At 36.0% G+C, this 57671-nt stretch carries 31 protein-coding genes (1 of these 31 running past the window's edge); 17 read left to right on the forward strand and 14 right to left on the reverse strand.

The features are described from left to right. Together B0A65_RS18845 and B0A65_RS18850 are read right to left on the reverse strand one after the other, a co-directional pair. On the reverse strand, positions 1–503 hold a 503-nt coding region (locus tag B0A65_RS18845), incomplete at its 3' end, for a PorP/SprF family type IX secretion system membrane protein (protein WP_207556460.1). A 154-nt stretch (positions 504–657) separates the two neighbouring features. After that, positions 658–15585: a PKD domain-containing protein gene (locus B0A65_RS18850; RefSeq protein ID WP_123890380.1), complete on the reverse strand. Its 14928-nt coding sequence runs from the start codon at positions 15583–15585 to the stop codon at positions 658–660. Positions 15586–16549: 964 nt separating this feature from the next. Here B0A65_RS18850 and B0A65_RS18855 point away from each other — a divergent pair. From B0A65_RS18855 to B0A65_RS18865, 3 genes are read left to right on the forward strand one after another with little or no spacing between them, the layout of a single operon-like run. After that, positions 16550–16921, forward strand: a complete 372-nt coding sequence (locus B0A65_RS18855; protein WP_074663530.1) for a hypothetical protein — start codon at positions 16550–16552, stop codon at positions 16919–16921. 14 nt (positions 16922–16935) lie between these two features. Continuing rightward, positions 16936–17334, forward strand: coding sequence for a hypothetical protein (locus B0A65_RS18860; RefSeq protein ID WP_074663526.1), 399 nt, complete (start codon positions 16936–16938; stop codon positions 17332–17334). Between the two features lie 36 nt (positions 17335–17370). After that, positions 17371–17640, forward strand: a complete 270-nt coding sequence (locus tag B0A65_RS18865; RefSeq protein WP_074663522.1) for a hypothetical protein — start codon at positions 17371–17373, stop codon at positions 17638–17640. 308 nt (positions 17641–17948) lie between these two features. On the opposite strand, the gene B0A65_RS18870 is transcribed toward B0A65_RS18865, so the two are convergent. The 3 genes from B0A65_RS18870 to B0A65_RS18880 all read right to left on the reverse strand — a co-directional run bounded on the left by B0A65_RS18870 (position 17949) and on the right by B0A65_RS18880 (position 19812). Then, positions 17949–18323: a SpoIIAA family protein gene (locus B0A65_RS18870; protein ID WP_074663519.1), complete on the reverse strand. Its 375-nt coding sequence runs from the start codon at positions 18321–18323 to the stop codon at positions 17949–17951. A gap of 302 nt (positions 18324–18625) precedes the next feature. Next, a complete protein-coding gene (locus B0A65_RS18875; protein ID WP_074663516.1) occupies positions 18626–19117 on the reverse strand; it encodes a hypothetical protein in 492 nt (163 codons plus the stop codon). Between the two features lie 44 nt (positions 19118–19161). Beyond that, complete coding sequence (locus tag B0A65_RS18880; protein WP_074663513.1) at positions 19162–19812, reverse strand: outer membrane beta-barrel protein; 651 nt, start codon at positions 19810–19812, stop codon at positions 19162–19164. A gap of 324 nt (positions 19813–20136) precedes the next feature. On the opposite strand from B0A65_RS18880, the gene B0A65_RS18885 reads away from it, so the two are divergent. Next, positions 20137–21456 (forward strand): hypothetical protein, encoded by a 1320-nt coding sequence (locus B0A65_RS18885; RefSeq protein ID WP_074663509.1) that lies wholly within the window; start codon positions 20137–20139, stop codon positions 21454–21456. A gap of 86 nt (positions 21457–21542) precedes the next feature. Here B0A65_RS18885 and B0A65_RS18890 read toward each other — a convergent pair whose 3' ends face one another. The 4 genes from B0A65_RS18890 to B0A65_RS18905 form a co-directional block, all read right to left on the reverse strand. Further along, complete coding sequence (locus B0A65_RS18890) at positions 21543–23312, reverse strand: RagB/SusD family nutrient uptake outer membrane protein (protein WP_074663506.1); 1770 nt, start codon at positions 23310–23312, stop codon at positions 21543–21545. A gap of 5 nt (positions 23313–23317) precedes the next feature. Beyond that, a complete protein-coding gene (locus tag B0A65_RS18895; protein ID WP_074663502.1) occupies positions 23318–26602 on the reverse strand; it encodes a SusC/RagA family TonB-linked outer membrane protein in 3285 nt (1094 codons plus the stop codon). 73 nt (positions 26603–26675) lie between these two features. Next, positions 26676–27599 (reverse strand): FecR family protein, encoded by a 924-nt coding sequence (locus B0A65_RS18900; protein WP_074663499.1) that lies wholly within the window; start codon positions 27597–27599, stop codon positions 26676–26678. A gap of 286 nt (positions 27600–27885) precedes the next feature. Further along, positions 27886–28410 carry an RNA polymerase sigma-70 factor gene (locus tag B0A65_RS18905; protein WP_074663495.1) on the reverse strand — a complete coding sequence of 175 codons (525 nt, stop codon included), beginning with the start codon at positions 28408–28410 and terminating at the stop codon, positions 27886–27888. Between the two features lie 264 nt (positions 28411–28674). Between B0A65_RS18905 and B0A65_RS18910 the strand changes: the two genes are divergently transcribed. Continuing rightward, positions 28675–29736: a phosphatidylinositol-specific phospholipase C1-like protein gene (locus B0A65_RS18910; RefSeq protein ID WP_074663492.1), complete on the forward strand. Its 1062-nt coding sequence runs from the start codon at positions 28675–28677 to the stop codon at positions 29734–29736. 182 nt (positions 29737–29918) lie between these two features. Here the strand turns inward: B0A65_RS18910 and B0A65_RS18915 are convergent, their stop codons facing one another. The 3 genes from B0A65_RS18915 to B0A65_RS18925 all read right to left on the reverse strand — a co-directional run bounded on the left by B0A65_RS18915 (position 29919) and on the right by B0A65_RS18925 (position 33338). Next, complete coding sequence (locus tag B0A65_RS18915; protein ID WP_074663488.1) at positions 29919–31859, reverse strand: metallophosphoesterase family protein; 1941 nt, start codon at positions 31857–31859, stop codon at positions 29919–29921. Between the two features lie 296 nt (positions 31860–32155). Next, positions 32156–32794, reverse strand: coding sequence for an HAD family hydrolase (locus tag B0A65_RS18920; protein WP_074663484.1), 639 nt, complete (start codon positions 32792–32794; stop codon positions 32156–32158). 79 nt (positions 32795–32873) lie between these two features. Then, positions 32874–33338: an NUDIX domain-containing protein gene (locus B0A65_RS18925; RefSeq protein ID WP_074663480.1), complete on the reverse strand. Its 465-nt coding sequence runs from the start codon at positions 33336–33338 to the stop codon at positions 32874–32876. Between the two features lie 186 nt (positions 33339–33524). Between B0A65_RS18925 and B0A65_RS18930 the strand changes: the two genes are divergently transcribed. After that, positions 33525–34694, forward strand: a complete 1170-nt coding sequence (locus B0A65_RS18930) for a DUF4861 family protein (protein ID WP_074663477.1) — start codon at positions 33525–33527, stop codon at positions 34692–34694. A 125-nt stretch (positions 34695–34819) separates the two neighbouring features. Here the strand turns inward: B0A65_RS18930 and B0A65_RS18935 are convergent, their stop codons facing one another. Continuing rightward, entirely contained in the window at positions 34820–35845 is a 1026-nt protein-coding gene (locus B0A65_RS18935; protein WP_074663473.1) for a LacI family DNA-binding transcriptional regulator, read from the reverse strand. A gap of 209 nt (positions 35846–36054) precedes the next feature. Between B0A65_RS18935 and B0A65_RS18940 the strand changes: the two genes are divergently transcribed. From B0A65_RS18940 to B0A65_RS18990, 11 genes are all read left to right on the forward strand, one after another. Further along, positions 36055–36504 (forward strand): YhcH/YjgK/YiaL family protein, encoded by a 450-nt coding sequence (locus B0A65_RS18940; protein WP_074663470.1) that lies wholly within the window; start codon positions 36055–36057, stop codon positions 36502–36504. Positions 36505–36703: 199 nt separating this feature from the next. Then, on the forward strand, positions 36704–37516 hold the full coding sequence (locus tag B0A65_RS18945; RefSeq protein WP_074663466.1) for an SDR family oxidoreductase: 813 nt from the start codon (positions 36704–36706) through the stop codon (positions 37514–37516). Between the two features lie 230 nt (positions 37517–37746). Next, positions 37747–38931, forward strand: coding sequence for a mannonate dehydratase (gene uxuA / locus B0A65_RS18950; protein WP_074663463.1), 1185 nt, complete (start codon positions 37747–37749; stop codon positions 38929–38931). Positions 38932–39168: 237 nt separating this feature from the next. Then, entirely contained in the window at positions 39169–40806 is a 1638-nt protein-coding gene (locus B0A65_RS18955) for a glycoside hydrolase family protein (protein ID WP_074663537.1), read from the forward strand. A 234-nt stretch (positions 40807–41040) separates the two neighbouring features. Further along, positions 41041–45147 (forward strand): two-component regulator propeller domain-containing protein, encoded by a 4107-nt coding sequence (locus tag B0A65_RS18960; RefSeq protein WP_074663460.1) that lies wholly within the window; start codon positions 41041–41043, stop codon positions 45145–45147. Positions 45148–45361: 214 nt separating this feature from the next. Then, positions 45362–48364 carry a SusC/RagA family TonB-linked outer membrane protein gene (locus tag B0A65_RS18965; RefSeq protein ID WP_074663457.1) on the forward strand — a complete coding sequence of 1001 codons (3003 nt, stop codon included), beginning with the start codon at positions 45362–45364 and terminating at the stop codon, positions 48362–48364. Between the two features lie 12 nt (positions 48365–48376). Continuing rightward, entirely contained in the window at positions 48377–49894 is a 1518-nt protein-coding gene (locus B0A65_RS18970) for a RagB/SusD family nutrient uptake outer membrane protein (protein ID WP_074663454.1), read from the forward strand. A 381-nt stretch (positions 49895–50275) separates the two neighbouring features. Then, positions 50276–51454, forward strand: coding sequence for a glycoside hydrolase family 88 protein (locus B0A65_RS18975; RefSeq protein WP_074663450.1), 1179 nt, complete (start codon positions 50276–50278; stop codon positions 51452–51454). Between the two features lie 94 nt (positions 51455–51548). Then, positions 51549–53972 (forward strand): glycoside hydrolase family 2 protein, encoded by a 2424-nt coding sequence (locus B0A65_RS18980; RefSeq protein WP_074663447.1) that lies wholly within the window; start codon positions 51549–51551, stop codon positions 53970–53972. Between the two features lie 133 nt (positions 53973–54105). Next, positions 54106–55935, forward strand: a complete 1830-nt coding sequence (locus tag B0A65_RS18985; protein WP_074663444.1) for a glycoside hydrolase family 2 protein — start codon at positions 54106–54108, stop codon at positions 55933–55935. A gap of 97 nt (positions 55936–56032) precedes the next feature. Next, positions 56033–56596 carry a DUF2911 domain-containing protein gene (locus B0A65_RS18990; protein WP_074663441.1) on the forward strand — a complete coding sequence of 188 codons (564 nt, stop codon included), beginning with the start codon at positions 56033–56035 and terminating at the stop codon, positions 56594–56596. A gap of 439 nt (positions 56597–57035) precedes the next feature. Here B0A65_RS18990 and B0A65_RS18995 read toward each other — a convergent pair whose 3' ends face one another. Further along, positions 57036–57671: the final stretch of a xanthine dehydrogenase family protein molybdopterin-binding subunit gene (locus B0A65_RS18995; RefSeq protein WP_074663439.1), read on the reverse strand. It continues 1575 nt past the right edge of the window; 636 of the gene's 2211 nt are visible here — the last part of the coding sequence; its start codon lies off the right edge, out of view — the gene reads right to left on this strand; its stop codon occupies positions 57036–57038.

A 57671-nucleotide genomic window follows, 5' to 3' on the forward strand; every position in this document is an offset into this window, starting at 1 on the left:
AAACCAATGTATGCTTTATCGGAATGCCAGTAAACTCCAGCTCCCACATTTGGCGAAAATTTATTGTCCAGATCCTGAAATTGTGGATCTCCTGCAATTTCGGGATTCAGTTTGCTTACATCCAGATTGAAGATATTGGCCGTTCCTTTAATACCAAAAGAAAGTTTGAAATTTGCCGATGTCTGAATCGTATAAGAAAGGTCAACGGAGATATTGTTCTCATTAGTTGGCCCGATTTTATCATTTACAAGCGAAGCCCCAATTCCCAGATTGCTATTGTTTATGGGGGTATTGATTGAAAAACTGCTGGTTTCAGGAGCTCCATCAAGTCCAACCCACTGTGTACGGTATAAACCAAAAACACTTAAAGCTCCACGAGAACCTGCATATGCAGGGTTAATATTTATAGTGTTGTACATGTATTGTGTAAATTGGGCGTCCTGCTGTGCAAAACCTGCAATTGTAACAAACATTATGACGAAGGAAAATAATTTTGTTCTCATAGTAGATATTTTATTATTCAATGAATATTGCGGAATTCAAAACCAAAAACAAGTCTTTAGAAAATTGAACCATTTGAGATTAATATTCTGATAGGATGTCCTAATAAAAATGAGGCCATTTCACACTTGGTGTGAGACAGCCTCAATATTCCAATTAATTATTTCCTGACAGATACAAATATCCAGTTTTACTCACTGGTTCATTCAAATAAGTGGTATACGTAATCACATAAAAATACGTTCCGTCTGGCAGTCCTTTTTGTTTGGCAACAGTTGCTCTTCCTTCAGAAATACCTCTAAACGCTACGGCATTGTTATCGTAGTTATAAGCATCGTACACCAGAACTCCCCAACGATCGTAAATTTGAACATAAGCGTTAGCATAACATTCGATTCCGTCAATTTTGAAGATTTCGTTTTTACCATCACCATCAGGAGAAACAGCATTGTAAATAGTGACTTTACAAGCATTTAATGGAAGAATGGTAGGATCATCTTCTAAATTAGAATTATCGTCAGAAAGATCTTTTGCTGTTAATCCATCCGGGCTAACGGCCGTAACCTCAGCCTGATTTTCTACAAGTCCGGCATCAATATCCGCAGCTGTCAGAACATAAGTTCCAACAAAAGCAGTAGTATTGGTTTCTCCCTGTCTCAAAATAATTGGCCCTCCAGTGATAGTGAGACCTGGTTTAGGATCTTTTACAACAATGTTTACTAAAACAACATTTCCGGTATTGGTAACGGCAAAATGATACGTTACGGTCTCTCCTATTTCGGCATAACCATTTTTATTTTCATCATTAAATACTGCCGTTTTAACAAGCGCAATTGAAGGTCTTAAGGTTAAATCGATAACCGTTGGATCATCATCTCCGGTTAAAGTTGGATCAGTGCTATCTGAAACATCTGTTACAGGATTTCCTGCAGGATCATCTCCAATGGCAAGCGCAGTATTAATAACTGCTCCATTGGCAACATCTGATGCTTTTACTGTATAAGCTGCCGTTGCAGTTCCTGTAGCACCCGGTGCTAATGTACCTGGTGTAACCGGAATTGAAGTGGTCGTTAGCATAGGATCTGTTATAACCACATTTGTAAGAGGTACATTTCCTGTATTTTTTACTCTAAAACTATAATTAATAATTGAACCAACACCGCCTGTACCTGTCAATTGTCCGCCTTTTATCAGCGTAATATCTTTAAACTGAATTACTGGCGTAACAGTTGGGTCATCATTACCAATTAGCGTTGGATCATCACTATCAGATAAATCCTGAATGGCTGTTCCTACGGTAGGTTGTGCTCTCACTACAGCCTGATTTACTACAAATCCTGTATTGATATCGGCCTGTGTTAGCACATAAGTTCCTGTGTAATTGGTTGTATTAAACTGACCTATCTGCAAGCTTGCAATTGGAGTTCCAACGATGGTTGCTTTTGGATCTGTAACTGTTACATTAGTAAGATCTATTGCTCCCGTATTTGTGATGCGGAAAGAATAGCGAATCAATTCTCCAGGTTGTGCGTAACCATCTCCATTGGTATCAGAGAAAACACCTCGTTTAACCAATGTTATTCCAGGTTGTGAAACCGAAATTTTAATAACGGCCTGATCACAATTTACAGCATTCAGATTCTCGCAGATTGAATACACTATAGTATATATTCCTGAAGATGTACCAGCCGGAACACTTACTAATCCCGTTGACGCGTTTAAGACAGGTACTCTTCCTCCTGAAATTGGGTCTGCCGGTGACAATACCGTTATTTTAACCTGAGATAAAGTTGGTGCCGCATTATCAAGCAAATCGTTTGTTAAAACATTGACAACATTGGCAGCTCCATCTAGACCATTAATTCCGGTTGCTGCATCATCATTAGCGATTATTGGTCCTGAAATAACGGTTACAATAATATCAGCCTGACTGCAATTTGTTGGATTTAAATTCTCGCAAATGGAGTAACGAATCGTGTACGTTCCGCTTGGCGTGCCTGCCGGAACACTTACATTTCCTGAAACAATATCTAATGTTGGTACTGGTCCGGCATTAATTGGGGTTGCCGGTGTTACCACTGCAATAGTAATTTCTGCCAATTGCGCAGCCACTCCATTTAGATTATCGTTGGTAATTGCATTTACAACATTGGCCTGACCATTAAAACCATTAATGTTTAGTACAGTATCATTATTCGCCTCAATTGCTGTTGCTCTAACCGTAATAAATATAGTCGCATCATCAAAATTTGAAGGATTTAAATTCTCTGCAATTCGGTATTGAATGGTATATAATCCCGCAGGAGTTTGTGGCGGAACACTAACAATTCCGGTAGCAGGATCTAAAACCGGAACGTTTGGACTTCCGCTAATAGGATTTGCCGGTGCTAAAATAGTTATGGTTATCTGACTGATGTTAATTGCAGTTACTTTCGCTTTTTTAGCATTTATTGAAGAATCATTAAACGAATCATTAGCCAAAACATTCAATAGATTTTCTGAACCAACGTAACCATTTACATTTACCTCAACATCATCTCTGGCAATAATGGTAGCAGCCGATACCTCAATTACGATATCTGCTTCGTCACAATTTGAAGAATTCAGTTTTTCGCAAATACTATAATGAATAGTATAGGTTCCGTCAGAAGTTCCCGGAGGTACATCAACATTTCCGTTTACAACATTCAATGCCGGAATCGGATTTCCTGCCACATAACCCGCCGGAGTTGCTGTGCTCAGTGACGTAATATTTATTTGAGATACCTGAACGACACTTCCATTTAATGTATCATTTGTTAATGCGTTTACAACATTTGTTGCACCTACATATCCATTAACATTTGAAGCAGTATCATCAACGGCAACAATTGGTGGTCCAACAACCGTAATGAAAACTGTTGCATCATTACAATTCGTTGGGTTTAAATTCTCGCAGATATGGTATTTAATCTGATAATCACCTGCCGGAGTTCCTGCAAGAATACTCACTTTTCCTGTAAGTGGTTCTAATATAGGAACAGGGCCTCCGTTGATAGCTGTTGCTGGTGTATCAACAGTAACTTTAACATTACTCAGACTCGTTGCAGCACCGTTAAGCGTATCATTTGTTAAAACGTCAATTGCGTTGTTTGTAGCGACATAACCGTTAACATTAGTTAGCGTATCATCATTTGCTACAATGGCCGGCGCAACAACTACAATGGTTATAGTGGCATCATCGTAGTTTAACAAAGTTGTGGCTTCTCTCAATCTGTATGTTGTAATGTAGGTACCCGCAGTGGTTCCGGCCGGAACACTAACAATACCTGTAGCGGCATCCAGTATTGGTATTGTGCCTCCGCTTATTGGTGTGGCAGGAACAACGTTTGTAATCAATACATCTGCCGGATTTACCAAGACGCCATTTAACGTATCATTATCCAAAGCATTGATTGCATTTGTGGTTCCAACAAAACCATTTATTCCGGTTGCAGTATCATCAACTGCATCAATTGGTGCCGGAACAACTCTTACTGTAATTACAGCCTGATCACAATTGGTTGAATTTAATCTTCCACAAATCTGATACGCAATGAAATATGTTCCCGCATGGGTACCAGCTGGAACATCTACATTTCCTGTTAGTTCATTAAATACCGGAACCGGGGATCCATTTAATGAGCTTGCAGGTGTAATTAATGTTCCTTTGAAATCTAAAAAGTCCATTGGCAATCCGTCCAAAGTATCATTATTGTAGGCATTCAATACATTGTTTGCTCCTGTATTTCCGTTTATATTATCTACAAAATCATCATTTGCTACAATTGGTGGTACCACTACAAGAATAGTAATTGTGGCTTCATCACAATTTAAAGGATTTAACCTGTCGCAGATTATATATTTAATTTGATATGTTCCTGCCGGAGTACGTTGTGGAATAGTCACTAGTCCGGTTCCAGGAAACAAGAAAGGAACTACTCCTCCATTGATAGGAGTTGCAGGAGATGTTACTTCTCTTCTTACCAATTCAATGTCAGTTAAAAGTGATCCATCATATCGATCATTATTTGTCAAAGCATTCAATACTTCTGGTGCACCTCGATAACCATCAATGTTAGTAATTAAATCATCTTCTGCTAAAATTTGTGGTCGGTCTACCACAACATAAATGGAAGCAGTACTACAATTAGTTGGATTTAATTTTTCGCAGATCTCATATTGAATGATATAAGTTCCTGATGATGTCAACAACGGAACATCCACATTTCCTGTAATAGTATTCAATACCGGAACGTTTCCGTTAATTGAAGTTAAAGGCACTATAGTACCAATATGACGAATATTAACCTGAAGGAATGAAACAGCTGCCCCATTTAATAAATCATTTGTCAAGGCATTTATTACATTGTTTCCTCCTCTGTATCCATTAATATCCTGTACAAAATCATCCTTAGCGATAATTCCTGTGGCTAAAACATTGATGACAATATCGGCCTCACTGCAATTTGATGGATTCAGTTTTTCACATATTCTATAATGAATAGTGTATGTTCCAGCTGATGTTCCAGCTGGTACGTCGACATTTCCTGTAGTGACATTTAGTACCGGAACCGGATTTCCTAAAACATAAGGTGGCGACGGTGGCGGAGTCGTTGTCAATGATGTAATAGCGATTGCATTCAACTGAATATCCATGCCATTTAGCCTATCATTTGTAATAGCGTTTATCACATTATTGGCACCAACAAATCCGTTTATATTACTAACTGAATCGTTATTTGCAATAATAGTTGGCGCAGTAACAATAATAGTTATTTCTGCTGTGTCCAGATTAGCTGTATTCAGGTTTTCATTTAAAGTATAGGTAATCGTATAGGTTCCTGCGCTAGTTCCTGCCGGAACACTTACGTTGCCAGTTGCAGGATTTAAAACAGGAATTGCTCCGCCATTAATAGCAAGCGCAGGAATTATATTACTAATGGTTACTTGTGAAGGAATCACAGCAACTCCATTTAACGTATCATTCGTTAAGGCATTGACAACGTTTGTCGCTCCCACAAAACCATTAATATTATTTGCTGTATCATTTACAGCATCAATAGGCGCTCCAACTACATTAACAAATACGGTTGCATCATCACAGTTCGCTGGATTCAGTTTTTCACAAATATGATATTTAATTTCATAGTCACCCGCCGGAGTTCCTGTCGGAACACCCACAGTACCAGTTAAAGGTATCAATACCGGAACTAGTCCGCCATTTATTGAAGTGGCTGGAGTATCTACGGTAACTGTTACCTGATTTATGTTTGTTGCAACTCCATTAAGTCTATCATTTGTTAAAACATTTATAGCATTTGCAGTTGTTACATAACCATTAATATTTGCGACTGTATCGTCATTAGCTTCAATTAGCGGAGCAACAACTTCTATAGTAATTATTGCCGTATCATTATTACTAGGATTTAGTAACTCACTTAAACGATATGTAATAAAATAAGTTCCTGCTGGTGTACCCGCCGGAACGCTGACATTTCCGGTTGAAGCATCTAAAATTGGAACTGGACTTCCATTAATCGGAATTGCCAGTGTTAAAATATTTATCTCAACTTCAGCAGGATTTACTAAAACTCCGTCTAAAGTATCATTATCCAAAGCATTTATAGCGCTAGGATTTCCAACAAATCCATTCACAGAAGCAAAAGGAATATCATCTTCTGCAATAATTTGTGCAGGAACAACGGTAATTGTTATCGTTGCATCATCACAATTGCTTGCATTAAGGTTTTCACAAATTTTGTAAACAAATTTATACTCGCCTGCGGGAGTTCCTGCAGGAACATCTATAAAACCTGTTGCAATATCAAAAGTTGGAACTGAACCTCCTCCTATTGAGCTTGGGAATGAGGTAACTGTTGTTGTAATTTCACTAAGATCTAGTGCTCCTCCATTTAATAAATCATTATCATAAGCATTTAGCACATTTGTTGCACCTGCATAACCGTTTATGCCTGCTGCGGAATCATCATTTGCAATAATTAGCGGTGCTATTACATTAATAATAATAATGGCATCATCGCAATTACCTCCAGTTGGTAAATTAGAATTTGGAGTATTTAAATTTTCGCATATTCTGTATTTAATCTGATATTGTCCTGCCGGTGTTCCGGATGGAACATTAACTCTTCCCGATGCGAGTATTAATTCCGGAACAGGACCTCCATTTATTGGAGTAGCCGCACTCAGAATACTACCTGTTAATACTCCAGCCAAATTAATATTTATTACATCACCATTAAATGTATCTGCTCCTGCTGGGTTAACATAGGCATTGATAACATTTACAGCTCCGTTATAACCGTTTACATTATTGACCACATCGTCATTTGCAACTATTGGTGCTGCAGCAACGACAATACCAATACTTGCATCTGAACAATTTGTTGGATTTAGCTTTTCACAAATATGATAAGTTATAATATAAGGACCAGCCGGAGTTTCTGCCGGAACCGTTACCCATCCTGTTGAAGGACTAAACGTTGGAACATTTGCACCAGGATATAACGGAGTAGCCGGATTTTCTTCTGTTACGGTTATTTCATTGATATTTGCTGACGTTATTCCAATTCCATTTAAAGTATCATTATCCAAAGCATTGATAACATTAACCTGACCAACATAACCATTTATGTTTGCTATGCTATCATCATCTGCATCAATATTTGTTGTTCCAACCTGAACTATAATACTTGCGGTATCACAATTTGTAAAATTTATAGGATCTGCAGGATCTGCTGCATTAATAATTTCGCAAATTCTGTAATCAATTTTATAATTTCCTTTTGCAGTTCCGGCCGGTACATTAACATTTCCTGTTGTAATATCCAATTCCGGTGCAGTAAGGCTAGGCGCAATTGGTGTTGCAGGATTAATTACTGCGAGATTAACAGTATTTAAATTTACTGGAATACTGGCCAATCTATCATTAGTTAATGCATTGATTACATTTGTAGCTCCGACATAACCATCAACAGTAAATGGAACAATATCAATTCTCGCATCAATTCCGGCTGTTGTAACACTTATCGTTTCTGTAGTTGTAGAACAATTTGATGGATTTGCTACTTCACAAATAGTATAATTTAAAGTATAATCATCTGCCGGGGTTGCAGGTGCTACCGAAATAGTATTCGTTAACGGATCAAAAGTAAGATAAGCTGAGATTGAGTTTATCGTAACATTCACAGCTGATGGAGTTACGATAACTCCATTTAAAGTATCACTATCTAATATAGTTTGTGCCCCTGTATTTCCTCCAAGATCTCCAGATATCGAAGCAAAAGTTTCAGGAGCTGCACATATTCTATCGAAAATAGTAAATGTAGTAGCAGAAGATATACAAGTATTTAAACCAATACGTCTCACGTAAATCTCTACATCGCCAGATGGCAAACCACTAAAAATATTACTAGCCTGAAAAATTGAACCATCAGTACTATATTCATAACCTGTTCCCAGATCTGGATTTGTAATTGCAATTGTTCCTGTAGCATTTGTACACGAAGGTTGTTGCGTCACAACACCTGTTGGAGCAATTGGCAAATCGAAAACATTTAATGTTACATCATTAGAAATGGTTTCGCAACCCGCTTCTGACTGAGAAATTAATACCCTAAAATATCGATTTCCTCCAGTTGCATAGGTTGGAGTTGTATAAGATGATGTTGTTCCTCCACTACCATCTGTTACATCTGCATACGGTCCTGCCAATGCTGCTGAGGTTTGCCATTGATATAATAATGTTCCTGACGGAATGTTTCCAGTAGCAGTTACAGTAAAAGTATGTGTCTGATTGATACAAACTTCACTATCAGTTGGCTGTGTATTTATAATTGGAGATTCGAAAACATCTACTTTAGCAGGATCAGAATTTACAACACCGCAGCCAATTCCAGAATCTGTCACCTGCAATCTGTAATAAGTATCTGTTGTTACAACACCTGTAGTATAGGTAGTAGTATTCGCTCCTGTTCCGTTCGTCACATTTCCCCAACCTGTAATTCCATTTATTGATTGTTGCCATTGATAACTGAAATTCCCTGAACCACTATTTGCAATAGATGACATTGTAAATGTTCCTCCTTCGCAAATATTTCCTCCAGCTGGTTGTGTTGTTATTGCCGGATCAGGAATTACCGTTGCCATAACCACATTTGTTGTCAGTGTACAAGCAGGATTTGATGAAGTTATCACAGCGCGAAAATAAGTAGTAGCTGCTAAAGCATCAGATGTATAATTTGCTGTGCTTCCTCCTGTTCCGCCAGAAACATTTGTCCAGCCTGTTGTGCCATCTGCTGAACTTTGCCATTGATAAGTAAACGTTGCTGAACCACCATTTGCGGAAGCGGCTGTAGTCAATGTAACAGTTCCGCCTGTACAGACGGTTGCTGGCACAGTTGGCTGTGTTGTAATGCTCGGAACAATTACCGCTGAAACATTTGAATCTACAGGATTACATCCCTGAGTATTATCTGAAACTGTAACAATATAATACGTGTTTTGAGTTAAAGCCGGAGTGGTATAAGATGCTGAAGTTGCTCCCGAAATATCAGTATAAGGTCCCGCTAATACAGTAGCATTTCTCCATTGATAGGTGTAATTCCCTGAACCTCCACTTGCTGCCACATTTAAAGTAGCCGTTGAACCACTACAAATATTTGTACGTAAAACAGGTTGTACTGTAATAAAAATATCCGAAAGAACCACAATTGTAGCTTCAGAAGACGTTACCGTTGTACATCCGTTTCCACTTGCTGAAACGGCAACTCTATAATAAGTCGTTTGTGTCAAAGCTGGTGTAACATAATTTGCTGATGTAGCGCCAGAAATGTCTGTGAAAGTAATATTGTCTGTACTGTTAGACCATTGATACGTTAAACTTGGTGTACCGTTGGTAGCGGTTACTGATACTGTAGCAGTTCCTCCGGAGCAAATTGTTGTTCCAATTGGCTGAACCGTAATTGTTGGATCAGGAACAACTGTTGCTTGAACGGCATTAGAGGTTAAAGTACAATTTGTAGTGGACGAAGTAACAATACAGCGATAAAAAGTAGTCGCAGATAATGCTCCTGATGTATACGCGTTTGTAGTCGCTCCTGAACCATCTGCAACATTTGCCCAACCCGTAGAACCGTCAGCAGAACTTTGCCATTGATAACTCAATGTTCCTGCACCTCCGTTTAAGGAAGCCGTAATACTTAGGTTTACAATTCCTCCCACACAAATTGCTGCGGGTGCGGTGGGTTGTGCTGTAATTGTTGTTACAAATACCGCAGCTGCATCTGAAAAAGTTTCACAACCACTAAGAGATTGTGTAACCTGCACTCTATAATATAAAGTCGAGGTTAATACTGCGGTAGTATAAGTATCTGTATTTGCTCCTGTTCCACCAGAAACATTTGCCCAACCTGAAGTTCCGGTTGTAGAACTCTGCCATTGATAAGCCAATGCTCCACCAGCAACATCACCGGAAGCCACAACATTCATTGTGTGTGTCGCGCCTGAGCATATTGTACTGCCTACTGGTTGTTGACTAACTACCGGATCAGAAATCACGGTTACTAAACTACTATTTGATGTTACTAAGCCACAACCATTTCCGGTAGCAGAAACATCTACTCTGTAATAAGTGCTTGATGTAAGTGCCGGAGTTGTGTATGTATTTGAATTTGCTCCTGATATTAATGTAAACGAAACATTATCAGCACTACTATACCATTGGTAATTCAAACCAGGAGTACCTCCCGTTGCTGTAACTGATAAAGTAGTGCTTCCTCCTGTACAAATAATTGCAGAGGCTGGCTGCACTGTAATTGCCGGATCAGGAGCAACAGTTGCAGTCACTATATTTGAAGTTAACGTACAATTAGTTGTTGATGAAGTAACCAAACATCTAAATTGTGTATCAGCAGTTAAAGGATCTGATGTGAAATTTGGAGTCGTTGCCGAAGCATTACTTTCATTCACAAAACCGGAACCAGAATCGCTTTGCCATTGATAACTCAGTGTTCCTGAACCTCCGTTTAAAGAAGCCGTAATATTGATAGTAACAATACCTCCAATACAAATTGGTGCAGGAGTTGTTGGTTGGGCAGTAATCGTTGTCACAGTGACTAAAGCTGGATCTGAGAAAGTTTCGCAAGCGCTTCCGGTTTGTGATACCCTCGCTCTAAAATATAAATTTGAAGTTAAAGCAGCAGTTGTATAAGTAGCTGTAGTTGCCCCACTTCCTCCTGAAACATTGGTCCAGCCAGAAGTTCCATCTGTAGAACTTTGCCATTGATAATTAATTGTGCCTGCAGCTGTATTTGTAGTTGTTGCTGCGACTGTCATGGTATGGGTTTCACCAGAACAAATTGTATTTCCTATTGGTTGCGTAGTAACAACCGGGTCTGCAATAATAGTCAGTTTGGCTACAGTGCTCGTGATTTGAGTGCATGAATTAGAAACATTCACTCTATAATAATATTCGCCAGTTGTTAAAGCGCTATCTGTTGTATAAGTAGAAGCAGTTTGGCCAGAAATATCAAACCAGCCAGAAATTCCATTTGCTGAGGTTTGCCATTGATAGCTATAAGGTGTCAAACTTCCTGACGGAGTTGTGTTTAATGTTAAAGTTCCACCCTCACAAATAGTAGTATCACTTGTTAAAGGAGAAGTCAATAAATCTGATGGTTTTGTGATTTGAACTTCATCAGAATAAGGTGTACAAGAACCATTAGAAATAGTCCATCTTAATCTTGTCGTTCCGGTTGAAATTCCGGTAACAGTTGTATTGAAAAGATTTGGAGTGGTTATAACAGCGGTATTTCCAGCATTTGAAACAAATGTCCATGTTCCTGTTGCTGTTCCCGGATCATTTCCGGCTAAAGTGGCTGTTGAAGTGTTACAAATGGTTTGGTCGACACCTGCATCTGCTAAAGGCGGTAATTCGTTTATAGTTACCGTTACATCACTTGAACTTGAAGGGCAGCTTCCGCTTGAAATCGTCCATCTGAAAATATAAACTCCAGATTGCGTGCCTAAAACTGCAGTTGTTGGCGAAGTTGGATCGGCAAAGACTGCTGTTGTTGATCCGGAGACTTGTGTCCATAATCCTGTTCCAATAGCCGGTGTATTTCCATTTAAATTTACAGGTTGAAACTGACAAACTGAAATTGGGGTTCCTGCATTAGAAGTTGATGGTAAAGGATCAACCGTTAAAGTCATATCATCAAAAAAGGCACAACTAAGATTTGTCGCAGTCCAGCGCAGCACATAAGTTCCGGCTGCATTTGGAGTAAATGTGGAGGCTGGACTTGAAGTATTAGAAAAAGATCCTCCTAAAACTGGCCCGCTAAGGATTGACCAGACTCCAGTTCCAACTGTTATGACATTCGCTGCTAAAGTTGCGTTTCCAGAAGCACAAATCGTTTGATCTGGTCCTGCATCTGGTACTGTCAAATCTGCTGTTACAGTTATGGTAACATTATTCGTAGTTGGCGTACACAGTGGCCCGTTAGTAACAGTCCAGCTAAAAACATACACACCTCCGGTTACGGTTAAATTAGAAACGGTTGTTACAGGTGAAATCAAAGAACTAAACGTTGCTGTTGTCGGTCCCGAAACCTGAGCCCAGTTTCCGGTTCCAACTGTTGGTGGTGTCGCTGTAAGTTCAGTAGTCGAACCACAAATCGCATTATCACCTTCCGGAACTGCTGGAGATGGTGGCTGGGCATTCTCAATTCTAACCTGATCAGAACTGGTACAAGTTCCTGCACTAACAGTCCAGTTGAAAACATAAATTCCATAACCCGGATTTGCAAAGATCGTATTTGGATTTGTAGCATCAATAAAATTTCCAGCTACTGGTCCAGATAATTTTGTCCATAACCCGCTTGTTCCCAAGTCGGGAGCTGAAGCAGCAAGTTGTATCGCTAAAGGACCAGCATCACAAAAAGTCTGATCAGTTCCTGCATTTGGAGGTGTTGCTATTTGTCCATTTATAGTTACACTAATTTCATCAAATGTTTCCTGGCAAGATCCTTCGGCCGGAATGGTATATCTGAAAATGTAAACACCCGGAACTAAACCAGTAACAGATGCACTATTATTCCCTGTTGTTGTTATTGTTGGTGTTGTTGGCCCTGAAATATAGGTCCATGTTCCTGTACTACCATCATTTCCTGTTAAATAAAGCGGTCCTTCTAAACAAGTTGAATAATCTGATCCGGCCGCAGCTGGCTCCGTTACATTAATAGTCACCTGATCTTTACTTTCCGGACAACTTAAACCACTATAGGTAGTCCATTCTAAAATATATTCTCCAGTAATTAAATTTGATAAACCCGAAGTTGGTGATGAAACATCAGAAAAAACAGGTGAATTTGGTCCTGAGATTAACGACCATAAACCAATTCCTACTGTTGGAGCCGCTGCAGCAAGCGTCACACTTGTTTGGTTACAAACTGTCTGATCTGGTCCTGCAGCTGCTGTTGAAGGCGCTTCATTAATATTTAATTGTACGGAATCTGTAGAGGCAGCACATGCCCCTCTTGAAATAGTCCATTTGTAAACCCATGAACCCGATGTTAGTCCGGTAATAGTTGTGGTTGGACTTGTTGGATTTGTAATTACGGGACCATCTCCCCCACTCACAAATTCCCATAATCCAGTTTCTCCTGCTGCTGGCGTACTTCCGGTAACGGTTGCACTATTACCGCAAATGTTTTGATCTGGTCCTGCATCTGCTACAGTAATGGTTGGAGCGATTGTAACTTCTACCGAATCAGAAGCATCGGTACACCCTGTTGCAGAAACTGTCCATGTAAAAACATAATCTCCATCGCTTAAACCTGTAACTGTCGTATTGAATTGGTTAGGATTGGTTATAGTTCCTCCGCCACCGCCGGTTTTTGTCCATACTCCCGTTCCCGGTGAAGGATCACTTGCTGCTAATGTTATGGATGAAGTGCCTGTTGCAGCGCATTGGTCTGGACCTGCAGTGGCAGTGGCACCTTGAGAATTATTAGTTGTAACCTCTACGGTATCTAATGTTGTTCCGCAACCATTCACAATAGTCCATGTAAAAGTATACACCGTATTTGCTGCAAGTCCCGAGGCGATTGCGTTGGGATCATTTACATCGCTAAAAGTTATTCCCGCACTTGGCGTAACGGTCCAGGTTCCTGTTTCGCTGGTAATTGTAGCATTTCCTTGCAATTGAACTGGCGCTCCATAACAAATAGACTGATCATTTCCTGCATTAGCAATGGTTGGCGTTGCATTAGAAACGATTACTTCAGTAATACTCTGCGAAACATCACAAGCAGCACCGCTAGCGATTGTCCAACGAAATTCATAGCGTCCACTAACTAATGGCGATGCCAGTGTTGTTGGATCATTAACATCATCAAAAACTACTGTGTTCGGACCAAAAACCTGTGACCATGTACCCTTTCCTTTTGTCGGAATATTTCCTGCCAGTTTTACTTCAGTATCATTACAAGGTAAAACCTGTCTTGTTGCTGCATTCGATCCTGTTGGCTGCGCTGATACTACTATAGCAACATCATCATATATGGTTTCGCACTGACTTCCGGGATTTGGATTTTTTATAATTCTAACGATATAAGTTCCGGAATATATCAATTGATCTACTTCAAAACCACCGCCTGAAAAATTAGCTAAAGCTGTTGGAAATGATGGATAAGGAGGATTCAAAAGCGGATTAACAGTAGGTCCGCTAACGATTTGCCAACTCATTTGTCCATCGCCCGTTGAAGTAACAGGAATTGTTACTGATGAAACATCGCAGCCTAATACCTGATCAGGCCCTCCCGATACAGAAATTGTTTCTTCCAAAACAACAATAAATGTTCCTGTACTAACACAATTGGTAGCACTATTGGTTAAGGTATATAAAAATGTATAAGTTCCTAAACTTGTCATACCGTTAACAACAGTAGAAGGCGAAGTAGGATTAACAATTGTGGCAGATGGTCCTCCTGTTTGTGTCCATTGTACTGTTTCGTTTACATACAAAGGTGCTGTTCCCTGCAAAACAGTAGAAGTTCTTCCATCACAATAATATGATGTAGCATCTGCTACATCTGTAACATCAGCTGTTGGCGGCGGTACTGTAACTGTAACTTCATCAAAACCATTGGCACAAGTTCCTGCTACGGTCCATCTAAAAACATAGGTTCCTTCTGTTAATCCACTAACATTTGTATTATTATCATTGGCATTAGTAAAACCTGGCACATTTGGCCCTGATACAATTGTCCACGTTCCTTGTTGTTGTCCCGGACTATTACCGCCAAAACTACCGTTTAAATTTATATTTTGAGTCGATGAATAACAATTGGAAAGCGTAATATCTGATCCTGCCGTAACAGGTTGAACACCGCCTAAAGTTGTAATTACAACCTCATCATAAGATTCACAAATTGGAGAACCTGAAGTCGCCGAAATAGTCCATCGTAAAGTGGTACTTCCTGCAGATGTTCCAGAAATAGTAATTGCTGAAGTGGCTGAATTTGGGCTACCAATACTGACTCCGGCATCATTAGCACCCTGAATGCTCCACGTTCCATTTTCTGTAGCAACAGGCACATTCCCATTTAACGCATAAGAGCCCGGACAATATGTTTGGTCTAATCCAGCATTGGCAGTTGTTATTGGCAAAATAGTTATATAAACATCATCTGAAACAGTCGCTCCATCTGCACATTGGGCAGATAATCTAAATCCGTAAGTATTTCCGGGAACAGCACCAGAAACTAATGTTTGGTCTGTATTTGGTGAGACTATATTGACTGCATTTCCAGAAATTTGAGTCCATACAGGAGCTTGCAAGTAAGGATTCTCAGAATTTGCAGTTCCTAATAAAGCAAATTGATCCGGCGGAAGTGATGATAAACCTCCAGGGCATAAGCTTCTATCTACATTCGCATTTACCGTACAGTTTTGCGAAAACATGTAGACCGGCAATAAAAATAGTAGAAATAATAATGCATTTTTAATCGTTCCGCAATTAATAGAAGAGTAAATTATTTTCATAAACTTGGCGTTAAAATTTAAAAAAAAAATTATTTTGGCTTATTGTAAAATGGGAAAATGGGCAATTGCATGTAAAAATTAGTAAGCGGCGAATAAAATATGCAACAGTGATTAATTGTTGCTTTACTCCATAAATTATAAATTATGTAGGTTGCAACAACTATATTATTATTCTAAAAAAACTCTGGGGCACATTTTTTTAAAACAAAATCTTTTTTTTCTGGCAATGCAATTATTATCAATTACATAACAAAGCATTAACTTATATTCTAAATAAAAAATACAAAATTGATTCGATTGGGGCGAATTATAAAAAAAGAGTTAAAAAAAGACTCTATTTTTGTTAAAATTAAGAAATAACAACCTAATAATAAAACTTTTGGCTTGTTTTTTAAACGAAAAAACTTTCAAATCTGAGTTTGTAATTTTATTTTATGATTTAAAAACGGGAAAATCACTGTATCAGGTTTTACTTATCTGTTCTAATAAAGAATTAAGAACTACAAAATCAACAACTTAACAATTTAATTATTCTTTTAAAAACATCCTTTTTCATTGAAGGAAGGAATTAAAATACACGTTTTGGAGCAGTTTCGAAATACTAAAAAAAGACATTATTTCCTCATAAGTACCAAACAAACAATAGTTTAGAATCTTTTTTTTGAAAGCAGAATTTAGTAGTTGCCTATAATCAAAAAAGGCTAAAAAATTCATCACTGAGCATACGTATGCTGATGCCGCTGAAATAACTAACCTTCTGTTATTTTTTAAGACACCTATTACCTACTTCGCATCAATTCATACAATTTTTGGGTAAACTGATAATTATGGAAATTCCATTTGATTTTCTGTAACGGTTTCAAACGATTCTAAAGCTAAATTTGTAAAAATACAAGCCTTTAAAAAAGTAAAAGCCCCGGAAGTTTTCTTCCATTAGACAAAAAATAATTAAAATTTAAACATCATGGAAAAGTATAATAATGAAAATTATGGTCAGACAGATCCAGATTTTATAGATCAGGAAACTCTTATTGATAATGATAATTATAAAAAAGACGAAGATCCGTATGAGCAACATTATAACGGAGAATTTATTGGCGATGTCAATCATGAGACAAATGACTATAACCGAAATGAAAACATTCCAAACGAAGAAAGAATCATTAACGAAGACGGTTTAATTACGAACGATGAAGAGAAGGATACTGAATACGTTCCAGACGACGTCGATGATCACAGTCAGAGCGAAGATGAAGAAGAGCATATAGACGACGACACGGACAAAATAGACGATTTCGATGCAGAACATTTTCCTGAAACGCATCCAAGAGAATAAGAAAATATCGATTTATGGATCTTTTAACCCAAATTATTTGGCTTTTTGTTTTGGCAGTTCCAATTGCATGTATCAGTTGGACCGTAACACATGAAGAAATATTTCGGGAACCTCGGGAATGGTGTGTCAAACACTCTAAAAATGATCGGACGTTACTGTCACGAAAAGTTTTTTATCTCTTTACCTGCGAATATTGCTTTAGCCATTATGTCACAATTGCCTGTTTATTCTTTACAGACTATAAACTTTTGTTAAATGACTGGCGCGGGTATATTTTGGCAGGATTCTCGCTGGTTTTTGTTGCAAATGTCTACATGAGTCTTTTGGCTTTGTTAAGACAAGCGATCAAAAAAGAAAAAGTAGAAATTGAAAAAATAGAAATTGAAACCGATAATGAAAAGCTATCGACGTAAAATACAAAAAGTTCAAACAAATAAATTATTATAATCATGGAAAATTTAAACTTCATAGACCCATTGTTACACGGAATAACACCAAATCCGGCATCAAAACTTTCTTTTAAGAATTTACTTTGTGCAGGTATAAGTACACTTGTTGTAGGTGCTGTATTAAAGAAAGTGGGGCACAATAAAACAGCAGCTATTGTTGGAGGTCTTGCAGTACCCTTGTTAGCCTCAGCATGCTATAAAAAACTATCAAAAATTTCAAAGGATAAAAAAGAAGCTACTGAAAGTAGTGGTATCGAGTATAATCACTAAAACTTTTGTTTCAGGTTTTTCTTGTTTCAAGTTTCAAGTTGTTGGAACGGAATATCTGATCATAAAATTAGCCACGAAAATTTATGAATACCTACGGTTATGTAGAAAATTTATGAAGGCGTGGCTATTTTTTTGTTTTAGGTTTTCTTTGTTTCAGGTTTCAAGTCTTGTTGGAACAAAATAACATACTAAAAAGTTAGCCACGAATTCACGAATTTTTTATTTACTATGATGTAAAAAAATTCGTGAATTCGTGGCTATTTTTTAACGCCCAGCAAACCTGAAACTTGAAACAAAAAAACCTGATCTCAAGCTAAATTAATATTCCCCTCTACCCAATTTAAGGCTTTATTAAAATCTATTTTTTTGAATCCGTGGAACTCTCCGGGAACGACATAACTAAATCCGTTTGTAAACGAAATAATATCTTCTGAATCTGAAATAATAGCAGCTCTTTTCCATTTGCCAAGATGTTTTATTCCAAGCAACGCATCTTCAAGCCAGGCCCCGGCCGTAAAATTTTCAAGATCAGTATCCAGCACTAATAAAAAATTAATTTCATTAGTTTGCTTTACTAAATGCTCAACAGCAGGAATGACCACACTGAGAAAATCATCTTTAGTTACCTCCGCCAATGCTCTAAAAGCGACTATATTATCAGTTGTGTCAATTTGATGTATCATGATATTCTTATTTGAATTATTATTAATTGAATGCTTTGTGAAGCTCTATCAAAAATAACAATACTCTAGTATTCCATATTATATCATTGCAATAGTATTTTATAAAATAACTATCTTTTAGAAAGGTACTAAGGTACTGAGGTACTAAGGTTCTAAGTTTTTCTCTTAGCATCTTAGAATCTTAGAACCTTAGCATCTTAGCATCTTAGAACCTCAGAACCTTAGAACCTCAGCACCTTAGTATCTTAGAACCTCAGCACCTATAAAAAACAAATGCAACTCGTACGAGTTGCATTTGTTTTTTATTTAGAAATTTTTGATTTATCTATTTCGTCGATAAAAGGAATTGAATCCTGAATTTCTCCTCGTATGGTCACTTGCAGATATTGCTCTAACTGAACAAATTTTGCAGCATTACGACCACCTACAGCTTTTTTTACTTTACTATATGTTTTGGATAATAATTTATCAGAATCTAAGTTGTTTTTCAAATTTGAATCTGTTAGTTCTGCAGCTTTTGTATCATCTAGATTATCATAACTATCTGCATAATCTTTGATTAACTGCATTTTCTTTTGTCCTAATGCTTTGCGTTGTGTTTCATATTCGTCATAAATTTTCTGAAACGCCGAGGCCTGTGGTTCAGTCAGGTTCATATATTGTTTGACTAAATCTGCTTTAGATTTACCATAAATACTCTGAATTACGGCAACATCATCAGCAAGGCTGGAACTCGTTTGTGCATAACCACCCGCAGTAATAGCTAAGACAATTAATAAAAATATTTTTTTCATGATTTTATATTGTAAGATTGAAATTTAATTAATGTCTTGTTTTTTTATTTACTAAAGTCGTAGCTTAGAGCAACTCCAAGTCCAAATTGAAATGTTGATGCATAATCACTAACTGCTACAGGACCCCAATAGTAATCCCAATAATAATCATATCCAACAGCTGCAGACATCGATTGTAAATAAGCATTAAAATTAAGTGATAATGGTGAATTGGTTTTTACTTTTACACCGGCTTTAATTTCCCAGGCAAAATAAGTTCCGCTTCCACTTTGCGGTGTTTCAAGAATAGCAATACCGGCACCAGCACCTAAATATGGCATAGCTTTAGACGCGCTTGATCCGAAATAATAGGTGTAATCTGCTAATACATAATTAATCGCCCCTTTATCATTTCCGGCATTAACCTGACCATTAGCAGGAATACCAGCCGCAGGTATAGGAAGATATGTATATAGAGGCATATGTGTATCAAGTCGGTTATATTTTAATTCAATTGATTGGTTATCAATAAAGAAATATTCCAATCCTGCACCATACTCAAAACCATCTTCTACTTTTGCATATGAGGAGTCAAATTCTACCTTATCCGAAAAGGTATAACCTCCATACAAATTAAGCAAAAACGATCCTGAACTTTGAGCTGACATTGCCAGCGAAAAGAAAAAAACTGCGAATAATAAGTGATACTTTTTCATAATGTTTGATTTTTAGTTTGATTAACTTTCTTGATTTATTAATTGTTTTTCAAAGCTAAATAGAAATAAAAATAAATTTCCGAAGTATTGCCTTTTAATGGTTTCATTTTATAATTTGAAACCAATAAAATGGATATATCATATTATTTTTTTGTCATTAAAACACAAAACAACTCTCAAAATATCTAAAAAACAAAATTGCCCTTAAAACAATAACACAAACAAAACATATCTATATACCTGATTTTCATATATTTGCAATTAAATTCTGAAGCTATCCCGCAAAAAAAAGTACGCTCTTATTAACTTTAAATCATAATTAGCATGGCAGAAGTTTACAAAGTAGTTACAGCGCTTTATGCACAAGTGTATAAAAGCATTGGAACAGACGGAAAACCAAAATCAAAGAATAACACCATTTTAATGGGGTCATTTGTTAAGATTTTACCCGAAGAAAATGGCAATTGGCAAAAAATTTATGCCTTTAGTAAAGAAGGATGGATTGATAAAAGCTGTATTGGGTTATCTCCATCCCTAAAATGTTTTTATGTGGATGTTGGTCAGGGTGATGGTGCTTTGATTGAAGTGGGAAATGATGAAAACGGATTGAAGATTATTATTGACGGTGGACCAAATGATAACTTAAGTCATTATTTGAGCAAATGGCAATACAAATATTATTTTGATCAAAATAAGAAAGTACATCTGGATTATATCTTTATCAGTCATTTTGATAAAGATCATTATCAGGGCTTAATTGATATTATCAACGATGATCATTATACCATCGGAACTATTTATCATAACGGAATTGCGAAATTCAATAACGCAAAAGTGAATTTTCCAAAGCTGGAATACAATACCGAATTAGGAAAGAAATCCAAACAGGGAAATGAATACTTTCTCGAAACTTCCTTTAGTACTTTGGCAGAATTTAATGCCTTAAAGCTAAAAGGCGGTATGCTTGATTTGCAGGAGAAGTTTCTGGCCGCAGTCAACAATGCTACTTCTCAGGGACGATTAGCCAATTTTCAGCGTCTGGATCATACCAGTGTTATTCCGCAGAAATTAATCAACAATAAAAATTTCAAAATTGAAGCTTTAGGTCCGGTGACTTCGCTAATCAATGCTAAATTGGCTTACAAATATTTTGATGATGAAGCCCATACGATAAACGGACATAGTCTTGTTTTGAAGATCACTTACGGAAATCGTTGGTTTTTATACGGAGGAGATTTAAACATTCCTGCTGAAGAGCATTTGATGGAGCATTATCAAAACACAAATCCGTTTGAAGTAGATGTAGCCAAATCATGTCACCACGGAGCATCTGAATTTACAACCGAATTTATGAATCAGGTAAATCCGTACGCGACCGTAATTTCATCAGGCGATAATGAAACCTATTCTCACCCAAGAGCCGATGCTATTGGGTGTGCCGGAAAATATACAAAATCAAAAAGACCGCTGGTTTTTTCGACAGAACTAGCCCGCTCTATTGACAGCACTAACAGAATCAAATACGGAATGATCAATTTAAGATGCGATGGAGAAAATATTATCATGGCCCAAATGAAGGAAGCTGTAAGTACTGGCAGCATTTGGGACTTATATGAAGAAGTTCATTTTAATCCGTCTATTTAAATTTAAACACTTAGAAAAAAACAAAAGCCTGTCTTTCTGGGACAGGCTTTTTGTAAAAAAATAAATAAAAATAAACTAACACAAAACTAATTGTATCCTTGATTTTGTTTGAATTCTTTAGTCACATCAATTGTCGACTGCGGAATTGGGAATACTCTTCTAAAAGGCTGTGAAGCTGCTTTTGCAGTTCCCGGTAAATCAAATTTTCCAAAACGGATCATTTGTGGTCTTCTGTACAGTTCCCAATACAATTCGAAACCTATTTCTTTATACAGTTGAGTCGCATCTAAAGAAGTAAGTGCTTTTCCCGGAGCACTTGCATACAAAGATTCTCTTTTTCTACTGGTACGTAATTTGTTTAAATCTTCCATTGCTAGTCCGTTACTTCCTTTTCTGAAATACGCCTCAGCCCTCATAGTGTAAATACCTCCTAAACGAAACAACGGAATATCAACATTACTGTTACCGTTTCCTCCTTCGGGATCAAATTCATATTTAAAAACACGCGCTCCCTGATTGATTTCGTTCTGGGCAAAAACAGCCTGAGCCGGATTTTTGAACGTTAATGATGGAGTGAAATCCATTCTGGTAGTCGTGCTTTTCTCCATAAACAATGGAGAAACTTTAATACGTCCGCCCACCATTTCTAAAGATCCTGAAGGCAATAATATTGGACCATATTGAAGTCCGGCCTGAATACCTCTGTTAAAGTGAAACCATGGTAAATTAGCACTTTTAGGTACAATATCTGTTGCAGGTACACTTACATCGGTACCATCATTCATAAACCAGGTACCATCTGCGTAGCGATAGTGTTGTTGAAATCTCGGATCATCGTGATTATCGTCCCAGGTTGCATAAAATTCCGGAGTTGTACAGGCAGCATTTGTTCCTCTGTTAGCCGCAGACGCTCTCTGATTACGCTCCATACATACATAAGCAAAACTGTTAGAACCATTACGGATGTAATCTATCTTTTGAGAAATAGCAAAAATAAGCTCCTTTCCTTTGTCATTGTCTCTCGCAAAGTTTTTGAAATAATCGCTTTCTAAACTATACTTCCCAGAATTAATTAATAATGACGTATAATAAATAACACGATCCATATCTGTTCCTCCTCCACTTACAGCAGGCTCGCTAAAATTAAAACTGGATGTTGCATTGTAACGGTCTTTAAAAACGGCACGGTTCAAATACATGGTACTTAAAAAACCATAAGCTGCTTCTTTTGTAAAACGTCCATTGTGCGTTTGTTGTTCTCCCATAGGAGCCAAATCAGGAATCAAAGCTTCAACATCTGTAATTAATTTGTCTATTTGAGTATCGGCTTTTAAAATTTGCAAAGGTGCATTCGGGTTCATTGGATCTCTGTAAGGTACTTGTCCGTACAAATCCAAAGTAGTATACATATAATAAGCTAAAAGAGCTTTGGCTTCTGCCAAAAACAATTTTTTCTCCGGTATTGAGCTTTCTTCTACAGATTGAATTGCTGTTAAGGAACGTGTGATTCCGTTTGTCAATTTGTTCCAGTTGTCACCAACAATGGCATTGTCAGATTTCCATGTAAACTCATGCATGTCTCTCCATTTTCCTCCATCTCCCCAGTCACTTCCGCGGGTTGGCAAGATAGCTTCATCTGTAGTATATTCCTGCAAAGAAAAAACGCCTCCGTGATCCACAAAAGTTCCGTCTCCTAAACGATCATAAGCGGCCGCAAGTGCACCAGCCGGATTGGAAGCATTGTTTCCCAATACTTCATCCAGAACAACTTCGTCAAGATCTGTACAGCTGGCAAACAACCAGATGAAAGAGAACAATGTGATTAATTTTATATTAAAAAATGTATTTGTCTTCATAATAATTATAATTTTAAAGTTGCTCCAAAACTGAACGTTCTGGAAGTTGGATAACTAGCATAATCAATACCTATAGATTGATTTCCTCCGTTTGATTTTGGACTGTTGATTAAAGGATCATAACCTGAGTAATTGGTAATTGTAATTAAGTTTTGTCCTGTAACATAAAGTGTCAATCCATTGATCCAGTTCATTCCTTTTAAATCGAAATTATATCCAACACGAGCCGTATTCAATCGGATGAAATCTGATTTTTCTAAGAAAAGTGTCGATAAAATTGGCGAGTTTGTAGCATTTGCACCCGACTCATAATATCCTGTAGCCACGTTTCTGTCAGAAGCTAAGTTGTTTATGTTTAATGCGTTTAACCCTGTATTATTTAATAAATACCCTCCGGTCTGACCAATGATTGAGAAAGAGAACGTAAAGTTTTTGTATCTTATATCGCTATTAAATCCGTAATAAAAAGTTGGCAAGGCTCCTTCAATAATCACCCTGTCGCTGTTGTCAATTTTTCCGTCTCCGTTTTGATCTTTAAAGACATTCGCTCCGTTTGCATCAAAACCTGTATGTTGTAACAAATAGAAAGATCCTGCAGCATAACCACTTTTGTAAATATTAGCATTTACTCCTGATTGTCCTGGCCCTGAAATGGTTCCGGTTAAAATTTCTGAAACTGGTAAATCTTCAATTTTGTTATCTAAAGTTGCACCGTTCATATCAATGCTCCAGGAGAAATCTTTTTTATCAATTAATTTAGATCCAAGCATAAACTCAAAGCCGGTATTGATTATTTTTCCGTCAATATTGGTCCAGATTGTAGTGGTTGGACTCAATGCCTGAGAAGGTACATTCAAAATGGCATCTGTTGTTGTTTTGTTGAAATAATCTAAAGTTCCGTAGAATTTGTCTTTCCAAAAACTAAAATCTAAACCAGCATTGTATTGTGTTACAACTTCCCATTTTAAATCTGGATTTGGTGTTCTGTTTACTGATACTCCGTTTACCAAATTCAAATCGTTATATAAATAATATCCGTCAGCACCTGCCAATGAATAACTTGCCTGAGTAATTTTATTCTCTACTTCCTGATTTCCGGTTTGTCCCCAGCTTAATCTTAATTTTAAATTACTAACAGCCGTTGCATTTTCTAAGAATTTTTCTTTAGAGATATTCCAACCCAAAGCAGCTGACGGAAAGTAACCGTATTTGTTATTTTCTCCAAAACGAGTTGAACCGTCCGCTCTCATCGAAGCAGTTAAAAGATATTTGTTATTGAAAGTATAATTTACTCTTCCAAAATAAGACTGCAATTCGTTTTCCTGTGCATATCCTGAAACGCCTGATTGTGTTCCTGCAAATCCAGGATTGATAGAAGGTGGCACACCAACTCCCTGATTTGTAATTCCGTCAATACTAAAACTTGTTCCTGATCTTTCAAACTTTTGATACGAAAATCCACCTAAAGCTTCAAATTTATGTTTGTCTAATAACAAATTGTAAGTCAAATAATGCTCGATCAAAGAGTTTCTTGAATCCAGATTATTCTGAACGTATTTTCCTTTAGGATTTAAATCGGTTAAGTTTGGATAAATTGTAGTATTTCTTTCTGCTGCAGAACGGTCAAAACCAATATTCAATTTATACTCCAGTCCGTCAACAATTCGCAATGATGCTTCTAAATTGGCCAAAACTCTTAATGTACGCGTCTGGTCATCATAAATACTTAATAAATAAGCTGGATTGTAATGTGCGTTCATATTAAAGTTAGTGTACTTTCCGTTGGCATCAAAAACAGATCTTGTTGGATTCGCCATTAAAGTATGAACGATCAATTGTCCGTTAGAACCTCCGTCATCACTCGTTGGAACTCCGTCATCTTTAGTTTCACTCGCTGTAAGATTCAATTTTACTTTCAGACGTTTGTTATCCAAAAATGATTCGGCTGCATTAATTCTACCCGACATACGTTTGAAATTACTGTTTCTGATAATCCCTTCCTGATTCATTTGCGCAGCAGAAGCATAATAATTTCCTGTTTCTGTTTGTTTAGAAAAAGCCAGTGAGTTATTTGTTGTAATAGCTGTTCTGTAAATTACATCCTGCCAATCTGTGTTTCCACCATGATCAAACGCCGGATCTTTAATCGCTTTTCTGTATTGGTCAGCATTTAAAACATCTAATTTATTGGCAACATTCGAAATTCCGGTATAAGAATCAAAAGTCAAAGTTCCTTCACCTTTAGATCCTTTTTTAGTCGTTACCAAAACTACCCCATTAGATCCTCTCGCACCGTAAATTGCCGCTGCCGAAGCATCTTTAAGAACAGTAATCGATTCGATATCGCTATTGTTCAAAAAGTTCAAAGGATTTTTGGCCTGCGAACTTCCAAAACCTACATTACTAGCACCAGGGCTTACATCATCATTAGACAATGGCACTCCGTCAACTACAAACAAAGGTGTACTTCCGCTTCTGATAGAACCAACTCCACGAATCGTAACATTTACGCCCGCTCCCGGCTCACCACTTGTACTCACCACACGAACACCAGCTACTTTTCCTTGTAATAATTGATCTGGAGAAGTTGAAATACCCTGTTTAAAGTTTGCTGCTTCTAATTGCGTAACAGCTCCCGTAACATCTTTTTTAGATTGTTTACCGTAACCTACAACTAAAACCTCTGCTAATTCTGCTGTATTTGGCTCCAACTGAATAGTCATAAACCCATTTTGTGCAGCCAAAGTTTTTGTTTTATAACCCATGTAAGAAACCTGGATCGTTTTACCTTCTCCAACTGTAATTTCAAATTCACCATCAAAATTGGTTACTGTAGCGTTTGAAGAACTCGTTTCCATGATCGTTGCACCAGGAATTGGCACTTTGTTTTCATCAACAATTTTTCCTTTTACCTTAATTCTGTCAACCGCTGTTTGAGTTGTCGCTTTTGGAGCAGCTGTTTTCTGAATTAAAACTAATTTTCCATTAATATTATAATTGAAATTAGCTTTTTTAGAAAGATCACTTAAAATTAGTGCAATCGATTCGTTTGTATAATTTACCGTGTAAACCGTATTATCAGCAATAATAGCTTGCCCGTAGCTAAATTTATAATCGGTTTGTTGGCTTAATTTTGAAAAAATAGAAACAAGTGTAGCTTTTTCTATTTTATTTTTTACTTTTGAATTTTCTAGGAAATTAGTTGTACTGTAACCATTTTGAATGGCCATTAACGCCATTACTAAAAAGACAATTCTTTTTAGATTTAAATAGGAAAGTTTAAAATACATGATTTAAGTTATTGGTTTTTTATCGATACTTAATTATTAATCGCAGTTGTTCTCAGCAACTGCTTTTTTGTTTTTAATCCACTTTTACTATTTCGCCATAAACTTTAAATTTTAGGTTTGTGATATAATTAATTTGTTCTAAAACATTCTCTAATGATGCGTCCTTCTTAATGAATACCGTTAAAGGCATTGCTAATACGTGTGCATTATCATACTGAAATGAAACTCCGTATTTATATTGTAAAATTGTGATAACTTGTTTAAGAGTGGTTTGATTTAGTGTGACATCGGTGTTGTACCAATTCACTAAATAGGATTTGTCTGCCAGTTGTTTGGTTAATTTTTGAGCTGTAAACAGCGCTTCTTCATTCGGAACCAGATCAACACTTTGCCCTTTTGAAGTAACATTTACTTTTCCGGTTACAACAATCACTTCACATTTTGATTTAGATAACTGAATGTGAAATGAAGTTCCAACCACTCTCGTCTTTATTTCGCCTGAAGTAATTATAAAAGGATGCTTTTTGTCTTTGGCTACTTCAAAAAATGCATTTCCTTTTAATAGCGAAACTTTTCTTTCTTCTCCTAAAAATTTTTCGGGATATTGAAATATAGAATTTGCTGCCAGATAAATTTTCGAGCCATCATTTAATTGGATAGATTTGGGGCTATCTAACGTTTTAAATGTTAATTGCTTTTCTGTTGAAAAACCTGGTTTGAAAAAAAATCCCAAACCAACAAGAAAAAGAATACTGGCAGCGGCCATGTATTTTAAATAAGGATTGAAGCTTCTCTTCTTTCCTATTCGAAGTTGAATTCCTTCATATATATGTTGAGAAACTTCATCAGGATTTCCCATCGCAGTTTCATTCCATTTTGAATTTTGATATTGGTCAAAAGCGAAATCATTTAATAGATTTTCTTCTGCTATTGAAGTTTTATTTCTCGAACTTTTATCGATTAGATGTTCTAAACTATGTTTGATTCTTTTTATCATACTATTTGTTGGTCCATGTTGGCGTAATTTTTTAACACATAGAGACATAGTTTTTTTCACTCACTAAAGGCGTTTCACTTGCTTTAAAAAACATAGCGTTTTACGTATAGCTATGTGTGAAAACTAGTTTTTTAAAATTCTCCTCTTCTAAAAGAAAAATCTATGTTTCTATGTGTTTAAACAAAAAATTGCTAATTACCCTAACAGGTTATTATTACAAGTAAGTACCAGAATCATGAAATCGTACTATCGGGAAATATTATGAAAACATCAACGGAAAGTTATCTTAAAACTTTTGATGCAAAATAATGAATGGAGCTAGCCAGGCAAGGTCTTTTAAGCCTTCTCTCAGTTGTTTTAAGGCAGAAGAAATTTGATTTTTAACCGTTTGTTTTGAAATTCCGAGTTCATCTGCAATCTGATCGATCGACATGTCCTGAAATTTGTACATCAATAAAACTTCTTTTCGTTTCTCCGGAAGTTTATCTAATAAGGAATAAAGTAAATCCATTAATTCAGGATCGATTGAAGCGAAATTATCAATAACATAATCTTCAAACTGATCTTCAAGAATGGTCTTGTCAAAGCGATTATTTTGATAATGTTTGAAAACCTGATTTTTTACGGCACGAAATAAATATGGTTCGATTGCATTAATATTCAAATCGTCTTTTCGCTCCCATAAATCAATAAAAACATCCTGAACAATGTTCTGCGCCAAGTCTTTATCCTGAGTCATCGTATACGAAAAAGCATTGAGCTTTTTCCAGTATTCGTTATACGTTTTTTCAAAAATTTCAGGATTCTTCATAGTCAATTTTGGTAGTGTTTGGTGATGTAAAATAATAAAATGTTATACCAAAGTTTTTTGTCTGAAGGTTAACTTTAAATTAAATAATGAATTTTTTTGCTGTATAAATACTACTATTTTACATCAAAAATGACAATCGGTTTGCGATTTCTTTTTCTTAAACTAACATAAAATTCAAAAACTGCTTTTAATTTAGTGCTCTCTAAAAAGTGCTCTCTTTTGATGTGTCCCCAAATCTAGTCACACTTTTTACACCCATACATCATGAAACAAATTCTGTTCACCTTATTTCTTGCCGGCGCTATAAACAGCAGCGTTCAGGCACAAAATGACAATCTAAAGATCAATCAAATTCAGGTTATTGGTTCTCATAACAGTTACCGTCACGCGATTGAAACTGATTTATACAATTTTATTCAGGCCAAAGACACAAGCCGGTCTTTAAAAGGTTTGCAGTACACTCATATTCCACTTACAGACCAATTAAATAAAGGTTTAAGAAATCTTGAAATTGATGTTCAGGCAGATACTAAAGGCGGAAAATTTGCGCATCCAAAAGGTCTGGACCTTGCAAAATCTGAAGAAGCTTATGATCCAAATGGAGAAATGAAAAAACCAGGTTTTAAAGTTTTTCATATGATCGATATTGATTTTAGAACCTCAGTATACACGCTTCAAAGTTGTCTTGCCGAATTAAAAAAATGGTCTGATGCCAATCCGGATCACGTTCCGGTTTTTATTACTTTAGAACCAAAAGATGACGACAGCTACTTAGGTACAAAAGCGGAGAAATTTACACCTGAATTGTTTGATGCTTTAGATAAAGAACTTCGCAAAGGTTTAGGAAATAAATTAATCACGCCAGACATGGTACGTGGCAAATACAAAACTTTGGAAGAAGCGGTTTTGAATAACAATTGGCCAACATTGAAAAAAGCAAAAGGCAAATTCTTATTTATTTTGGATAACAACGGAGCCAAAAGAGATTTGTATGCCTTGAATCATCCTTCTCTAAAAGGACGCGCTGTTTTCATCAATGCTGAACCAGGAAAACCAGAAGCAGCGACTTTATTCAGAAACAATTCTGAAGATCCTCAAATTGCTGATTTAGTTAAAAAAGGTTACATCATCAGAACCAGAGCCGATTCAGATACGAAAGAAGCGCGCAAAAATGATTACTCCCACTTTGAAGCAGCGAAAAATTCAGGAGCACAAATCATCACAACTGATTATTATTTACCAAGTACTTTCTTCAATTCTCCTTATCAGATAAAATATGATGACGGAACTTATGTGAGAGTTGATCCTGTTAATGGGGCTAAATAAGTTTTCAGTCTCAGTGACAGTTTTCAGTTTTGAAATGAGTAAAATTTTAACCGCAAGGTTCGCAAAGAGTTACAATCCCGATAGCTATCGGGAGCAAAGCTATAATTGACAAAGCTTTGCGAACTTTGCGTTTTCTAAAGACAATCTAAAGCAAAAAAAACTTTGCGCCCTTTGCGGTTAAATTACTTCAATCTAGTAATCACACCACTCTTCAAATCAACAGTAAAATGATCTGCCGGGACTTCATGCATGAATTTATTGAAGATGATTAAAAACAATCGCATTTGATTTTGCAAAGCTTTTTCTTTTGATGTATCCTGTTTATGATTTTCAAAAAATAGTTGAGATAAGATTTTATACTGTTTTGCTCTTTCAGTTCCAACATCTACTAAAGCCAATTCATCGGCACTTCTGAAGCGATAAAAATCAACCAATAAATCGTAGCCCGTCCAATTAAAATCTTCTTTTTTGAGTTTGTTTTCTTTTAAATATTGAGCCGATTTAATTTGTGCTTCACTCCATTCCTTTTGAAATCTTTCTTTGCTTTTCAAAACTTCATCAAAATCTTTGTCAGATTGAACGCTCACCAAAACCAATAAATCCTGCGCAGAAAGTTTTAGGAAAAAATCTTTAAAATTAGAAGGCCAATCGTCTGATAAAAAACGCAAACGAACCAGTTCTTTCAAATGAAAATCAGTGAAATCATGATAATTTTTCGTTTTTAGAATATCGATATTCCAAATGTCTTTTGTTTGCTGATTTTGCAGAAACTGATATTCCATTTTGTACAAATCAAAAAGTTCATTGTATCTTGGGACGTCGTCAATTGTGATCGTTTGAATATCGACTACATTATCTTTTTTAATCGTCAATAATTTATAAGCCGGAATATAAGCTGCTAAAGACGGCGTTTGAATATTTACCAAAGTATTTCCTTTTTCCGTAGTGCGAATGCCAGTATCATTAATATGCATATGTCCGCCAAAATGAATTTTCAATCCGGCATCTGCAAAAGTCTTCGCTACTTCTTCAACCGGAACTCTGTTTAATTGCCATTTATTTGGTCCAAGCAATTCCTTTATTTCCGCGGAAGCGTCATCATTAAAATCAATCATCGGGAAATGACTGAAAGCGATTAAAGTTTTGCCTTGTTTTTTGGCTTCCGCCGAAATTTGTTCCACCCATTTTATAAGATGTTTTTTGTTCGAAAGTACATTATTATAACCCGTACTTGCTTCTGAATAATTTTTAGGGTCTTTCGGATCACCGTCATTTTTCTTCGGAATATATACATTCCCATCAATAGCCATTAACCAAAGTCCGTCGATTGGCTCCACGACATAACTCACATCCGGAACTTCGTAACCTGGCGTAACATTATAAATCCGGTTTGATAATAAAGCGGCTTCAGAAGCTTTTTCAAAACTATAATTCTGACTGTTGTAAGTAGAAAATGGAGTCGCCCAAAACTTGTATTTTTTATTCGGATAAAAACCAAAATCTTTTAAACCGTTCGTGATTCCTAAATAACCCATTTTGGCAATATCGGCTGTTACAACTACAGGCTGTTCGGTACTTAAATTGGGCTTATAAAGGCCGTCTTTGCTATAAATGGGTTGACTTTTTCCGTCTTTTCCAAGAAAATCTTCTTTGCCTGAATCTTGCGCAAATGGCCCAACAGGATCGTGGTTTCCTGTTGTGATAAAAAATTCAATGCCGTATTTTTTGCTGTATTGATCCAGAATTTTCTGCAATCCGCGAACGTGAATGGGCTGACCGTCATCTGTGTAATCTCCGGGAAGTGCAACATATTTTATTTTTCGCTTTGCGATATCCTCCAAAGCGGCTATGAAGGCAAAATAATTTTCATTAAAAATTCGGGTTGAATGCAATTGAGAAGCCATTGTTCGAATCAAAGTATATTGTCCGGTCTTTGGATTCAGAATACCTTTATAATCATTATCTGAAAAGTTTCCGAATAGATCCTGCAAGTGTACATCAGATAAAAAAGCAATTTGCGTACCATTGAGATTCTTTGAATTTTGAGCAGAAATAGTACAATTCAACAAAATAGAGAGTAGCATTATAAAAGAGGTTTTATAAGCTGTATTTTTTAAGTTCATTAGGTTAAAATTTAAAGGATTTATGAAGTGGCGCAATCATAAAAAGAACATGCAATTTTATATCTAAAAATCTCAAATGCCTTTAACCTATTGTTATCGAATGATAATTTTTGATGTAGAACTAATTTAACGCAAAAATTTAACCGCAAAGAGCGCAAAGATTTACGCAAAGAGCGCGAAGACTTATAGTAAAGGTTTTATAAAACGTAAAGTTCGCAAAGCTTTGTCAATAAAAAGCTTTGCGAACTTTGCGTAATTCATTGCGTACCTTGCGGTTAAATTACATTTTATTCAACCTAAAATTTTAAAAGTTCTTTTAGTTCTTCATAACTATTAAAAAGTGTAGCACCTTCCTTTTCTAAATCTTCATTATTAAAACCGTTTGCAAAACCATACACTTTAAAACCACCGCTTATTCCGGCTTTCACTCCGGCTTTACTGTCTTCAACCACAATACAATCTTTAACATCAAAACCCATTTGTTTTGCTGCAAATAAAAAAATACCGGGATCAGGTTTCCAACTATCAATTTGATAAGCGCTAAATATTTTACCTTCAAATTTATCCAGTAAACCTGCCACTTCAAGATTCAGTCTAATTTTTTCAACCGGACCGCTAGAAGCGACACAATACGAAATTTTTAATTTTTCGATAAACGCGACAACACCTTCCATTGGTTTAACCTGAGTTTCAAAGGCCTCAAAGCTTCTTTCTCTATATTCAGATTCAAAGTTATCCGGAAGTTTTTTGCCGATGGAATTCTCAACATGCAAGAAACATTCTTTTAAATTTCGGCCATTAAAATTACTATAAGCATCTTCAATTTTCATTTCGAAACCGTGTTCTGCAGCCATTGAAAGCAGAATTTCATTACCTATCTTTTCTGTATCTACAAGAACGCCATCACAATCGAAGATTATACATTTAACTTCCATACTTTATTATTACTTTTTTAAATATCATTATTTTCAATAAATGTAAATTACAAAATATTTTATAAAAAGAGGTTGGGATTTAAAGAGAAGTCGAAATTTTTGAAATGATCTGAACTATAAAATCAGCCTGAGCAGGATTGATTTTTTTTAAGGCTTCTGCGGTTTGAAACCATTCGGCTTTATCTATTTCAGGAAAACTTTTCATTGTTCCTGATTTTGGTGGCCATTCCATTTCAAATTCATTACTTTTTACCAAAGCAACATCAATATCAAATTCTACTGCCCAGGCAAAAACTGTTTTTCCTGATTTAAGTTTAACCGATTCCAGTGCTATAAAATCGCCTTCCAAATCAAAACTAGTTTCTTCCCGAAACTCACGTTTTGCAGCTTCCAGAGGATCTTCATCGTCTGTAAATTCACCTTTAGGGATAGACCAGCTTTCTAAATCTTTATTTTTCCAAAATGGTCCTCCGGGATGCACCAATAAAAAATAAATAGTACAATCAATAAACTTGTAGAGTAATATGCCAGCGCTTTGTTTCATAAGAAAAGTATTGATTTCCAGCAATAAAGATACTATTTTGAAAGAAATTTAAGCACATTAAAATCTTTTAATAACCATCTGATTGTACATATTTGCTCTCATTCTGTACTTATGTTCAAAAATTGATTCGTAAATTTAGACTTTCATCAGAACAAATATAATTACTGAAATTAAACCTCCTATATTTTGAAAAAACATATTCTGTTAACCACAATCCTCGCAAGTAGCTTTGCGCTTCATTCACAAAACAAGTTCATTATAATTACCAATTCTTTAGCTGTCGAAAGAGAGTTTGAAACAGTTGAACTAACTAAGATAGCACTCGGATTATCAAATTCCGTCAAACTGGAAGAATTTGCCGTGAAAGAAAAAAACACGAATTTAGTTCTTGAAAGCCAGACTGTAGATAACGATGGCGACGGAATTATGGATGTTTTATTGTTTCAGCCGAAAATAAGTGCATCTTCCCAAAAAGAATTTGAAATTGTTTCGGCAGCGCATTCATCGGCAATAAAAAACAGCAATTGTTATTCTAGATTTGTTCCTGAAAGAACTGACGATTATGCCTGGGAAAACAATAAAGTGGCTTTTAGAACTTACGGTCCGGTGGCGCAAAAAATGGTGGAAGACAAAATTCCGGGCGGAACTTTAACCAGCGGAATCGATGCGTGGCTAAAAAGAGTTGAATATCCTATTATTGATAAATGGTACGAAAAAACCGTTTCAGGAACCGGATCTTATCATAAAGATACTGGTGAAGGTTTAGATAATTTTCAGGTTGGTCCCAGTCGTGGAATTGGCGGAATTGCAGTAAATAGTGATGGGAAATATTATTTCTCAAAGAATTTCATCAGCTGGAAAACGATCACAACCGGTCCAATCAGAACGAGTTTTATTTTAACCTATGCCGATTGGGATGCCAATGGCAACAAAATAACCGAATCGAAACTTATTAGTCTGGATTACGGAAGTTATTTATCACGATTCGAAATCACAATTGCAGGCACAAAAACCATTGCTGCCGGATTGACACTTCATGATAATAAAGGAACAATAGGAACCAATCTTAAAGAAGGCTGGCTTAGTCATTGGGAACCAATAGACGATTCTGAAATTGGGATGGGACTGGTTGCGCCAAAAAACACCTTAATCAGTTTTGACAATTATGTTACCAACGAAAAAGACTTAAGTAACCTGTACGGAAACTTAAAAGTGAAAGACAATAAAGTGGTCTATTTTGCCGGTTTTGGATGGAAAAAAGGAAGCCCGTTTCAAACGAAAACAGAATGGGAAACGTATTTGAGTTCTTTTGCTAAAAAGGTAAATAATCCGCTTATTGTTAAGGTGAAGAAATAGTTTATTTCACGCAGATTTTGACCGATTTAAGCAGATAGGTGCAGATTTTAGTTTTATCAAATTGCAGATAAAATAAAAATCATTTTTAATCTGCTTAAATCTGCCAAAATCTGCGTGAAACACTTTTACTTTCTCGCCGGAAAATAATTCTCTTTCAGAATAATTTCCAACGGAATATAATGAGTGCTTTCTACTTTTTCTTGTAAAACCAATTTCTTGTACAAATGATTCACCGCCATATAACCTTGTTCTTCAGGTCTTTGGTTAATCAGAAAATCAATTATTCCTTTGTTTAAATATTCTATATTTTCTTTTAATAAATCGTAACCAATAATTCGGACACCTTTAATATGATTCTGTTCTAAAAACCGTGCTACAATATAAGCTCTCGAATTCGGTACAAAAACGCTGTTTATTCCGGCAAACATTTCCAGGCATAACTGATCAATCCCGGAATCTTTGATGGTAACTTCTGAAAATTTAAAATTGGTCAATTCATGATGATCTTTAAAAAAAGAATAAAAACCGTCAATGCGTTGCAGGTAAACTGAAGTGCTTTCTATTTCACGGGTAATTTTGAAAATCAGAACCTGTCTTTCATTATTTACGGCAAAGCTAATCAGTCTTCCGGCCAGATAACCGCTCTGAAAAGCATCCTGCCCTACATAGGCATGTTCTGCATCACTTGAAATATTAGAATCGATCATAACAACCGGAATGTTTTTCTTTTCATACTCATTTAAAAACCGAACCGATTCTTCATAAAAAATAGGAGCAAATAATAAGCCGTCACAATCAAAATTCAAAACTTTTTCAACTGATTCCTTAAAAGAAGCAACATTAAAATCATAGAAAAAATAGTCCAGTACAACGCCGAATTTCCCAAACTCGACAGCAGCCTTTTCAATTCCGATAATTTGACTTTTCCAATATTCTATATTTTCATATTTAGGCAGGAAAACAGCAAAACGAAACTTTTTATTTAATGCCAGATTACTCGCCAAAATATTACGCTTATAACCGTATTGTTCGATAATAGCATTTACTTTATCAACATTTTCCTGCGCTACCTGTCCTCGATTATGAATAATTCTATCCACAGTTCCGGGTGAAACATTGGCTAATGCTGCTATTTTTTTAATTGTTATGATATTCTTACTTTTTAAGTTAAAACGATTTTGAAACTGCGTAAAATTATTTTTTTTAGGTAAAGATAAGTTGTTTTACTTAACTTTTTATATACATTTGTAAAAGCCCGTGTGCGTACACGTAAAATTACATAATTTACATACAAAACAATAATTTGTTTGCATATTAAAATAAATACCCTCACAAAAAAACCAAATAGAAAATTTAAAATATGATTATAGATGTTTTAAGTAATGCGGGAAAATATTCCGGCTTACATCCCAATTTCAAAAAAGCCTTCGATTATTTAAGTCAAAATGATTTAATAAATCTTGAAGATGGTGCATTTGAAATTGCAGAAGGTTTAAAAGTAATCGTGATTTCCGGAGAAGGAACTACCAGAGAAGAAAGTATCAAAGGTTTTGAATGTCATGATCAGAATATCGATATTCAGATTTCACTTAAAGGACCTGAAACTTTTGCATGGAAACCGAGAGAGAAATGTGTAAGTCCAAATGGTGAATACAGCGAAGAACGAGATGTTCGTTTTTTCCATGACAAACCGGATATGTATTTTGAATTGCAGGAAGGACAGTTTGCTATTTTATTCCCTACAGATGTTCACGCTGCCATGATTGGCGAAGGGATGTTAAAGAAAATTGTAATTAAGGTAAAGATTTAAAAAAATTCAAATCTTTTAAATTCCAATAAAAAAAGAAATTCCAAATTCCAATTTTTTAAACTTGAAGTTGGAATTTGGAATTTTAAAATTTGAATTTTATTTTAAAGTTTGGGATTTAAAATTTGGAATTTGTCCTAAAAACTAAACCTTAAATTTAAGCCTATTGGTACTTAAAAATATATAATCATAAAAATCAAACATGAATTCAATATTTAATCTTGAAGGAAAAATTGCTCTTATTACCGGTGGCGCGGGTGTGTTGGGAAGCAATTTTGCAAACGTATTAGCCAAACAAGGTGTAATCGTCGGAATTGTATCTCAATCTATTGAAAAAGCCAATAAAACGGTAGCTGCTATAGAAAGCAATGGCGGAAAAGCTTTTGCTGTTCAGGCCAATGTTTTAAACAAAGAAGAACTGGAAAAAGCCAAAGATCTTATTGTTGAAAAATATGGTCGTCTTGATATTTTGATCAATGCTGCAGGAGGAAATATGCCGGGAGCAACGATACAACCTGATCAGGCGATTTATGACATGAAAACAAATGATTTACAGCAAGTAGTCGATTTGAATATCATTGGAACTATGCTTCCGTCACAAGTTTTTTCTGAACTTTTTGCAAAACAAAAAGAAGGAAATATTATCAATATTTCGTCAACATCTGCACAAAGACCTTTAACAAGAGTGGTTGGTTATTCGGCTGCAAAAGCGGCGATTGACAATTTCACCAAATGGATATCGGTTGAACTGGCTTCTAAATATGGAGAAGGAATTCGTGTAAACGCCATTTCGCCAGGCTTTTTTATTGGAGAACAAAACAGAGCATTGTTGTTAACTCCGGACGGTAACTTAACACCAAGAGGTGAAAAAATTATCGATCATACTCCTATGGGAAGATTTGGAAAACCGGAAGATATTGACGGCGCGCTTTTATTTTTATGCAGCGACATGTCTAAGTTTGTCACTGGAACAATAATAGTTGTCGACGGTGGATTTGCCGCTACAAGTATTTAAAATTGAATTAGCTGGAAATGTTCTTATGAAAATGATTGCCCTAGCCCCGATAGAAGTGGAAATCCTTTTATTCTGGGGTTCAGAATAAAAGATTACTTCACTTAATTTTTATTTTAATTGGAGTTCAGTGAACTTCGTCTACAACGGATAGCGGGAATTAGCTCCTGAAAAAAATAATAAATACCTACAACGTTTCGAAAACCTTGCAGGAATGATAAAAAACAAATAAAATGGAACAAACATTAAGATGGTTCGGACCAAATGATCCGGTTTCTTTACAAGATATTAAACAAACTGGTGCTACCGGAATTGTTACAGCATTACACCATATTCCGAACGGACAAGTATGGGAAATTGAAGAAATCATCAAAAGAAAAGTCGAAATTGAACACGAAAACGGAGATCCTAAAAAAGGTGCTTCTGGCTTGACATGGTCAGTTGTAGAAAGTATTCCCGTTCACGAAGACATCAAAAAACAAACAGGAAATTATCTTCAATACATTGAAAATTATAAAGAAAGTATTTTAAATCTGGCATTATGCGGAATAAAATGCGTTTGCTATAATTTCATGCCGGTTCTGGATTGGTCAAGAACTGATTTATCTTTTGAAGTAAAAGACGGATCAAAAGCTTTGCGCTTTGATATTAATGCTTTTGCGGCCTTTGAATTGTTTATTTTGAAAAGACCGGGAGCTGAAAAAGAATATTCAGCAGAACAAATTGAAAAAGCGTCGAAATACTTTGAAGCAATGACTGATGCTGATAAAGTAAAATTACAGCAAAACATTTTAGCAGGACTTCCTGGTGCTGAAGAAGCGTATTCTGTAGAGGATTTTCTGGTCACTTTAAGCGGATACAATCATATTGACAGACAAGCTTTAAAAGAAAATCTCTTTTTCTTCCTGAAAGAAATTATTCCGGTTGCGGAGAGTAAAGGTGTTTTGATGGCCATTCATCCAGACGATCCTCCCTACCCTATTTTAGGTTTACCGAGAGTTGTGAGTACAGAAGAAGATTTAATGGAATTGATGAATGCTGCTCCTTCTAAATCAAACGGATTTACCATGTGTACGGGTTCGTACGGTGTTAGAGCGGATAATGATTTACCTGGAATCGTAAGACGCCACGGTGATAAAATGAACTTTATTCATTTAAGAAGCACGCAAAGAGATGCAGAAGGAAGTTTCTACGAAGCCAATCATCTGGAAGGCGATGTTGATATGTATGAAGTGGTAAAAGCCATTATCGAAGTCGAAAAAAGAAATAACAGTACGTTGCCAATGCGTCCGGATCACGGGCACCAAATGCTGGACGATTTGAATAAAAAAACAAATCCGGGTTACTCAGCAATCGGGCGTTTAAGAGGTTTAGCCGAATTACGAGGGCTTGAAATGGGGATTATACGAACTGTTTAAATTTTTGCCACTAAGGCACTAAGACACGAAGTTTTTTTAAGCCACAGATTAAAAGATTAAAATACTTATTTCACGCAGATTTAAAAAGATTTAAGCAGATGTGCGCAGATTATTATTTGCTACAGTTATTTAATTAAATCTGCTCAAATCTGCAAAATCTGCGAGAAACAAAAAACTTTGAGCCTTAGTGCCTTCGTGGCAGATCACAAACTAACTAACCAAAATAACCACAAAACCATGAAGCGTCAAACCATTATTATTTGTTGCAGTCTTTTTGTAAATAGTATTTTAATGGCGCAACAAACACCAAAAATACTTACCGATTCAAAAGCAAATTATCTGCCTGATTTTAGTTATGCTGGCTATCATTTCGGCGAAAGCCAAATTCCGGAAGTAACAGGGAAAATTATTAACGCTACAGATTTTGGCGTAAAAGCAAATGATGCTTTAGACGATTCTAAAGCTTTATTGAAAGCCATAAAAGCAGCAACTTCTACAGAAGGAAATGTAATTCTGCAATTGCCTGCGGGTCGCATTATTCTAAGTGATATTTTATACATCGAAAGAAGTAATTTCGTTCTTCGGGGTACTGGTTCCGGAGAAAACGGCACCGAAATTTATTGCCCAAGACCGATGATGTATCTTAAAAATCCGGAATCGCTTGCAGAACTTCGTGAATACCTGACCACTTTTGATAAAAGACAACGGGAAGCCGAAAATAATATTGACTTGTCTTTTTCGCAATATGCCTGGTCTGGTGGTTTTATCTGGACGCAGGTTCCTGGTGAACGTGTGAAATCTTATCTGGATAAATACGAACCAATTCCCAATGTATTGGCAAAAGTGAGTTCGGGAAATATGGGCGAACATGTCATTACTGTTTCTGCCGTAAAAGGATTGAAAGTTGGCGATATAGTCGAACTTCAATTATTTAATAAAGATGGCGAAAATGGCGAAATCATTAAAGATTTATATAAAGGAGCTTCTGTAAAACCGGGATCGCATCACTGGAACTTTCCAAAATTGCCAATCGTGAGACAACAAGTTGAAATCACTAAAATTTCAAACTCAAAAATTACGATCAAAACTCCTTTGACTATTGCTGTAAAACCAAGTTATCAGGCGCAACTGGTGGAGTGGAAACATTTAGAGGAAGTAGGCATTGAACACATTCGTTTTACATTTCCTGATATTCCGAGAGTCGCACATCATGTTGAACCAGGAAATAACGCGATCTTTTTAACACGTTTATTTAATAGTTGGGTTAAAGATATAGTCATTACAAATTCAGACAGCGGAATTTTAGCAGAAGAAGATGCCAACGTTACGATTCAGGATATTGTGACTGATGGACCGCATATGGCACATTATACCGTAACTTTAGGAGGCGTACATACTATTTTAGTAAAGAACCTTAAAATTTACAACAAAACAGTTCATCCTTTGAGCTTCAATACGTTTGCTACTAAAAATGTGTATCAGAATTGCGAAATTTTTACTCAACCTTTATTAGATCAGCATTCGGGGGCGAATCATCAAAATTTATTCGACCATATCACCGTGCATATCAATCCGGATAAAAACAATAGTTATCTGTTATTTGGCGGCGGCGGTGCTGATTATTGGAAACCGTCACACGGGCCTTTCAGTACGTTTTGGAATCTGAATGTTCAGGTCGAAAAAGTAGTTGATAGTGCTAAACCGATTTTATTATACGGCATGAAAGATGGTCCATTTGCGAGAATCATTGGCGTAAACGGTAACGCAGAATTTGAAGTTAAATATGAACCTGATGCCTATATTGAATTTCTAAATACATCGCTGGATAAAGTGCCGTCATTGTATGATTATCAATTGCAAAAGCGCTTGAAATAAAATGTTTTTGCCACAGATTTCACAGATTAGAAAGATTACTTTATTTAACAAAATAGCCACGACCCGAGCGATAGTGAACAGGCGAAGCAATTCACGAATGATTGCGCATAATTTTTTAAAATAAAATTCGTGAATTCGTGGCGGAAAAATTATACTAAAAATCCTTTTTATCTGTGAAATCTGTGGCAAAAAACCTTTGCTCCTTTGAACCTCTGCACCTTAAAAAAAATCACCATGAAATACAAAATAGCTTTTCTGGTTTTATTATTTATTTCCGGGAATATATTTTCCCAAAATAAATATCGTCTTAAAAACATCTCTACTTCTGACGGGCTTTCGCAGAATTCTGTTATTGCGATACATCAGGATAAATTTGGACAGATGTGGTTTGGTACGCGCGACGGTCTAAATAAATATGACGGCAGCCGCTTCACTATTTTTAGAAATGATATTACGAACAAAACGTCTATCAGCAATGATATCTTATCTATTGAAGAAGATGATTCCGGAAAATTATGGATTGGAACTTATAATGGACTGAATTGTTATGATCCTGTTAGCAATACTTTCAAGCGCTATTTAAATGACAAAACCAATCATACCATAAATAGCAATACCATTTGGTGCATAAAGAAAATTGGAGATGAAATGTGGTTTGGAACTTCAAAAGGATTATCTGTTTATAACAGAAAAACAAAACAGTTTACTTCTGCTCTTCATTCTGCTACGGATACTACAACGCTGCCAAGCAATAATATTCTGAGTATTTTGAAAACCAAAAAAGGTCAGATCTGGATTGGAACGACAAAAGGACTATGCCTGTTAACAAACAGAAAAAACGGGAAATTTTCTTTTAAAAATTATCCGTTAAATACTATTGATTTGCTAAATGTATCAGCAATTGCAGAGGATCGCTTCAATAATCTTTGGGTAGGAACAAAAAACAAGGGACTATTAAAATTTAATACAGCCACAAACAGCTATGTTTCCTTTTTACCTGACGAAAAATACAAAGAAATAAGCAGTGAAATCCGTGCTTTAGGTATTGACAAAAAAGGAGCAATCTGGATTGGAGCTTATGACGGAATTTACATTTTGGCAGAAGACAATAGTATTCAAAAGATAAATAACAATAGTAACAACAACAGCAGCAATAATAGTGGAATCGAAAAAGTAAAGTCAATCTTCATTGATAAGAAAGGTTCCGTTTGGATTGGTTGTTATTACAAAGGCGTCAGTATGTGGGATATTTCGAATCTGAATTTCTCCAATTATAATCAGAATTCGAAAAAGATTCCCATGAGTTTTGATGTAGTGAGTTCGATCGTTACCGACAAAAATCAAAATATTTATTTTGGAACAGAAGGTGGTGGCATCACGATTTACAATAAAAATACAGAAGCAACGAGTTATATCAACAACAAAATTGGACAAACGACCAAAAATGATATTAAATCGATGTGCCTTGCTGAGAATAATATTTTATGGATAGGAATTTTCTCCAAAGGACTTTCAGCTTATAATACACTAACTAAAAAAATTGAAGACGAGCGAATTTCACCTCAATTAAAAGATTCATTAAAAGATACCGGTGTTTATTCCATCAAAACAGAAGGAAACGGCATATTATGGCTGGGTACTTTTAGCAAAGGGTTAGCTCGTTATAATACTGTTTCTAAAGCTTTTCAATTTATTAGAAATGAGAATAACAAGCCAAATAGTTTAAGTAATAATTATGTACGAACGGTATTAGTAGACAAACAAAAAAGACTTTGGGTAGGAACCTTGAGCGGATTGAATCTTATTAATCTTCAAAATTTTCAACCCAATAAATATGCGGTAAAACATTTCTTTTTTGATGATGTTTCGCTATCCGGAGATGATATTTTGACCTTGTTTCAGGACTCTCAGAATAAAATCTGGGTAGGAACAAAAGCAAAAGGATTGTATTATTTTGATGGAAAGAAATTCAACAGAATTAACCTGAAAATTGAAAATACACCCATTACATCAATCCATTCTATTTTAGAAGATAATGATAAAAACCTTTGGATTAGTAGCAATCAGGGAATTATAAAATACAGTACTACCCGAAATACCGTTATCAATTATGACCAAAAAGATGGTATAATAAATAATGAATTTAATGATAATGCCGCTTTAAAATTGGATGGCAATAAATTTTATTTCGGAAGTCCTTCCGGAGCAACTTATTTTGACGCACGAAAAATTTCTATAAATCAATACGCGCCACAGGTTTTGATTACGGATTTGAAAATTAAAAATGAATCTACAAACCCAAACGATTCCTTAGGTATTTTAGAAAAAAGTATTGGATATACCAAAACCATCACTTTAGATTATGACAAGGCTAATTTCTCGATTAATTTTGCGATTCCAAATTACATTCGATCCAAAAAAAATCAGTACAGCTATCGTTTAACCGGACTGGAAAATAACTGGACACTTACAAAAAATACAGAAGCTATGTATGCCATCCAGAATCCGGGAACTTATGTTTTTGAAGTTCGTGGTGCTAATAATGATGGCGTTTGGAATAAAGTTCCCACTACCCTGACTGTTGTTGTTAAACCAGCTCCATGGCGCAGTATATGGGCATTTTTATTGTATGGAATTATAATTGGTTCAGCATTATACGGTTTAATCTGGATTATGAAATCAAAAGCCAGATTAAAACAAAAATTAGAACTTGAGTATTTAGAAACCAAACGTATTGAAGAAAACAACAGGGCAAAACTGGATTTCTTTACTAATATTTCGCATGAATTCAGAACACCTTTGACTTTAATTTTAGGGCCGTTGCAACAGATTTTGTCCAATTATAACGGAACGAATGAAATGTATAAAAAGTTATTAGTCATCGAAGGAAGTGCCAATCATCTTTTGAGTCTGATTAACCGTTTGATGGATTTCAGAAAACTGGAAAATGATCAGGTTAAACTGGAATCTGCCAATGGAAATATTGTAAAATTTACCAAAGAAATCTTTTTATCGTTTATAGAATATGCCAAAGATGGTGGCTACCACTATACTTTTGAAACTTCTGAAGAAGAAATTCTGGTATATTTTGATCGTTATAAACTCGAACGTGTTTTTTATAATCTAATTTCGAATGCATTTCGTTACACACCAAAAGGTGGTACTATCAACATCAAAATCAATCACGATCACGAAAATCTTTTTATTGGCGTAGAAGATTCAGGAGCTGGAATTGCCGAGGAACATATTGATAAAATTTTTGATTTATTTTTTGAAGTTCCGCTTCACAATAACGTTCAGAAAAACTACAATAAAGGAACCGGAATTGGTTTATCCATCGTGAAAAACATTGTCAAACTCCATAAAGGAACCATCGATGTCAACAATAAAGAAACGGGCGGTGTAGTTTTTAAAGTTACGCTTCCGTTAGGTCGTGCACATCTTTTAGACGATGAAATTATTCAGGATTTTAAAATTAGTGATGACATTGTTCAATATACTAATCAATTGAAAACTGCCGGGATACCGGAACCGGAAGACATTGATGACCTTGTTGTAAGTACCGAAAAACAAACGATTCTATTAGTCGAAGATCATAAGGTTTTACGAACCTTCATGAAAAATTTACTCAAAAAAGAATACAATATTATTGAAGCTGAAAACGGTAAAATTGCCTTTGAAAAAGCAGTACAATTGGTACCGAATTTAATTATCAGTGATGTTATTATGCCTGAAATGGTTGGAACGGAACTTTGTTCTAAAATAAAAGAGAATTTAAAAACAAGCCATATTCCGGTCATATTATTAACTTCGAGATCTTCGTTAGTGTATAAATTCGAAGGACTCGAAAGCGGTGCCGATGATTACATCAGTAAACCATTTAATTTAATGGAGTTCAAACTGCGTGTCAAAAATCTTCTGAATTCAACCGAAAGACTGAAAAACAAATTCGCAAGCGAAGATAATTTTGTTCCGTCAGAAATCACAGTTTCTTCTTTAGATGAAGAACTATTGAAAAAAGCGTTTAAAATTGTGGAGGAAAACATTTCGAACGAACAATTCGACATTCCGTACTTCTGCTCCGAATTAGGAGTTAGCCGAACCATGCTGTTTTTAAAAATAAAAGCGTGGACGAATTATACGCCAAATGAATTTATTCATGAAATACGATTAAAACGCGCCGCTCAATTATTGGAACAAAATAAACTTAATGTTTCTGAGGTGAGTTATAAAGTTGGTTTTAACAATCCGAAATACTTTAGCAAATGCTTCCAGAAAAAGTACGGAGAAACTCCGTCGCAATTTGCTGACAAATTTTCGAAATCAGTGTCAGTATTTTAAAAAAATCAACGTTTTCAAGGCTTAAAAAAGGGTATCTGTATTTTTAGATACCCTTTTTTGTATTTCTATATCGTTTGCGCAACCTAAATTTGCCTTATGAAATTGAAGAAAACAAAATTCTTATTACTGCAAATACTCTTCATGCTGCTAATAATCGGAATGAGTTTATTGCTATTCTATTTTATCTAACACTAACCTTAAAACCAAAAAATGAATGTTTACAAACCAAAAAATTAAATCGCTTAAATGGTGTTTTCTGGTACTCTTTTTACTAGTAAATATCGTTATGAATGCACAGGAAAGAAAAGTCACAGGAAAAGTTACTTCCAGCGAAGATTTACTTGGGCTTCCTGGTGCAAATGTTTATATTAAAGGATCTTCTGTTGGAGCATCTGCGGATATGGATGGAAACTATACCGTAATTGTTTCAGAGAAAAATGCTGTCTTAGTTTTCAATTATGTAGGATATCAAACGGTTGAAGTTCCGATAGGAAATAAAACAGTCGTAAATGTGAGCTTAAAAGCAGATACCAAAAATCTTGACGAGGTTGTGGTTGTAGGTTATGGTACTCGTAAAAAGAGTGACATTACAGGTTCTGTGTCTTCCGTAACGGCCAAAGAGTTGACAGCTTATCCTTTATTAAATGCAGAAATGGCTTTACAAGGTCGTGCAGCAGGGGTTTCAGTACAATCAAATAATGGTGGTGAACCTGGCGCTCCGGTAAAAATCAGGGTTCGTGGAGGAACATCAATCAATGCAAGCGGAGACGCTCTAATAGTGGTTGACGGTTTTGCGGGTGCTTCGATGCCGGCACCACAGGATATTGCTTCTATAGAGATTTTAAAAGATGCATCGGCAACGGCGATTTACGGATCAAGAGGTTCAAACGGAGTTATCATGGTAACTACTAAAAAAGGAAAACCAGGAGCACCGGTAATTGAATTCAGTAATTCGACTTCGACACAATCAGTAAACAATCAATTAGATTTATTAAACGGAGATCAATTTGTGGCGTACAGAAAAAGTTTTACAACGCATACTTCAGGCGGAGCTAACACAGATTGGCAGGATGTTATTTACCGTGACGGAATGATTTCGAATTCACAATTATCCTTTTCAGGTGGTTCAGACAAAATCAGATATTATGTTTCAGGAAATTATTACAACCAAAATGGAGTTGTAATCAATTCAGGAGTTGACAAATACACTATAGTAAGTAATCTTGAGGCCGATTTAAGCGATAAGTTTAAAATAGGTTTGAACTTATTTACCAGCAAACAAAATAAAGACGGAATCATTAGCCAGACCAGCGCCGGAGGTACTGGTGCTGCGGGTGTAATTGCCGCTGCTTACCGTTTTATGCCAGATAAAGGAATTTATAATGCTGATGGTTCTTATACCACTACCGCTCCAATTGGAGACGATATTGACAATCCGTATGCAACTGCAATGGAAAATATTCTGGAAGTGATCAACATTACCAACAGAAGTAACTTCTTCGCTTCATATCAAATTACCAAAGATTTAAATTTCAAAACGACTTTAGGTTTAACCGAATCCAATTCTCAAACCGGAAGATATATTCCTTCTACTTTAATTGCAGGAAAAAATATAAAAGGAGAAGCTTCTGTAAGCAACACGCGCTTTTCTTCTTTCTTAACAGAGAATTATTTGACCTATAAAAAAGAAATTATCGACAAAGGAATCTTAACGGTTCTTGGAGGATATTCGTATCAAAAAAACAGAAACGAAAATTCGTATGCTGCTTCAAGAGGATTTCTGACAAACACCAATTCCTATCATAATTTAGGTGCGGGAACAGTGTTCTTAAAACCAGATTCAGGTTTATCTGAAACCGAACTAATTTCTGCTTTTGGAAGGTTGAATTTTGATTATGATGATAAATATTTATTTACGTTTACAGCACGTCGCGACGGTTCTTCAAGCTTTAGTAAAAACTACAAATACGGAACTTTCCCTTCTGGAGCCGTGGGTTGGAATATTGCGAAAGAGAATTTCTTAAAAGACAATAAAACGATTTCAAATCTTAAATTAAGAGCAAGTTACGGAGCAACCGGAAATCCATCGATTGGCGCCTACTCTACTTTATCACGATTCTCAGAAATTTATGATGTGAGCGGTGACGTTATAGTAAATGCGGTTCAGTTGACTTCTTTGGATAATCCGAACTTAAAATGGGAAACATCGTACCAACAGGATTACGGAATTGACTTAGGTTTATTTGATAACAGAATCAGTCTTACTGCAGATTATTACAAAACGATTACCAAAGATTTATTATTCAACAGACCTTTGCCTGGAATTTCAGGAATTGCTTCTCAGCTTCAAAATGTGGGAGAATTAGAAAACAAAGGCTGGGAATTAGGTATCAATACCAAAAACTTTATTGGTGCTGATTTTACATGGTCTACGAACTTTAATATCTCGGCAAACAAGAATAAAGTATTGAAACTGGCAGATAACAAAGACTTATTAATAAACTCTGCTCCAGGGCATTTCCTTGCAACAGAATCTCAAATTCTGAGAGTTGGTGAGCCGGTTGGTTCTTTCTACGGATTTATTTACGATGGTGTAATTCAACAAGGAGAAACTGTTCTTCCGGGGAATTTTGAAACGGCTCCGGGTGGAGAAAAATTCAGAGACATAAATGGTGACGGAAAATTAGATTCAAATGATAAAACGATTATCGGGAATCCAAACCCGGATTTCATCTTCGGATTTAATAATGATTTCACTTATAAAAACCTGGATTTGAATATCTTCTTTCAGGGTTCAGAAGGAAACCAAATTTTAAATTATACTTTAATGGAATTGGCTTCAGGAAATAACAATGCAACAACAGAAGTTTTAGATGCCTGGACACCAACACATACAGATACTGATGTTCCTGCAAATGCAGCAAGAACAAAAAGAATCACTTCAAGATTTGTGTATGATGCAAGTTACATCCGTTTGAAAAACGTTTCTATCGGCTATAGTTTAGATGACAAAGTAGTTTCTAAAATGGGATTGAGCAAAGTTCGCTTCTATGTGAGTGCACAAAACCTTTGGACAATTACAAATTATCCGGGTTCAGATCCTGAGGTAAATTATTTAAACGACACCAACGCCAGAAGTAATACCAATTTAGGATTAGATTATGGAAGTTATCCAAACGTGAGAACTTTCACTTTTGGTTTCAATTTAAAATTTTAACAGAATCATATTATGAAAAAATATATAGCCTTATTTTTCTTAGGAATATTCACTTTTGGATGTTCTGACCTTGAAGAAAAGCCAGTAGGAATCATTCGTCCTGAAAACTTTTTTAACAATACAGATGACTTACAAGCTGCTGTAAATGGAGCTTTTGCTAATATTGCCCACAATAACTATTGGGGAAGAGAATTTACCATCGCCTTAATGTTGCGTGATGATATGGCTGATATTGGTGACAGAACCACGCAGGCCGCCCGTATTGATGTAAATGACATGACCATGAACGATACAAACGCACTTGTAGCTAACTTTTGGCCGCAATCGTATATCATTATCACTGCAGCAAATCAGGCCATTGAAGGCGCTAAGAAAACGCCCGGAGATCCTGCAAAAGTAAACGCCATTGTAGCTCAGGCTTATTTTGCAAGAGCTTTCGCTTATTATCATTTGGTTCGAATTTTTGGTGATATTCCGTATGTCGATTTTGTGGTTAATGATGTTAATCAGGTAAACTCTTTAGGCAAAACAAAAGAAGCAGAAGTTTATAAAAAAATTATAGCCGATTTGGAGTTTGCAAAACAATGGTTGGAAGACAAACCAAAAGTAAAAGCCGTTCCCGGAAAAGGTACTGCCGCAGGTTATTTGGCTTCTGTTTATCTGACTTTAGGAAACTATCAAAAAGCGTATGATGAATCGAAATATGTAATTACAAACGAAGCGAAATTTGGTTTAGGTTTAGATGCTGATTTTCAGGATTTATTCAACGCTACAAAGACAGCTGCATTAAAAGAACCCTTATTTACAATTGATTTTAACAACTTGGTATCAGGAAATTACGGTCAGGATTACACCGCATTTTTTACAGGATCTTTAAAAGATGACAGTTATAGCTACGGCCAAGGATTTTCTGTTGCGGTTCCTTCTTTAAAAGTATTTAATGATTGGGACAAAAGAGATTACAGAAGAGCGGTAAGTTTTGATACCATTATCAGAAAGAAAACCGGACCAGGCGGCGCTTTACAGGTTTATCCTTCAAGCGATAACGAAAAAGCACCCCGTCCGCATATTGCTAAATATTACCGTTTTCCCGGAAAAGCGGGCGCAAACGGAAGAACATCACAACACAATTATATCACGATGCGTTTTGCCGAGGTATTGCTGACTGCTGCAGAAGCTTTAAATGAAATTACACCGGGTACAACAGAAGCTGATGGTTATGTAAACCGGGTTCGTGCGAGAGCCAGAAATAAAGCAGGTAAAATAGTTTCTTTTCCTGCCAATGTAACGCCCGGACTTTCAAAAGCAGATTTCAAAAAAATGGTTATTGATGAAAGAAGATTAGAACTGGCTTTTGAATATGTAAGATGGTACGACATCAAAAGATTGAAAAACGGACCGGAAGTGTTTGGACCAAATGGTTTTGAACCACACCCAAATTTTGACCCAAACAAAGATTATTTATTTCCATTACCAGGAACCGAATTAGCTATTAACCCTAATTTAAAACCGAATAATCCTGGATATTAGATCAATTAAAAATTTAGAATTAAAAATTAAAAATTTTTGAAGCAGGCACTATGCTAATAACATTGCGTTTAGTTTTTCTTGCAGATTTTATCCCCGTAAGTAATCTCGACAAAAATTGGATATTTAGCATGCAGAGCTTCTAGTGGAGATTTCTCCTCTGTCGAAATGACAAGCGTGGCTAAAATTTCTTATGAAAATGATTGCCCTAGCCCCGATAGAAGTGGAAATCCTTTTGTTGCGGGGTTCGCAACAAAAGATTGAAACGGATAGCGGGATTAGCTCCTGAAAAAGATTTGATTATATAATAGAATTTACAAAACGAGCAGATTTTTAATTTTTAATTCTCCATTTTTAATTTAAAACAAAAAATACTACGTAAGTATGAACAAAGTTATTTCATTTTTTTTAATTCTTGGATTTGCACTACTGGCATCGTGCAAATCCGGGATTAATGCTCAGACAAAAGTTACTACAACTTCAGAAAATCTTCTGGAGAAAAGATATAAAATGCTGCTTGATTATCCGGTTGATTCGATGTCGATGCCGCGCAGCATGACCATAAAAACCAATTTGATAAAAAAAGTGCCTTCCAAAGACTGGACAAGTGGATTCTTTGCCGGAAACTTATGGCAATTGTACCGATTAACAGGTAATGAAGCCTATAAAAATCAGGCAGAAAAATGGACACCTTTCAGCAAAAAAGAAAGTCTAAATAGTAATTCGCACGATGTTGGATTCAAAGTGTATTGTAGTTTTGGAGAAGCTTTAAAAGTAGAAAACAAACAAGAATACGCAGCCGTTATTATCAAAGGTGCCGAAACATTATGCAAGCGTTTTAATGCCAAAGTTGGAGCGATCAGATCCTGGGATTTCAGTAAGGAAATCTGGGACTACCCTGTTATCATTGACAACATGATGAATCTGGAATTGCTTTTTGAAGCTTCTAAATTATCAGGAAATAAAAAGTATCAGGAAATTGCCATACAACATGCAAATACGACTTTAAAAAATCAATTTAGAGCAGACAATAGTTGTTATCATGTTATCGATTACGACCCAACTTCGGGAGCAGTTAGAAAGAAAACAACATTGCAAGGCTACAATGACGATTCGGTTTGGGCACGCGGGCAAGGCTGGGCAGTTTACGGATTCACCATGTCATATCGCTATACCAAAGATCCGGCTTATTTAAAACAAGCTGAAGCCACTGCAAAGTTTTTTATGAATAATAAAAATTTACCGCAAGACGGAATTCCGTATTGGGATTTTAAAGATCCGGGTATTCCAAATTCGCCCCGGGATGTTTCTGCTGCAACCGTTATGGCTTCTGCTTTATATGAATTGTACGGTTATACTAAAAATAAGAGTTATTTGGCTTTCGCCGATAAAATAATGACTTCGTTAAATTCCGATAAATACATTTTAAATGATGCTGTAAAAGGACCATTTATTTTAGACCACAGTACCGGAAACTGGCCAAAACATGACGAAATCGATGAACCCATAATCTATGCTGATTATTATTTTCTTGAAGCATTATTAAGAAAAAGTAACAAATAAAGGTACAAAGGGACAGAGGTGCAAAGGTTCAAAGGTTTTACCATGCGAGTCTTTGAACCTATGAACCTCTGCACCTTAAAAAAGCTTATAATCAATGAAAAACCGACCGCAGCACAATAACACAATTTATACTTTTGCACTTTTTGTTTTTTTTCAGATTTTTCTGAGCAGCAGTTTTGCTCAGACAAAAATGAATATTAATGACAATTGGCTGTATTTAGAAAATCATACTCCTGCCCTTTCTGAAGCCCAAAAAGCGACAAACTGGACTGCCATAAATTTACCACACACCTGGAACGCCGAAGACGCAACCGACTTAAATCCGGGTTACAGACGAGATGCAAGCTGGTATCAAAAGAATTTGACTATTTCTTCAATAGATAAAAATCGACGTTATTCTTTATATTTTGAAGGTTCAAATGTAACTACAAAAGTATATGTAAACGGCAAAGAAGCTGGCGGACATATTGGCGGTTATATTGGTTTTACAATCGATATAACCAACTTAATAAAAGAAGGAAATAACGATATTTTTGTACGCGTGGATAATAGTTATGACATCGAAATAATTCCGTCCCAAAAGAGCGATTTCTTTATTTATGGCGGAATTACAAGAGATGTCTGGTTGTTATCTCAATACAAAAGTCGCATCGATAATCTAAAAATTACAACTCCGGAAGTTTCTGCAAAAAAAGCTTCGGTACAAATTCTGGCTTCGACCATAAATACTGAAAATGCAAAGGATTTATCGTTAACGGTGACGCTTAAAAACCCGAAAGGAAAAAAAGTGGCCAGCAAAACAATTGTGGTATCAGAGAAAACTTCGAATATCACTTTCGAGAATATCAAAAATCCGGAATTATGGGATACCGATAATCCGAATTTATATTCCGTTACCGCTACTTTATCCGAGAAAAATCAAATTAAAGACAGCGTAAACGAAAAAGTGGGTTTCAGATGGTTTGAGTTTAAAGATCATGGCCCCTTTTATCTTAACGGAAAAAGATTGTTGATTCGCGGAACACATCGTCACGAAGAACAAGCCGGCGTTGGCGCTGCGATGAGCAATGCGCAACATTGGGCAGATATGAAATCTATTAAAAACATGGGTGCTAATTTTGTTCGTTTGGCACATTATCCACAAGATCCTGAAGTTTATAAAGCCTGTGATGAACTTGGACTTTTAGTTTGGGATGAATTGCCCTGGTGTCGCGGCGGAATTGGAGATGAACTTTGGCAGACAAATACCAAAAATATGCTGACAGAAATCATCAACCAAAATTACAATCATCCAAGTATCATCATCTGGTCATTGGGGAATGAAATGAACTGGCTTCCTGATTTTCCTGACGGAGACAATCCGGAAAAAACAAACGTGTTTTTAACCGAACTGAACGATCTTGCACACCAACTTGATCCCACCAGAAAAACAGCGATTAGAAAGTATTATGAAGGTTCGCAGATTGTAGACGTTTTCTCCCCTTCTATCTGGTCTGGCTGGTATTCCGGAAGCTACAAAAGTTACCAAAAAGCGATTGACGTTTACAAGAAAGAATACAAACATTTCATTCATGCCGAATATGGCGGAGACAGTCATGTGGGCCGCCACAGCGAAAATCCGATTACGGGCGAAAATGTCATAAAAGCCGAAGGTTGGGAAGAAGCAATTGTGCAAACCAAAGTTGCGAATATTGCACAAATTGGTGATTGGAGTGAGAATTATATCGTTGATTTATTTGACTGGCATTTGCATATATCCGAGAATGATCCAACGTTCGTGGGTAACGTACAATGGGCATTTAAGGATTTTGCAACGCCATTGCGACCAGAAGATGCTATTCCGTACATGAACCAAAAAGGATTGGTCGACAGAAACGGGGTTCCAAAAGACGCTTATTATGTGTTTAAAAGTTACTGGAGCAAAGAGCCTTTTACCTACATCGAATCACATACCTGGACAGAGCGCCAGGGACCTGAAAACACACCCAGAATATTGAGTGTATTCAGTAATTGTGAGCGGGTTACACTTTATCATGATGGTAAATCACTTGGAGAAAAATTAAGAAATCTTTCGCTATATCCTGCAAATGGTTTAACTTGGGATGTTAATTTTAAAAAAGGAGATAACATTCTGGTTGCCATCGGGAAAAACAAAGACGGAAAAACGGTATCAGATACTTTAAAAGTAAACTATCGTTTCAACAAAAATGATACGGCAACTTCGTTACAATTATCATCCCAAAAATTAAAAAATGGCAATTATCTGGTTACGGCAATTGCAATTGATAATAACAATTTGCGTTGTCTGGATTACGAAGAAAGTGTTTATTTTCAATGTATGAAAGGCGGAAAAACCTTGAAAAATCAAGGAACTCCGACAGGAAGTGAATCCATAAAAATGGCAAACGGAAAAGCATCTATTGAAGTTATACCGGATGGTTCTGGTCTACCGATTGAAATGACGGCTTTGAATCAGAGTTTTAAAGGAGAATATTTGAAAATTGAACCGAAAATTTAACCGCAAAGACGCAAAGTGAAAAACGCAAAGTTCGCAAAGTTTAAAAATAGCTCTGCGAACTTTGCGTAAATCTTTGCGGACTTGGCGGTTAAAAAACATCCCTATATTACAATAAAAACAAATAACATTACTAATGAAAAAACTAATAACCACATTACTCCTAACCCTATCCCTTTTCGGACAGGCACAAAATCAAAACTTAATCTCAAACGTTCCAAACCGAAATACAACCTCATTAAACGGCGTTTGGAATTACATTGTTGACCCTTATGAAACGGGCTATTACAGCTTTCATCATGATGAATATGACAAGCAGGCAAAAGCACCCAACGCCGCTTATTACAGTAATTATCATGCAGTAAACAAACAGGAATTAGTGGAATATGATTTTGATAAATCTCCAAAAATAAATATTCCGGGTGATTGGACTTCGCAGGTTCCGGAACTTAAATATTACGAAGGAAATGTTTGGTTCAAAAAATCTTTTGATTATGATTTGAAAGCAGGAAAACGTCTTTTTGTTTACTTGGGAGCGATCAATTACAAAGCAGATGTCTATTTAAATGGAAAGAAATTAGGAACTCACATTGGTGGATTTACGCCATTCAATTATGAAGTAACTTCGATTGTAAAACCAAAAGACAATTATTTGGTTATTAAAGTTGATAATACACGTCATAAAGAAGATGTTCCAACTATCAATACCGATTGGTGGAATTATGGCGGAATAACGCGCGATGTGACTTTAATTGAAGAAGAAGCATCATTTGTAGAAGATTATAACATTCAGCTTAAAAAGAGCAATGCAGGTTTGATTTCCGGTTTTGTGAAAATCAGTAATCCTGATGCAGTAAAAAATGCGGTAGCGATTTCGATTCCGGAATTAAAAATTAACTACAAAGGAAAAGTGGGTGCTGATGGAATTTTGAGTTTTGAAATTCCGGTGAAAAAAATCTCCTATTGGTCTCCTGAAAATCCAAAATTGTATGATGTAACTATTGATTATAACGGGCAAAAATTGAAAGACAATATTGGTTTCAGAACCATTGAAACAAAAGAAGATAAAATTTTATTGAATGGAAAACCAATCTTTTTAAGAGGAATTTCGATTCACGAAGAAAATGCAAAAGGCGGTCGCGCGAATTCTGAAGAAGATGCTTTGCGTTTGTTAAACTGGGCAAAAGAATTGGGCTGTAATTATGTTCGTCTGGCACATTATCCACACAATGAAAACATTATCAGAACGGCTGATAAAATGGGATTAATGGTTTGGGAAGAAATTCCGGTGTATTGGACAGTAGAATTCACTAATAAAGACACTTATAAAAATGCACAGGATCAATTGACAGCTGCTGTTACGAGAGATAAAAACAGAGCTTGTATTATTATATGGTCAATGGCAAATGAAACTCCAATATCTGATGCGCGAAATGCTTTTATCAAAAATCTGGTAGATCATACAAAATCTTTAGACAACACAAGATTAATCAGTGCGGCTTTATTGACCCAAAGTGATAGCGCAGGATTTGGAACTATTAATGATGCAATTGGCGATTATTTGGATATAATTTCATTCAATCAATATTTAGGCTGGTACGGTGGAAAACTGGAAGATGCGGAAAAGATATTCTGGAAAACAAAATACAACAAACCGGTTATAGTTTCTGAATTTGGAGGAGATGCCAAACAAGGCTTACATGGAGAAAAAAATGAGCGCTGGACAGAAGAATATCAGGAGTACTTATACATTCAGAACTTAAAAATGATTGAGAAAATACCTCATCTAAGTGGTTTGAGTCCTTGGATTTTAGTTGATTTCAGATCTCCAAGACGTTTACTTCCGGGTATTCAGGACGAATACAACAGAAAAGGTCTGATTTCGAACGATGGAAATAAAAAGAAAGCTTTTTATATCATGCAGGATTGGTACGCAAAGAAGAAAAAAGAAGAAAACCAGCAGTAATTAGCATTACCAATTCATTAACAAAAAACAAACTGTAATTATATGATTTTTCTTCATTATTAACTTACTTTGTAGTAATTCTAAAAATTGTAATCCTATGAAAAAATTATGCTTACTGGCAGTTATTTTATTTACTGCCGTTACAGTTCAGGCACAAGACGTAGTAAAATTTGCTCCGTTAGATGCAAGTCCGGTTGACATTTCTTATTTCCCAGGCAAATCTGTTAAATTCAAAAAAACGGATACGCCTTCACCTTCAATTAAAGTTACTTATGCAAGACCTTCAGCTAAAGGGCGTGCAATTTTTGGTGATTTGATTAAGTTTGGTGAAGTTTGGAGAGTTGGTGCTAACGAGAATACAGAAATTAAATTTTACAAACCAGCCACTATTAATGGTGTTGCAGTTCCTGCCGGGACTTACAGCTTATTTGCTATTCCGGAGAAAGACAAATGGACCATCATTATCAACAAAGAGCTTGATATGTGGGGAGCTTACGCTTATGATGAAAGCAAAGATTTAGTTAGGGTTTCAGTTCCTGTAAAACCAGTTTCGACTGTGATTGAAGCTTTATCAATTGCTTTTACAACTCAGGGAGCTGTAACGAACTTAGTTATTGGTTGGGATAAAACAACAGTTGAATTACCGATTACGATTAAGTAATAAATCGTTATATGAGAACAAAAAGAGACATTTTACGATGTCTCTTTTTTTTTTGTTTTAAACTTTAAAGTAGCAATTATTTACATTTTATATCATAGCTCCATCGGAGCGTCATGTTTGTAGCAATTATTTTCATTTTGTATTAGAGCTCAAGCGGAGCGACATCATAGTATGCTTTTGTAATCTAAAAATTTCACCTCGATTGGGTTTTATTATAGTAATTATTAATAGCTATAAATATTACGTCCCATTGGGACGGACTAAGCTCAGATTCAATAAAATGCTATATAGACATAGCCACTGGTTTCAACCATTGGGACGCAAGCAATCCATCATGAAATATGTCCCTGTGGTTAAAACCACGGGCTATGTTTGAAATAATGCTGAAAAACAAAAAAGAGACATAATAATGTGTTTCTCTTTTTATAAAATCAATGTATTATGCATTTGCTACACTCGGTTCCAAAATTTTATCCAACGTAATCGGCAAATCCCGAACACGTTTTCCTGTGGCATTAAAAACAGCGTTTGCAATTGCAGGCGCCATTCCTACCAAAGCAGTTTCGCCAAGACCTTTTGTTCCCATCGGATTACTGATTGGGTCTTTTTTATTGACAAAAAATACTTCTTGTTTTTCAATATCAGCATTTACCGGAACATGGTAATCGGCAAAATTATTATTTATCGGACGACCAAAACGATGATCGATTTCTAATGCTTCCATCAACCCCATTCCGATTCCGCCAACCGCTCCTCCGTACATTTGTCCGGCAGAAGTTTTCTGGTTGATTACAGTTCCAATATCAGCACACGAGACTACATGCGCCAACCTTATTTTTCCTAAATTCGGATTTACCAATACCTTTACAAAATGTACCGAAAACGAATAAATGGAGTATTTTTTCATTTCTTCATTTCCTTTGGATGTATTTTCGACTTCAAAATCTTCCGGCTTATTACTGCTAATTAATGAGGCTAAAGAAACTGTTTTAGAAGCATCTTTTGCAGAAGATATTACACCATTTGCAAAAGTTAAATCGGTAATAGGAGTTCCTTTAAAAGTTGAAGTTGCCCC

This window comes from Flavobacterium frigidimaris (assembly GCF_002217275.1).
Taxonomy (GTDB): Bacteria; Bacteroidota; Bacteroidia; order Flavobacteriales; family Flavobacteriaceae; genus Flavobacterium; species Flavobacterium aquidurense.

What these genes read in the sequence shown, in the direction of transcription:
- B0A65_RS18850 (WP_123890380.1), bottom strand. Translation starts at nt 15,585, where the DNA reads ATGAAAATAATTTACTCTTCTATTAATTGCGGAACGATTAAAAATGCA.
- B0A65_RS18855 (WP_074663530.1), top strand. Translation starts at nt 16,550, where the DNA reads ATGGAAAAGTATAATAATGAAAATTATGGTCAGACAGATCCAGATTTT.
- B0A65_RS18860 (WP_074663526.1), top strand. Translation starts at nt 16,936, where the DNA reads ATGGATCTTTTAACCCAAATTATTTGGCTTTTTGTTTTGGCAGTTCCA.
- B0A65_RS18865 (WP_074663522.1), top strand. Translation starts at nt 17,371, where the DNA reads ATGGAAAATTTAAACTTCATAGACCCATTGTTACACGGAATAACACCA.
- B0A65_RS18870 (WP_074663519.1), bottom strand. Translation starts at nt 18,323, where the DNA reads ATGATACATCAAATTGACACAACTGATAATATAGTCGCTTTTAGAGCA.
- B0A65_RS18875 (WP_074663516.1), bottom strand. Translation starts at nt 19,117, where the DNA reads ATGAAAAAAATATTTTTATTAATTGTCTTAGCTATTACTGCGGGTGGT.
- B0A65_RS18880 (WP_074663513.1), bottom strand. Translation starts at nt 19,812, where the DNA reads ATGAAAAAGTATCACTTATTATTCGCAGTTTTTTTCTTTTCGCTGGCA.
- B0A65_RS18885 (WP_074663509.1), top strand. Translation starts at nt 20,137, where the DNA reads ATGGCAGAAGTTTACAAAGTAGTTACAGCGCTTTATGCACAAGTGTAT.
- B0A65_RS18890 (WP_074663506.1), bottom strand. Translation starts at nt 23,312, where the DNA reads ATGAAGACAAATACATTTTTTAATATAAAATTAATCACATTGTTCTCT.
- B0A65_RS18895 (WP_074663502.1), bottom strand. Translation starts at nt 26,602, where the DNA reads ATGTATTTTAAACTTTCCTATTTAAATCTAAAAAGAATTGTCTTTTTA.
- B0A65_RS18900 (WP_074663499.1), bottom strand. Translation starts at nt 27,599, where the DNA reads ATGATAAAAAGAATCAAACATAGTTTAGAACATCTAATCGATAAAAGT.
- B0A65_RS18905 (WP_074663495.1), bottom strand. Translation starts at nt 28,410, where the DNA reads ATGAAGAATCCTGAAATTTTTGAAAAAACGTATAACGAATACTGGAAA.
- B0A65_RS18910 (WP_074663492.1), top strand. Translation starts at nt 28,675, where the DNA reads ATGAAACAAATTCTGTTCACCTTATTTCTTGCCGGCGCTATAAACAGC.
- B0A65_RS18915 (WP_074663488.1), bottom strand. Translation starts at nt 31,859, where the DNA reads ATGAACTTAAAAAATACAGCTTATAAAACCTCTTTTATAATGCTACTC.
- B0A65_RS18920 (WP_074663484.1), bottom strand. Translation starts at nt 32,794, where the DNA reads ATGGAAGTTAAATGTATAATCTTCGATTGTGATGGCGTTCTTGTAGAT.
- B0A65_RS18925 (WP_074663480.1), bottom strand. Translation starts at nt 33,338, where the DNA reads ATGAAACAAAGCGCTGGCATATTACTCTACAAGTTTATTGATTGTACT.
- B0A65_RS18940 (WP_074663470.1), top strand. Translation starts at nt 36,055, where the DNA reads ATGATTATAGATGTTTTAAGTAATGCGGGAAAATATTCCGGCTTACAT.
- B0A65_RS18945 (WP_074663466.1), top strand. Translation starts at nt 36,704, where the DNA reads ATGAATTCAATATTTAATCTTGAAGGAAAAATTGCTCTTATTACCGGT.
- uxuA (WP_074663463.1), top strand. Translation starts at nt 37,747, where the DNA reads ATGGAACAAACATTAAGATGGTTCGGACCAAATGATCCGGTTTCTTTA.
- B0A65_RS18955 (WP_074663537.1), top strand. Translation starts at nt 39,169, where the DNA reads ATGAAGCGTCAAACCATTATTATTTGTTGCAGTCTTTTTGTAAATAGT.
- B0A65_RS18960 (WP_074663460.1), top strand. Translation starts at nt 41,041, where the DNA reads ATGAAATACAAAATAGCTTTTCTGGTTTTATTATTTATTTCCGGGAAT.
- B0A65_RS18965 (WP_074663457.1), top strand. Translation starts at nt 45,362, where the DNA reads ATGTTTACAAACCAAAAAATTAAATCGCTTAAATGGTGTTTTCTGGTA.
- B0A65_RS18970 (WP_074663454.1), top strand. Translation starts at nt 48,377, where the DNA reads ATGAAAAAATATATAGCCTTATTTTTCTTAGGAATATTCACTTTTGGA.
- B0A65_RS18975 (WP_074663450.1), top strand. Translation starts at nt 50,276, where the DNA reads ATGAACAAAGTTATTTCATTTTTTTTAATTCTTGGATTTGCACTACTG.
- B0A65_RS18980 (WP_074663447.1), top strand. Translation starts at nt 51,549, where the DNA reads ATGAAAAACCGACCGCAGCACAATAACACAATTTATACTTTTGCACTT.
- B0A65_RS18985 (WP_074663444.1), top strand. Translation starts at nt 54,106, where the DNA reads ATGAAAAAACTAATAACCACATTACTCCTAACCCTATCCCTTTTCGGA.
- B0A65_RS18990 (WP_074663441.1), top strand. Translation starts at nt 56,033, where the DNA reads ATGAAAAAATTATGCTTACTGGCAGTTATTTTATTTACTGCCGTTACA.